The 57,671-nt window shown below is 72.2% G+C and carries 45 protein-coding genes (2 of these 45 running past the window's edge); 15 read left to right on the forward strand and 30 right to left on the reverse strand.

The annotated features are described in order from the left end of the window. A protein-coding gene (locus AB5J73_RS35040; RefSeq protein ID WP_370963092.1) for an ATP-binding protein crosses the window boundary here: on the forward strand, nucleotides 1–1,605 show its 3' portion. It extends 1,458 nt beyond the left edge of the window; the window shows 1,605 of its 3,063 coding nt (coding positions 1,459–3,063); its start codon lies beyond the left edge, outside the window; its stop codon occupies nucleotides 1,603–1,605. 65 nt (nucleotides 1,606–1,670) lie between these two features. Next, nucleotides 1,671–2,225 carry a dihydrofolate reductase family protein gene (locus AB5J73_RS35045; protein ID WP_370963093.1) on the forward strand — a complete coding sequence of 185 codons (555 nt, stop codon included), beginning with the start codon at nucleotides 1,671–1,673 and terminating at the stop codon, nucleotides 2,223–2,225. Nucleotides 2,226–2,234: 9 nt separating this feature from the next. On the opposite strand, the gene AB5J73_RS35050 is transcribed toward AB5J73_RS35045, so the two are convergent. The 8 genes from AB5J73_RS35050 to AB5J73_RS35085 all read right to left on the reverse strand — a co-directional run bounded on the left by AB5J73_RS35050 (nucleotide 2,235) and on the right by AB5J73_RS35085 (nucleotide 16,112). Next, nucleotides 2,235–6,623 carry a tetratricopeptide repeat protein gene (locus AB5J73_RS35050; protein WP_370963094.1) on the reverse strand — a complete coding sequence of 1,463 codons (4,389 nt, stop codon included), beginning with the start codon at nucleotides 6,621–6,623 and terminating at the stop codon, nucleotides 2,235–2,237. Beyond that, complete coding sequence (locus AB5J73_RS35055) at nucleotides 6,623–7,171, reverse strand: hypothetical protein (RefSeq protein WP_370963095.1); 549 nt, start codon at nucleotides 7,169–7,171, stop codon at nucleotides 6,623–6,625. Before AB5J73_RS35055 ends, AB5J73_RS35050 begins: the two co-directional genes overlap by 1 nt. A gap of 94 nt (nucleotides 7,172–7,265) precedes the next feature. Continuing rightward, complete coding sequence (locus tag AB5J73_RS35060; protein ID WP_370963096.1) at nucleotides 7,266–8,210, reverse strand: 3-oxoacyl-ACP synthase III family protein; 945 nt, start codon at nucleotides 8,208–8,210, stop codon at nucleotides 7,266–7,268. After that, a complete protein-coding gene (locus AB5J73_RS35065; protein WP_370963097.1) occupies nucleotides 8,207–10,045 on the reverse strand; it encodes a ThiF family adenylyltransferase in 1,839 nt (612 codons plus the stop codon). Before AB5J73_RS35065 ends, AB5J73_RS35060 begins: the two co-directional genes overlap by 4 nt. A 397-nt stretch (nucleotides 10,046–10,442) precedes the next feature. After that, nucleotides 10,443–11,315, reverse strand: a complete 873-nt coding sequence (locus AB5J73_RS35070) for an Asp23/Gls24 family envelope stress response protein (protein ID WP_370963098.1) — start codon at nucleotides 11,313–11,315, stop codon at nucleotides 10,443–10,445. A 237-nt stretch (nucleotides 11,316–11,552) separates the two neighbouring features. Further along, the gene (locus tag AB5J73_RS35075) at nucleotides 11,553–12,776 is read right to left on the reverse strand and encodes an SGNH/GDSL hydrolase family protein (protein ID WP_370963099.1); all 1,224 of its coding nucleotides are present in this window, start codon (nucleotides 12,774–12,776) and stop codon (nucleotides 11,553–11,555) included. After that, nucleotides 12,773–15,070, reverse strand: coding sequence for a beta-glucosidase (locus AB5J73_RS35080; protein ID WP_370963100.1), 2,298 nt, complete (start codon nucleotides 15,068–15,070; stop codon nucleotides 12,773–12,775). Before AB5J73_RS35080 ends, AB5J73_RS35075 begins: the two co-directional genes overlap by 4 nt. A 16-nt stretch (nucleotides 15,071–15,086) precedes the next feature. Then, nucleotides 15,087–16,112, reverse strand: a complete 1,026-nt coding sequence (locus AB5J73_RS35085; protein ID WP_370963101.1) for a LacI family DNA-binding transcriptional regulator — start codon at nucleotides 16,110–16,112, stop codon at nucleotides 15,087–15,089. Between the two features lie 134 nt (nucleotides 16,113–16,246). Here AB5J73_RS35085 and AB5J73_RS35090 point away from each other — a divergent pair, with 134 nt between their 5' ends. Genes AB5J73_RS35090 through AB5J73_RS35105 form a run of 4 tightly spaced genes read left to right on the forward strand, consistent with a single transcriptional unit; the run spans nucleotide 16,247 to nucleotide 22,328 of the window. Continuing rightward, on the forward strand, nucleotides 16,247–17,542 hold the full coding sequence (locus tag AB5J73_RS35090) for an extracellular solute-binding protein (protein ID WP_370963102.1): 1,296 nt from the start codon (nucleotides 16,247–16,249) through the stop codon (nucleotides 17,540–17,542). Then, the gene (locus AB5J73_RS35095) at nucleotides 17,539–18,510 is read left to right on the forward strand and encodes a carbohydrate ABC transporter permease (RefSeq protein WP_370963103.1); all 972 of its coding nucleotides are present in this window, start codon (nucleotides 17,539–17,541) and stop codon (nucleotides 18,508–18,510) included. Before AB5J73_RS35090 ends, AB5J73_RS35095 begins: the two co-directional genes overlap by 4 nt. Next, complete coding sequence (locus AB5J73_RS35100) at nucleotides 18,510–19,334, forward strand: carbohydrate ABC transporter permease (protein ID WP_370963104.1); 825 nt, start codon at nucleotides 18,510–18,512, stop codon at nucleotides 19,332–19,334. The genes AB5J73_RS35095 and AB5J73_RS35100 overlap by 1 nt, the downstream gene beginning before the upstream one ends. A gap of 15 nt (nucleotides 19,335–19,349) precedes the next feature. After that, entirely contained in the window at nucleotides 19,350–22,328 is a 2,979-nt protein-coding gene (locus AB5J73_RS35105) for a glycosyl hydrolase 115 family protein (RefSeq protein WP_370963105.1), read from the forward strand. A 115-nt stretch (nucleotides 22,329–22,443) separates the two neighbouring features. Here AB5J73_RS35105 and AB5J73_RS35110 read toward each other — a convergent pair whose 3' ends face one another. Continuing rightward, nucleotides 22,444–23,514, reverse strand: coding sequence for a LacI family DNA-binding transcriptional regulator (locus tag AB5J73_RS35110; RefSeq protein WP_370963106.1), 1,071 nt, complete (start codon nucleotides 23,512–23,514; stop codon nucleotides 22,444–22,446). Between the two features lie 80 nt (nucleotides 23,515–23,594). Between AB5J73_RS35110 and AB5J73_RS35115 the strand changes: the two genes are divergently transcribed. Continuing rightward, nucleotides 23,595–24,611 carry an endo-1,4-beta-xylanase gene (locus AB5J73_RS35115; RefSeq protein WP_370963107.1) on the forward strand — a complete coding sequence of 339 codons (1,017 nt, stop codon included), beginning with the start codon at nucleotides 23,595–23,597 and terminating at the stop codon, nucleotides 24,609–24,611. Here the strand turns inward: AB5J73_RS35115 and AB5J73_RS35120 are convergent. The 6 genes from AB5J73_RS35120 to AB5J73_RS35145 all read right to left on the reverse strand — a co-directional run bounded on the left by AB5J73_RS35120 (nucleotide 24,601) and on the right by AB5J73_RS35145 (nucleotide 30,468). Beyond that, complete coding sequence (locus AB5J73_RS35120) at nucleotides 24,601–25,143, reverse strand: polysaccharide deacetylase family protein (protein ID WP_370963108.1); 543 nt, start codon at nucleotides 25,141–25,143, stop codon at nucleotides 24,601–24,603. The two genes, AB5J73_RS35115 and AB5J73_RS35120, sit on opposite strands and share 11 nt — an antisense overlap. Nucleotides 25,144–25,197: 54 nt before the next feature. Then, the gene (locus AB5J73_RS35125) at nucleotides 25,198–26,130 is read right to left on the reverse strand and encodes an acyl-CoA desaturase (protein WP_370963109.1); all 933 of its coding nucleotides are present in this window, start codon (nucleotides 26,128–26,130) and stop codon (nucleotides 25,198–25,200) included. Nucleotides 26,131–26,409: 279 nt separating this feature from the next. Further along, the gene (locus AB5J73_RS35130) at nucleotides 26,410–26,613 is read right to left on the reverse strand and encodes a cold-shock protein (protein ID WP_086680104.1); all 204 of its coding nucleotides are present in this window, start codon (nucleotides 26,611–26,613) and stop codon (nucleotides 26,410–26,412) included. A gap of 90 nt (nucleotides 26,614–26,703) precedes the next feature. Then, nucleotides 26,704–27,999 (reverse strand): class I SAM-dependent methyltransferase, encoded by a 1,296-nt coding sequence (locus AB5J73_RS35135; protein ID WP_370963110.1) that lies wholly within the window; start codon nucleotides 27,997–27,999, stop codon nucleotides 26,704–26,706. Continuing rightward, a complete protein-coding gene (locus AB5J73_RS35140) occupies nucleotides 27,981–29,372 on the reverse strand; it encodes an FAD-binding oxidoreductase (protein WP_370963111.1) in 1,392 nt (463 codons plus the stop codon). The genes AB5J73_RS35135 and AB5J73_RS35140 overlap by 19 nt, the downstream gene beginning before the upstream one ends. Before the next feature lie 46 nt (nucleotides 29,373–29,418). After that, entirely contained in the window at nucleotides 29,419–30,468 is a 1,050-nt protein-coding gene (locus tag AB5J73_RS35145; RefSeq protein WP_370963112.1) for an aldo/keto reductase, read from the reverse strand. Nucleotides 30,469–30,564: 96 nt separating this feature from the next. On the opposite strand from AB5J73_RS35145, the gene AB5J73_RS35150 reads away from it, so the two are divergent. From AB5J73_RS35150 to AB5J73_RS35160, 3 genes are all read left to right on the forward strand, one after another. Then, the gene (locus AB5J73_RS35150) at nucleotides 30,565–31,140 is read left to right on the forward strand and encodes a TetR/AcrR family transcriptional regulator (RefSeq protein ID WP_370963113.1); all 576 of its coding nucleotides are present in this window, start codon (nucleotides 30,565–30,567) and stop codon (nucleotides 31,138–31,140) included. Between the two features lie 324 nt (nucleotides 31,141–31,464). Continuing rightward, nucleotides 31,465–31,890 carry a DUF6292 family protein gene (locus tag AB5J73_RS35155; protein WP_370963114.1) on the forward strand — a complete coding sequence of 142 codons (426 nt, stop codon included), beginning with the start codon at nucleotides 31,465–31,467 and terminating at the stop codon, nucleotides 31,888–31,890. An 89-nt stretch (nucleotides 31,891–31,979) separates the two neighbouring features. Beyond that, on the forward strand, nucleotides 31,980–33,425 hold the full coding sequence (locus AB5J73_RS35160) for a trypsin-like serine protease (RefSeq protein WP_370963115.1): 1,446 nt from the start codon (nucleotides 31,980–31,982) through the stop codon (nucleotides 33,423–33,425). 40 nt (nucleotides 33,426–33,465) lie between these two features. On the opposite strand, the gene AB5J73_RS35165 is transcribed toward AB5J73_RS35160, so the two are convergent. Next, nucleotides 33,466–35,004, reverse strand: coding sequence for a S8 family serine peptidase (locus tag AB5J73_RS35165; RefSeq protein ID WP_370963116.1), 1,539 nt, complete (start codon nucleotides 35,002–35,004; stop codon nucleotides 33,466–33,468). A 259-nt stretch (nucleotides 35,005–35,263) separates the two neighbouring features. On the opposite strand from AB5J73_RS35165, the gene AB5J73_RS35170 reads away from it, so the two are divergent. Next, the gene (locus AB5J73_RS35170) at nucleotides 35,264–38,113 is read left to right on the forward strand and encodes an AAA family ATPase (RefSeq protein ID WP_370963117.1); all 2,850 of its coding nucleotides are present in this window, start codon (nucleotides 35,264–35,266) and stop codon (nucleotides 38,111–38,113) included. A gap of 3 nt (nucleotides 38,114–38,116) precedes the next feature. Here the strand turns inward: AB5J73_RS35170 and AB5J73_RS35175 are convergent, their stop codons facing one another. Then, nucleotides 38,117–38,572, reverse strand: a complete 456-nt coding sequence (locus tag AB5J73_RS35175; RefSeq protein ID WP_370963118.1) for an ATP-binding protein — start codon at nucleotides 38,570–38,572, stop codon at nucleotides 38,117–38,119. A 109-nt stretch (nucleotides 38,573–38,681) separates the two neighbouring features. Between AB5J73_RS35175 and AB5J73_RS35180 the strand changes: the two genes are divergently transcribed. Beyond that, a complete protein-coding gene (locus tag AB5J73_RS35180; protein ID WP_370963119.1) occupies nucleotides 38,682–40,646 on the forward strand; it encodes a prolyl oligopeptidase family serine peptidase in 1,965 nt (654 codons plus the stop codon). Here the strand turns inward: AB5J73_RS35180 and hpaD are convergent. From hpaD to AB5J73_RS35210, 6 genes are all read right to left on the reverse strand, one after another. Continuing rightward, nucleotides 40,624–41,667, reverse strand: coding sequence for a 3,4-dihydroxyphenylacetate 2,3-dioxygenase (hpaD, locus tag AB5J73_RS35185; protein WP_370963120.1), 1,044 nt, complete (start codon nucleotides 41,665–41,667; stop codon nucleotides 40,624–40,626). The genes AB5J73_RS35180 and hpaD overlap by 23 nt on opposite strands. Continuing rightward, a complete protein-coding gene (gene hpaE / locus AB5J73_RS35190; protein ID WP_370963121.1) occupies nucleotides 41,664–43,172 on the reverse strand; it encodes a 5-carboxymethyl-2-hydroxymuconate semialdehyde dehydrogenase in 1,509 nt (502 codons plus the stop codon). The genes hpaD and hpaE overlap by 4 nt, the downstream gene beginning before the upstream one ends. Beyond that, complete coding sequence (gene dapA, locus AB5J73_RS35195) at nucleotides 43,169–44,116, reverse strand: 4-hydroxy-tetrahydrodipicolinate synthase (RefSeq protein ID WP_370963122.1); 948 nt, start codon at nucleotides 44,114–44,116, stop codon at nucleotides 43,169–43,171. Before dapA ends, hpaE begins: the two co-directional genes overlap by 4 nt. A 17-nt stretch (nucleotides 44,117–44,133) precedes the next feature. After that, nucleotides 44,134–44,802, reverse strand: a complete 669-nt coding sequence (locus AB5J73_RS35200) for a GntR family transcriptional regulator (RefSeq protein WP_370963123.1) — start codon at nucleotides 44,800–44,802, stop codon at nucleotides 44,134–44,136. Continuing rightward, entirely contained in the window at nucleotides 44,784–46,205 is a 1,422-nt protein-coding gene (locus tag AB5J73_RS35205) for a fumarylacetoacetate hydrolase family protein (RefSeq protein WP_370963124.1), read from the reverse strand. The genes AB5J73_RS35200 and AB5J73_RS35205 overlap by 19 nt, the downstream gene beginning before the upstream one ends. Before the next feature lie 73 nt (nucleotides 46,206–46,278). Further along, nucleotides 46,279–47,715: an aldehyde dehydrogenase gene (locus tag AB5J73_RS35210; protein WP_370963125.1), complete on the reverse strand. Its 1,437-nt coding sequence runs from the start codon at nucleotides 47,713–47,715 to the stop codon at nucleotides 46,279–46,281. Between the two features lie 138 nt (nucleotides 47,716–47,853). On the opposite strand from AB5J73_RS35210, the gene AB5J73_RS35215 reads away from it, so the two are divergent. Next, nucleotides 47,854–49,284 (forward strand): GMC family oxidoreductase, encoded by a 1,431-nt coding sequence (locus tag AB5J73_RS35215; protein ID WP_370963126.1) that lies wholly within the window; start codon nucleotides 47,854–47,856, stop codon nucleotides 49,282–49,284. On the opposite strand, the gene AB5J73_RS35220 is transcribed toward AB5J73_RS35215, so the two are convergent. Genes AB5J73_RS35220 through AB5J73_RS35230 form a run of 3 tightly spaced genes read right to left on the reverse strand, consistent with a single transcriptional unit; the run spans nucleotide 49,268 to nucleotide 52,165 of the window. After that, a complete protein-coding gene (locus AB5J73_RS35220) occupies nucleotides 49,268–50,107 on the reverse strand; it encodes an alpha/beta hydrolase (RefSeq protein ID WP_370963127.1) in 840 nt (279 codons plus the stop codon). The two genes, AB5J73_RS35215 and AB5J73_RS35220, sit on opposite strands and share 17 nt — an antisense overlap. Next, the gene (locus AB5J73_RS35225) at nucleotides 50,104–51,051 is read right to left on the reverse strand and encodes an aldo/keto reductase (protein ID WP_370963128.1); all 948 of its coding nucleotides are present in this window, start codon (nucleotides 51,049–51,051) and stop codon (nucleotides 50,104–50,106) included. The genes AB5J73_RS35220 and AB5J73_RS35225 overlap by 4 nt, the downstream gene beginning before the upstream one ends. Before the next feature lie 10 nt (nucleotides 51,052–51,061). Beyond that, nucleotides 51,062–52,165: a zinc-binding dehydrogenase gene (locus tag AB5J73_RS35230; RefSeq protein ID WP_370973427.1), complete on the reverse strand. Its 1,104-nt coding sequence runs from the start codon at nucleotides 52,163–52,165 to the stop codon at nucleotides 51,062–51,064. Between the two features lie 23 nt (nucleotides 52,166–52,188). On the opposite strand from AB5J73_RS35230, the gene AB5J73_RS35235 reads away from it, so the two are divergent. Further along, on the forward strand, nucleotides 52,189–53,514 hold the full coding sequence (locus AB5J73_RS35235; RefSeq protein ID WP_370963129.1) for an amidohydrolase: 1,326 nt from the start codon (nucleotides 52,189–52,191) through the stop codon (nucleotides 53,512–53,514). Here AB5J73_RS35235 and AB5J73_RS35240 read toward each other — a convergent pair whose 3' ends face one another. Beyond that, nucleotides 53,515–54,249 carry an SDR family NAD(P)-dependent oxidoreductase gene (locus AB5J73_RS35240; RefSeq protein ID WP_370963130.1) on the reverse strand — a complete coding sequence of 245 codons (735 nt, stop codon included), beginning with the start codon at nucleotides 54,247–54,249 and terminating at the stop codon, nucleotides 53,515–53,517. A 45-nt stretch (nucleotides 54,250–54,294) separates the two neighbouring features. On the opposite strand from AB5J73_RS35240, the gene AB5J73_RS35245 reads away from it, so the two are divergent. Next, nucleotides 54,295–55,215, forward strand: a complete 921-nt coding sequence (locus tag AB5J73_RS35245) for an aldo/keto reductase (protein ID WP_370963131.1) — start codon at nucleotides 54,295–54,297, stop codon at nucleotides 55,213–55,215. Between the two features lie 44 nt (nucleotides 55,216–55,259). On the opposite strand, the gene AB5J73_RS35250 is transcribed toward AB5J73_RS35245, so the two are convergent. From AB5J73_RS35250 to AB5J73_RS35260, 3 genes are all read right to left on the reverse strand, one after another. Further along, the gene (locus AB5J73_RS35250; RefSeq protein ID WP_370973429.1) at nucleotides 55,260–55,916 is read right to left on the reverse strand and encodes an alpha/beta fold hydrolase; all 657 of its coding nucleotides are present in this window, start codon (nucleotides 55,914–55,916) and stop codon (nucleotides 55,260–55,262) included. A gap of 75 nt (nucleotides 55,917–55,991) precedes the next feature. Beyond that, nucleotides 55,992–56,897 (reverse strand): ABC transporter permease, encoded by a 906-nt coding sequence (locus AB5J73_RS35255; protein WP_370963132.1) that lies wholly within the window; start codon nucleotides 56,895–56,897, stop codon nucleotides 55,992–55,994. Continuing rightward, a protein-coding gene (locus AB5J73_RS35260) for an ABC transporter permease (protein ID WP_370963133.1) crosses the window boundary here: on the reverse strand, nucleotides 56,894–57,671 show its 3' portion. 167 nt of this gene lie beyond the right edge of the window; 778 of the gene's 945 nt are visible here — the last part of the coding sequence; the start codon falls outside the window, past its right edge — the gene reads right to left on this strand; it ends in the stop codon at nucleotides 56,894–56,896. The genes AB5J73_RS35255 and AB5J73_RS35260 overlap by 4 nt, the downstream gene beginning before the upstream one ends.

Below are 57,671 nucleotides of genomic sequence, written 5' to 3' on the forward strand. Positions count from 1 at the left end.
TGGGCGTTCCGGGCGATCGCGGCCCGCGATCCGCGCGCGGCACTGAGCCGGTTCCGGAAGGCGCGGTCGGCCGCGGGACAGCGGCAAGGCGCGGACAACCGCCACCTCGTCATCCTTCGCGACGCCTGGGGGCGCGGGGCCAAGACGCGGGAAGAGGTCGAGAAGTTCACGACCGCGGGCGGCAAGACCATCCCGCCGAGCGTGGCCGACGTCCGGATCTTCTGGGCCCTGGACAAGATGCTCACCAACGGTGGCCGTGAGCTGCACGAGTGGTTGATCGATCGCCGGCCCGCGAGCCGGTCCGAGTTGTTGTCCGCCGTGCTGCCGGAGAAGCCGTCGGGGCAGCCCGCCGAAGGGACGCATCCGCCGCCGGGGGAGGGGGAGATCACGCTCGGGACCGTTGTCGGGTCGGGGGAGCCGGTGCGGGTCGGGCTTTCCGCGCTGCGCAAGCACGCCGCCGTCTTCGCGGGGTCCGGTTCGGGGAAGACCGTGCTGCTCCGGCGGATCGTGGAGGAGTGCGCTCTCCTGGGGGTTTCCGCGATCGTCCTGGACCCGAACAACGACCTCGCCCGCCTCGGCGACGCCTGGCCCGCGCCACCGGAGGGCTGGGGGCCCGAGGACGCCCAGCTGGCCAAGCGGTACCTGGCCGAGACGGACGTCGTCGTCTGGACGCCGGGCCGCGCGACCGGGCGGCCGCTGGCGTTCCAGCCGCTGCCCGACTTCGCCGGCGTTCTCGACGACTCCGACGAGTTCGCGGCGGCCGTCGAGGTGGCCGTGGCGACGCTGGCGCCCCAAGCCCGGCTGACCGGGACCACGGCGAAGACGAACATCGGGCTGGCGGTGCTGCGGCAGGCGGTGGTCCAGCACGCGCGGACCGGGTCGCGGAGCCTGCCGGCGCTGATCGAGCTGCTGACCGACCTGCCCGAGGACGTCAGCAACCTCAACGACGCCAAGCGCATCGCGGCCGGCCTGGCCGAAGTGCTCAAGGCGGCGATGGTCAACGACCCGCTCTTCGCGGGCGGTGGCGAACCCGTGGACCCGGGCGTGCTGCTCACCCCGGCCGGCGGCAAGCGGGCTCGGGTCTCCGTGATCAGCTTCGTCGGGCTGCAGGCGGAGGAGCAGCGGCAGAACTTCGTCAACCAGCTGCAGATGGAACTGTTCGCCTGGATCAAGCGCAATCCGGCGGGCGACCGGCCGCTGGGGGCGCTGTTCGTGATGGACGAAGCGCAGACGATGGCGTCTTCGGGTTCGCTCACGGCCAGTACGCGCAGCACGATCGTGCTCGCTTCCCAGGCGCGCAAGTACGGGCTGGGACTGCTGTTCGCCACGCAGGCGCCGAAGGGGCTGCACAACCAGGTGGTCGGCAACGCGATGACGCAGTTCTTCGGCCGCCTCAACAGCCCGGCCCAGATCGCCGCCGCCAACGAGCTGGCCCGCGCGAAGGGGAGCCCGGTCGCGGACATCTCGCGGCTGGAGCGGGCCCAGTTCTACGTCGCGGGGGAGGCGTTCGGCTTCCGCCAGGTGGCGACGCCGCTGTGCTTGAGCCACCACCCGGCGAGCCCGCTGCGGCTGGAGGAGGTGATCGCCCGGGCGCGGGAGGACTGAGCTGTCGATCCGGGCGGGGGCCGTTCGACGCGGGGGTGAAGCGAACGCGACCCGAGGAGCACCCCGTGATCCGTCTCTACATGAGCATGTCCCTCGACGGCTACATCGCCGCCCCCGACGACCGGCCGGGCCAGGAGCTGGGCCGCGGCGGCGGCCGGCTGTTCGACTGGCTCGACGACCGCCACGGCGACGGGCCCAGCGGCCAGGTCTACCGCGAGGCGCTGGCGACCGGCGCGATCATCTCGGGCCGGCGGACGTTCGAGCTGGCCGGCCGCTGGGGCGGTGACCACCACGACGGCGTGCCGATCCACGTGCTGACCCACCGCGTGGACCCGGCCGACCCGGCGCCCGGCAGCACGCGGTACTTCACCGACGTGGCGGCCTGCGCCGAGGAAGCGCGCGCGGCGGCCGGCGAGCGCGCGGTCATGGTGCACGGCGCGGGCGCGGCACGGGCGTTGCTGGCCGCCGGGCAACTGGACGAGCTGGAGATCCACCTGGTCCCGGTCCTGCTCGGCGGCGGCCGACGGCTGTTCGGCGAGTCGGACCCGGTCGAACTGCGGCTGGTCCGCCGCCTCGAGGACCGCGGCGTCACCCACCTGCGGTATTCGGTTTGCCGGTAGTCTCGCGATTCAGCTATTCGCCGATGCAATGAAGCGCTCGAGCCAATTCAGTATTTTTGTGCCCTTTGGGGTAATTCTGGATTCTTTTCCGAAAGGTGTCAGGATCGAGGTAACTCTGGAGGCGCCCGGCTCGATCTCGCCAGTGATTTCGATCAACAGGCACAACGTCGTTGCGAGTTCCTCCGCGAGATCCACGCGGTCAGGCTCCTGTTGGTTCAGCGCGGACCGGATCGCCAGCGCATCGCGGAGATAGGAACGCGCTTCTTCGGTGTCGCCGTCAGCACGCGCTCGGGCTGCCATGCGCTCGTAGGAGATAGCGAGGTCGCGTTGGTAGTTTGCACGATCCGGTTCCCGTTTGGCCAGTTGCCGAGTGATTTCGAGGGCGAGTTTTCGGTAATGAAGGGCCTCGTCGTTGTGGAGGTCAGCGACGAGATCACCGAGTTTGGCGTATGCGATGGCGAGGTCCCGCTGGTGATCTGCGCGGTCCGGCTCGCTCGTGGCGAGCTGACGGGCGATATCGAGAGCTTGCCGTTGGTAGCGGAGTGCCTCTTCATCGCGGCCGAGGGCGGCCATCAGGTCGACCAGGCGTTCGTAGGAGACGAAAAGATCGCGCTGGTAGTCAGTGCGGTCGGGTTCGAGGGCGGCCAGTCGCTCGGCGATGTCAAGGCTCTGCTGGTGAAAAGCCAGAGCGTCTTCTTCCTGTCCTGTCTGGAACATAATGTCGCCGAGGCGTTCGTACGCGACCGAGATGTCGCGTTGGTAGTCGGCGCGGTTCGGCTCGCGTGCGGAGAGTTCGTGGGCGATGTCGAGGCTTTGCTGGAAGAGACGGAGTGCATCCTGGCTGCGGCCAAGACTGATCATGAGTTCGCCGAGCTTGTTGTACGAGACGCAGAGGTCGCGCTGGTATTCCGTGCGATTCGGTTCTTGAGCCACCAGTCGCTTGCGGATGTCGAGACCTTGTTGCTGATAACGGATGGCATCCTGGCTTTGGCCGAGGTCAGCCACGATGCCGCCCAAGCGTTCGCAGGAGATGGCGACGTCGCGTTGGCGGTCGGCATTTCCGGGTTCGCGTGTGGCGAGCTGCTGGGTGATGTCAAGACTGTTCTGGAACAGATCGACGGCGTCTTGCGCTCGCCCGAGACTGATCAGGCGACCACCGATTTTGTTGTAGGCGACGGCGAGGTCGCGCTGGTATTCCGTCCGGTGGGGCTCACGTGCGGCGAGTTGTCGGGTGATGTCGAGGCTTTGCCGGTGGTAGCGGAGGGCGTCTTGGCTGTGGCCGAGGTCGGCCATGCGGTCGCCGAGGCGTTCGTAGGAGATGGCGAGGTCGCGTTGGTAGTTGGCGTTGTCCGGTTCGCGGGCGGCGAGTTGTTGAGCGATGCCGAGGCTTTGCCGGTGGTAGCGGAGGACCTGTTCGCCGTGGCCGAGGCCGGCTTCCAGATCACCGAGCTTGGTGTAGGCGACGGACAGGTCGTGTTGGTAGCTTGCGTTGCCCGGTTCGCGTTTCGCCCGGTCGGAGAGCACCGCGGTCACCGACACCCAGCGCTCCTTTGCGGCGCTGGTCAGCCCGAGCGCCATGTTGGCATCGGTTTCTGCCTCGGCGACCAGGGGCGCACCTGAAGCGGTGAGGGGAATGTCAGCGAGGCAATCACCGGCGAACGACGAGATGGTGACGAGCTGTCGTCGAGTCCGGAGGAACACGCAGATCCTGGCGGCGTGGACGCCGGCCTCGTCGAAGTCAGTGGCCTCGATCAGGTTCCGGACGGCCTCCATTGCGTCCGCTACGTCGACCATGCCGTCTTGCGGTTGCAAGCGCCGAGCTGCAACTCGTCGAAGTCGGGCCCGCCAGTCGTCCACACTGGTGAGATCACGCAAGCCTTCGGCCGTCCAGCGCTCGACGAACGACTTCTTGCCCACCGGAGTCAGCAACGAGAACCGGGCGAGCCGGCGCAGGACGGGTGCCACGTCGAGGTCATTTTCGAGGGTGTCGGTGATCATCGCCGTCGAGATCGGGATCGTTGAGACCGAAACCTGCAGCAGGACGTCGCGTTCGCTCGCGGTCAACTCGGCGACCAGATCGTTCAGCGCGATGTCACGCAGCTCGACGATGATCGCGTCGGCGACCGCCGTAGCGAGGTCTTTGCGGGGTGCGGAGAGGTCGATGCCCTGCTCCGTCGCGTACGCCTGGAGCCGGTCAGTCATGGACCTCAACCGATTGGTGTCTCCGCGCAGCGCTGCGTCGACCAGCTCGAGCAGGCGAGGGTGGCCGCCGGTCAGGCGAAAGATCGCGTGGGAATCCGCTTGCGTCAGCCCAGGGAGGCGAAGGAGCAGCTTGCCGGTCTGAGCGCTGCTGAGCGGAACGAGCCGGATGTCCAGCAGACTTGCTGCAGCCGGGACCGGGTATCGGGACGTGATCAGGACCCGTCCGCTGGTCGCCGCCGCGACCAGCTGCCCGAGCAGCGCTTCCGTCGCCGCCTCGGTGAAGCTCTCGCCGCCGGGGCGCAAGTTGTCCTCGAAGTTGTCCAGGACCAAGAGCAACCGATGCTCGCGCAACGCCCGCGTCAGGCGCCCGATGCGCAGCTTGTCGTCGGCATCTTCCTCGCCCAGCTGAGTGACCAGGCGTTGCGCGCCGGAGCCGTCGACCGAGTCGAGGGCGTCGCGGACCGCGGCGCACAGGCCAGGCAGGTTCAAGACACCGGCGACCGTGGCGACGACCCAGCCCCGGTCGACCATGCGCTGCATCACGCGTCCCGCCACCGTGCTCTTCCCGACCCCGCCCATCCCGCACAGCGTCACGCCCTGGTGGTCCGGGCCGGCCAGCGCGCGGACCGCCGTGCGGACCTCGGGGCGGCGGCCGACCAAGTCGTCGACCCCCAAGAGCGGTACCAAGGCTTCCGTTCCCAACGGAGGCCGGGCGAGCAGTGGCTTCGGCCGGCCCGGCCTGACCACCGGTTGTGGCACACCGGCGCAGAACACGGTCGCAGCGCTGTATTCGGGACGCTGGACGACACCCTGTTCGGCGGCTTGCCGGCGCTCCCGCTCCAGCGCCCGGCGCGCGTGAGCCAAAGCCGCCGCTGGATCGCGGTCCGGGGCATCGGCCAACTCTTGGTAGAACTTCGACGCCAGCGCTGTCGCGTACGAGTCGGTGACGCTGCCGTTCATCGCGATGATCTGGCTCAGCCCCGCATCGAGCAGCCGCTCCGCCAGCCCGCGCGTCGTTCCTGCACCGGAGGGAGGATCGCAGCACGAGAGGAAGAGCAACGGGAGAGGACGGCCCGCGTCGCGGATCGCCGAGGCCAGCTTGTCGGGGGTGACCAGAACCGCGTGGCCGTCCTCGTCTTCGAGTTCGATGCCGTCCACGCTGCCGTGACCGGACAGATGAAGCACGTGGTATTCGTCGCGCTTCAGCGCGGCCGTGATGTCGGCCAGGCCCGCCACCTCGAGTGGCCGGACCTGGGCTGCGTCGGGCTGAGCGTCGAGGATTCGCGCCAGTTCGCGTTCCCCGTCGAGCACCGACGACGCTGTTGTCCCTTCGTCAGGTGCCGCCACCGCGGCCAGGATCTTGAGGGGCGGGGCGAGCGCGGGGGTCAACCGGGCCGGCGGGCCCAGTGGCCGGCGGGCCAGCGTGAGGCCGTCCATCGCGATCAGCAGGGGCCAGCCGGTGACCGGGAGCCGGGCCGTTTCGAACGGCAGTCGCAGCAGTTCCGGCCCGGCCTCGACGACAACGTCGAGGCGGTCGCCGGGGCGGTGGTGCGCGAGGATGGCCTCGACCTCGGAGGCAGCCGCACCCGAGAAGAGGAGCGTTCCGCAGTCGCGGCCGACCGCGGTCAGCGCGGAATCCGTTTGTGCCGGTGTATAACTCGGGTCGAGCAGGGGCGGGAGCCGGCGGGTCGTGTCCGCGAGCTGCGTGCCCGACAGCCAAGCCCGCGTACGGACTCCGTCGCTGACTGACGTCAGCTGCACCAACAGCTCCGCGCGGGAACGGTCTGGCAAGGTCCCCATCGGAACACGGTCACGGTGGTCGAGCAGGTCGTCCCGAATCGCCTCGTACGCCTCGATCGGCCGCCGCAAATACGCTGTCAACAGCGGTGGCACCGACGCGTCGTCGTCGATCATCACCGGAATCACCCGCAGGCCCTGGACCGCCTGGTGGGTCAGGTAATTGATCTCGGACCGAGCCCACAACGCCTGATCGATGTGCCGGGAGAAGAAGATCAACCCAGCTGTAGCCCGTCCCAGGCCGTCGTTGATCTTCTCGACCAGGTCGTCCCCGCCGCCGATCTCCATGCCGTCGACCCAGGCGTCGAAGCCGTCGGCTCGCAACCGGGCAGCGAAGGCCAGCACCTGCGGTTTGTCCGCCGATGCGTGGCTGCAGAAGACGACCGTTCTACCGGACATCAGAGGCGCTTGGCCTCGTACTGCGCGAGAATCGCGTGCGTCGCGTCGATCAACGCCGGCGCTTCGCACACCTCCGCGAAGATCTCCGCGTACTGCAGCAGCACCAGGCGCAGCCGTTCAAGCTCCGCCCGCAGTTCCAGCGACCGTTCCCAGGCCGCCTCGTGGACGACCACCGCCGTGCCCTCGGCTCGGGTGGCTTCCCACTCCTGCAGGGCCGGGTGCCACTGGGCCAGGACCGGGCGCAGCACCGCGTTCAACATCCAGATCGCCAGGTGGCCGAAGCGGTATTCACCCTTCCGAGGCGGCTTCGCCACGGACGGGCCGTACTTGCGCAGTATCTCGCGCGTGACCCCGAACAGCTGGTAGAGCGAGGTCAGCGCCTCGCGCAGGATGCCGTGGTTCGGGGCGAGCGGGGCCACCGTGATGCGGGTCACCAGCTCGACGTACAGTTCCCACGCCGCATCGCGTTCTGCCTGGTCCGGGCGCCATTCGCCGGACAGCTTCGCCGGGCCCCAGCCCAGATCCACCCGCACCTTGTCGATGGGCATGTGCCGCCTTCCCGATCCGCTACCGAACGCAACGGCAGTCTACCTAGGTCGATCACGCCGCCGGAGCTGTTACGGATCGGGAAGGGCGGTCAGCTCAGCCGTGGCGGAAGCACAAGGTGCCCCACTGGAAGCCCGCGCCGATCGACGACACCACGTACGTGTCGCCGGCCGCGACAGCGCCGGTGGCGAACCGCTCGTGCAGGGCCGTGAACACCCCCGCCGAGCCCGTGTTGCCCAGGGTGTCCACCGTGATCGGGGCGCGGGACCGGGGGATCGAAAGCTTGTCCAGCGCCGCGTTGAGGATGTTCAGGTTCGCCTGGTGCAGGAAGAAGTGCGTGATCTCCTCCACCGGCACGCCCGCGTGGTCCGCCGCCCGCAGGATGCTGTCCGGCAGGCACCGCGTCGCCGTGTTCCAGACCGCCCGGCCGTTCATCTTCAAGTACTCGCCCGCCGCCGGGATTTCGACGTCGTAGGACAACTCGGAGCCGAAGTCCCAGCCCAGGAGACCCGCTCCCGCGGGGCCACGGGTGAGCACCGCCGCGCCGGCCGCGTCGCCGAAGAACACCCTCGTCGTGCGGTCGGCCGGGTTCGTCACCCGGGACGCGCAGTCCGCCGCCAGCACCAGCACCGTGCGCGCGGCCGACGTCTGCAGCAGGTGCGCGGCCAGGAACAACGCCTGGACACCGTTGGCGCACGCCGCCTGCGTGACGTCCAACGTCAGCGCGCGGTCCGCGCCGAGCTGCTCCTTCACGATCAACGCCGTCGAGGGTAGGGGCTGGTCGTAGGTGTAGGTCCCGACGATGATCGCGTCGACGTCGCGGGCGGAGACCCCGGCCGCCGCCAGCGCCGGGAGCGCCGCCGCCACGCACATGTCCGACGTGGCCCGGTCCGGCGCCAGGTGCCGGCGGGTGCGGATGCCGGTGCGGCTGACGATCCACTCGTCCGACGTGTCCAGCGTCGCCGCCAGCTCGGCGTTCGTGACGACCTCCGGCGGCAGGTGCACGCCGGTACCCGCGACGGCAACCGGCAGGCCGTTCACCGCGCACCCCCGGCGTAGACGTCGCGCGAGGGGTGCAGCTGCTGGTCGAGGTCGGTGTAGAACCGGCCCGACCCGCACGGCAGGCCGAGCAGGATGCGGCGGGCCGCCTCCCCGCACAGCGCACCGCCGAGCGCCACGCCCGAAGCCAGCTGCGGCCAGCTGCTCAAGGTGCGGCCCAGTTCGCCGAAGGACGCCGCCAGCTGCGGGCTGATCCGGCGCGCGTCCACCATGGCCAGGATCAGCTCGGTCCGCGACTGCGCGGTCAGCTCCAGGACGTCGACCGACTTCACGTCGCCGAGCAGGCCGTGCAGCAGCGGGCGGTCGGGTTCGCGGTCGAACCGCTCGACGTCGAGCATGCCGCGGTCGTTGCAGTCCATCACGACCGGCACGCCGAGGTCGCGGGCGTACTCGCGCGCCGCGATCTTCACCCACGGCGTGTCGCACTCCTCGACGAGCAGGTCGAGCCCGCCGGCGAAGAACCGCTCGATCGTCTCCGGGGTCAGCCCGGCCCGCTCGATCTCGATGTCGAGGTAGGGGTCGATCTCGAACATCTGCCGCGCCGAAAGCACCGCCTTGTTGACGCCGAGGTCGTGCAGCCCGCCGCGCAGCCGGTTCAGGTTGGACAGCCCGAAGTCGTCGAAGTCGGCCAGCTTGAACGCGCCGCCGATGCCCTCCAGCGCGAAGGTCAGCGCCGCGCTGTTGCCGACCGACAGGCCGATCACGCCGATCCGCTTGCCGAACAACCGCCGCTGCTCGGGCCGTTCGATCCGGCCGCGGTTGCGGTCGGTGCGCACCAGCCGGAACTCCTCGCGGGGCAGCACGTGCACCAGCCGCCCCGACCACGGGTACCACGCCCAGGTGCCGTACTCCCACGGCTCGGCGCCGGCCAGCTGCTCGCGCTTCTTGCGCTCCACCTGGGTGGCGTCGCGGCACGCCGGTTCGCGGCTGCGGACCAGTTCGGTGAGCTGCTCGTCGATCGTGTCGTGGACTTCGCGGACGTCGCCCGAGGCCAGCAGCGCGTCGAGATCGGCCGCGGTGTGGAGGACCGGCCGGAACGTGTCGCGGTCGGGCGCCGCGGTGGCGCCCAGCGTGACCGGGGTGGCGCGGCGCACCGGCCGTGCGGGGAGCAGCGGCCCGGCGCCCGCGGCGGCGATCACCGGGAATTCGTCGCGCAGCCGCGTGATCAGGTCGTGGTGCTGGCCGCCGCCGTCGGCGACGCGGTGCAGCATGATCACGACGTCTTCGGTGTACTGCGGCACGTACCGGCGGGTGCCGCGGACGGGCCGGAAGCCGAAGCGCTCGTGGAAGCGGTCCTGGCCGTCCTTCGTGCCGGACGTGCCGATCATCGCCCGCGCGCCGAGGTGGTGCGCCGCGCCGATGGCCAGCGCGTTGAGGTGGAGGCCGAGCCCGAGCTTGCGGGCGCGGTGCTCGACCACGAGCCTGCTGTGCTCGAACACGTCCGCGGCCGGGAACCCTTCGGCGGCGAGGAGTTCCTCGTAGTCCTCGTCGCCGAGGAAGTCCCGGGACTGGAAGCGCGCGCCGGTGTCCGGTGTGGACAGCCGGATGTAGCCCAGCGGCGGGCCGCCGGGACTGCGCCGCGCGATGAAGTGCCAGGCGCCGAAGTCGAGGTCCTGGTCGTCGGCGTGGGTGCCGTCCGCGCGGCGGAACGCGGGGCGGCGGCCGTGGTCGAACAGGATGCGGGCGCGCAGCGCGCGGACGGCGTCGAGCAGCGAGTGGTCGCCGTCGCCCGGCCGCGGTCCGCGGAACGCGGTGACGTGCCAGTCGGGCGTGTCCGGCGCGGGCTCGGGCAGGCCGGGGTGGTTCAGGTGGGTCAAGTGTCGCCTTTTCCGGAGATCGGGGCGGCGAGGAGCCGGCCGCCCGCGAGGAGGACCTGGCCGGAGTGGTCCGGACCAGAGCGGCGGAACAGTAGCAGCGCACCGCCGTACCCGGCCCGACGACGGCGGAGGGCGCGACCAAACCGGGAAATCCTTTACCCACGCGGAAAATCGACGTCGCGTGACCGCGCGTGCCCGTTACCGGTGAAGATCATCGGGACAGCGCCACTCGAAGGAGTGGTGAGTGTTCTCCCATTGCGACGGAAGAGAAAAGCGGCCGCGGCGGGTTCGCGCCCCGGCTTCACCCCGGCGGGGGAGAGATCATCCACCCGGACCGTCCGAAGCGGACGTCCGCGGCGGCGCCCGGTCCCGGATGGTGGGACCGGGCGCCGGGGGATCAGTCCGCTTCCGGGAAGTGGATGTCGGTGACGTGGACGTCCACGACCTCGACGTCGAGACCCAGGTACTGCTCGACGGCGTCGATCACGGCGACCCGGATCTGCTCGCCGAGCGCCTTGACCGCGTGGCCGAAGTCGATCACCAGCGGGATGGTGATCCAGGCGACCTCGTCGGCGAGTTCGATGGTGATGCCGTCCTCAGCGACGCTGTGCACGCCTTCGGCCTTCGCGGCGACGCGGGTGACGATCTTCGCGACCACCCCGTCGGCCACCGTGGTGCTGCCGCGGGTGCCGGCGGCGGGCCGGACTTCGGCCGGCGCCGCCTCGGCGACCACGGACTCGGCTTCGGCGACGACCGCCGCGGCGGCCGGCTCGTCCTCGGCGACCGGCTCGGCTTCCGCGACCGGCTCGGTCCCGGTGACCACCTCGGCCGCCGGCTCGGCGTCGTCTTCGGCTGCGACGGCGTCGGTCTCGTCGGCGACGGCGTCGTCCTCGGTGGCCGTCTCCTCTTCGGTGGAGTCGGTGTCCGTCTCGGTGTCGTCCTCGGCCATGGCGTTCGGGTCCGTGTCGTCGTCTTCGGCTTCGTCGTCGGCGCTGTCCTCTTCGGAGTCCGCCACATCCTCGTCGGTGTCGGTGTCGGTGTCGGTGTCGGTGTCGGTGTCGGTGTCGGTGTCGGTGTCGCTGTCGTCGGTCTCGACTTCGGCGGTTTCCGCGGCCGCTTCGGGCTCGGGTGCGGAATCCGTGTCCTCGGCGCTGTCGGCCGCGGCCTCGGCGACCACGGGTTCGGGTTCGACGGTGCCGTAGGCGTACCCGCCGGAGCTGGGGTTTTCGTTCTTGGGGCGGCCGAAGATGCTGTTGATGACGTCGGACATGGGTTCCCTTCCCGGGGAGCGACGACTCACTGTGGGGACGAACAGACGGCGCCACTATAGGGTGAAGCCTGTGACGCGCGGCACAGGCCCCCGCCTTCGAGACTCGCTTGTGTCCCAACGGATATCCGGCGCTCGCCGGGGTGATCACGGTCCGTCAGGGCCGGTTCGGCGATCAGTGATGGGTCGCCGGAAATGACGTCCAGGAATTGTCCACTTTCCGGCCCGCGGACATTTCTTTCACCCGTTCCGGAAAAGGTGCGCGGGGACGCTCGAACCCAATGCGCGATATCCGGCCGGGTTGAGGTGCAGGTGGTCACCGACGTCGTAGGCCGGCAGCAGCCGCGCCGGCGCGGACGGGTCGCGGGCCACGCGGTCGAAGTCGAGGACCGCGTCGAAATGGCCCGGCTCGCGGATCCACGCGTTCACCCGCTGCCGCGCCGCCTCGCGTTCCGGGGCGTCGTAACCCGTGTTGCCGCCGAACGGGGTGAGCGTCGCGCCGTACACCTCGATGCCGGCGGCGTGGGCGCGGACCAGGATCTGGTCGTAAGCGTCGATCAGCTGCGCGGCCACGTCCGCGGCGGCGGCCGGGGTGGCCGTGCCGATGTCGTTCACGCCTTCGAACACGATCGCCCACGACACGCCGCTCTGGGCGAGCAGGTCGCGGTCCAGGCGGGCCAGCACGTTCGGGCCGAGCCCGTCCTGCAGGACGCGGTTGCCGCCCGCGGCCTGGTTGAGCACTGCCACCGGCACACGCGAGGCCAGCACGTCCGGCCAGCGGTCGTTGCCGTTCGTCGTCGAGCCGCGGCCGTCGGACAGCGAGTCGCCGATCACCGCCACCGCCGAAGCCGGGGCCAGCACCTCGACGCCGCTCAGGAAGTACCAGTGGTCCACGGGAGTTGCGCCCGGCAGGTCGACAGCGGCCACCTGGTCGCCGGGCACCAGGTACGACGTCGTGCGCGAGCCCGGGTGCGAGGTGATCGAGAGGGACGCCTGGCCCTGCGCCAGGTACGTGGTCACGGCGATGTTCTCGAAGGGCCGGACCGGGAAGGGGAGCGGGTCCGAGACCACCTGGGCGCCCACCGGGACGACCGTGGACGCCTTGCCGTGGAACGTCACCGGCGCCACGCTGCCCGGGACGACCGACGAGACCCCGGCCGCACCCGCGACCGGCCGCGCCACCGTGACCGCCGAAAGCGGCAAGGGCGCGCCGCCGAAGGCGTTCGAGAACCGCAGGCGGATGCGGGGGCCGCCCGCGGTGACGTGCGCTGTCTGCCGCAGGGAAGCGTTGTCCAGCACCCGGTCCGCGCCCGTGTACGGCGCCGGCGGCAGGTTCGACGGCTCGGTCAGCTGCGGCATCGACGTCCACGTCGCCACCCAGTGCGAGGACGGCGGGCGGCCCGAGGCGCCCACGAACAACGCGGTCAGCAGCGCCAGCACCGCGATCAGCGAGGTGCGTCTCACGACGAGAACTCCGGAGCCAGGACCCGGTCGAAGCCGACGTGCCGGCGCGGCCCGGTCAGCGTGCAGTGCAGCGTCGCGACGATCTGCTCGCTCGAGGTGCCGACCCGCAGCTCGACGTCGCCCGGGTCGACCTGGCGCCGTCCGGCGCGGCCGGTGTAGGACGTCAGGTCCGCGTGCAGCCCGATGTCCAGCACCGCGGTCGCGCCCGGGGCCACCGTGACCCGGCGGGCCGCGATCAGCTGGCGTTCGGGCCGCGCGACTTCGGCGACCGGGTCGTGCAGGTACACCTGGACGACTTCGGACGCCTCGCGCTCGTGGTCGTTGCGCAGCGTCACGCGGACCCGGCACACGCCGTCGGTCGGCCAGAGCGAGCCCGTCGCGCTGACGTCCAGCCAGGTCACCGGTGCGTAGGAAAGGCCGTGGCCGAACGGGAAGAGGGGAGTGGGGTCGACCGTGCTGACCTCGCTGCGCCGGGCGAGCGGCGCCGCCAGGTAGGTCGACGGCTGGCTCGCGCCGGCCGCCGGGAAGCTCACCGGCAGCCGGCCGGCCGGGTCGATCCGTCCACTGAGGACGTCCGCCAGCGCGGGCGCGCCCTCCTCGCCGGGGTAGAACCCGCACACCACCGCGGCCAGCCGGGGGAGCTGGCGGGAAAGCTCGTACGGCCGGCCCGAAAGCAGCACGACGACCACCGGCTTGCCGGTGTCCAGCAGCGCGTCCAGCAGTTCCTCCTGCCGGCCGGGCAGCCGCAGGTCGGGTGCGTCGCAGCCTTCGCCGGACGTGCCGCCGCCGAACAGCCCGGCCCGGTCGCCCAGCACGACCACGCACGCCGACGCGTCCGAGCACGCCGACACGGCTTCCGCGATGCCTTCGTCGTCCCCGCCGGTGACCGGGCAGCCGAGGGCGTAGGTGACGTCGTAGGACGACCGCAGCGCTTCGACCACCGTCGGCACCGAGACGCCGAACGGCACGTCGGGATGGTGGACGCCGACGTGCAGCGGGAACGAGTAGCAGCCGAGCATCGCGCCCGCGGCGTCCGCGCGCGGCCCGACGACGGCGAGTTTCGCGCCGGGCGCCAGCGGGAGCGTCCCGTCGTTGTGCAGCAGCACGATCGACTTTTCGGCCACCTCACGCGCCAGCGCCCGCGAGGGAGCGTCGTCGAGGTCGATCTCCTCCGGCACCTCGGGCGCCCAACCGGCGTCGAGCAGGCCCAGTTCGCACTTCTGCCGCAGCACCCGTTCGAGGGCGCGGTCGACGGCGGCGGCGTCGACCGCGCCCCCTTCCACCGCGGCGAGCAGCGGCTCGCCGTAGCAGTCCATGGTGGGCAGTTCCACGTCGATGCCCGCGGTCAGCGCCTGGCCCGCCGCGTCGCCGCGGCCGGCCGCGACGCCGTGCAGCCGGTGCAGGAACGCCACGGAGAAGTAGTCCGACACGACCGTGCCGGTGAAGCCGTAGGTGTCCCGCAGCAGGTCGGTCAGCAGCGCCCGGTCCGCGGCGCCCGGGACGCCGTCGACGTCGGTGTAGGTGTTCATCACCGAGCGGGCGCCCGCGCGCAGCGCCAGCTCGAACGGCGGGAGCAGGACGTCCGCGATCTCGCGCGGCCCGGCCGAAACCGGGGCCAGGTTGCGCCCGGCGCGCGAGGCGGAGTAACCCACGAAGTGCTTGAGGGTCGCGACGATGCCGGCCGACTCGAGCCCGGCGACGTAAGCGCTGCCGATCGTGCCGACGAGGTACGGGTCCTCGCCGATGGTCTCCTCGACGCGGCCCCAGCGCAGGTCGCGGGCGACGTCGAGGACCGGCGCGAGACCCTGGTGCACGCCGAGGCCGCGCATGGTCAGCCCGATCCGCTCGCCCATGCGGCGGATGAGGTCCGGGTCGAACGTCGCGCCCCACGACAGCGGCGCCGGGTAGATCGTCGCCTGCCACGCGGCCAGCCCGGTGAGGCATTCTTCGTGCACCACGGCGGGGATCCCGAACCGGCTGCTGGACACGATCTGCCGCTGGGTGCGCGCCAGGCTGTGCGCGCCGATCAGCGGGTCGACCGGGCGGGTGCCGAACACGCGGGTCAGCTGGCCGATGCCGTGGCGGACCAGGTCGTCGAAGTCGACCGACGCGTCGACGAAGTCGTGCTGGTGCGGGGCCATCTCGCCGCCGGAGTCGATGCCGACCCAGACGCCGTAGAGCTGGGCGAGCTTCTCGCGGAGGCTCATGCGCGCCATCAGGGCGCGGACGCGTTCGCCCGGGTCGGCGGTGGCGTCGCGCCACGGCTCCGGTGCCGTGGTGGGCTGGGAGGTCAAGGCTTTCCGCCCTTCGTCAGGAGGGGAGTTCAGGAGAGAGGGCCCGGGTGGAGTGCCGCACCACGAGACCGGTGTCGAGGGTGACGTGGGTGCGCTCGACCTCGTCGCCGTTGATCAGCGCGATGAGCATGCTGATCGCCCGGTGGCCCATCTCGCGGATCGGCTGGTCCACAGTGGTCAGTGGCGGGCTGCAGAGCGCGGACTCGGGAACGTTGTCGAAGCCCACGACCGAAAGGTCGTCCGGCACCGAAAGCCCGAGCTCGCGGGCGGCGCCCACGGTCGCGATGGCCGAGATGTCGTTCGCGGCGAACACCGCGGTCGGGCGGTCCGGGCCGGTCAGCAGGTCGTGGGCCGAGGCCGCGGAGACGTCCGGGTCGTAGGCGCCGACCCGGATCAGGTGCTCGTCGGCCGGCACGCCCGCGGCCTCCAGGGCCCGCAGGTAGCCGGCCTTGCGCAGCGACGCCGATTCGAGGTCGGGCCGTCCGGCGAGGAACGCGATCCGCCGGTGGCCCAGCTCCAGGAGGTGCTCGGTGGCCAGCTGCGCGCCGCGGAGGTTGTCGGAGTCGATGGTCGGCAGGTGCGACGGGCCGGTGTGCGGGTCGACGGCGACGACCGGCGTGCCGGGTACGGCTTCGAGCGAGACGGCGGGCGTGACCAGCACGGCGCCGTCGACGAGGGTGCCGGACAGGCGCGAGAGGTAGCGCTTCTCCCAGCCGGCCGGGTCGCCGGTGCGCCCGCCCGCGGAGTAGACGACGAGCTCGAAACCGCTGCCGCGGATGGCGTCCGCGGCTCCCTTGAGCAGCTCGGTCGAGAACGGTTCCAGGTCGGCGACCAGGATGCCGATGACGTTGGTCCGGTGGTTTCTCAGGCTCTGCGCCACGAGGCTGGCCTCGTAGCCGAGTTCTTCGATGACCGCGCGGACCCGGGCGAGCGTCGTGGCGGAAACGCCGTAGCGCTCGTTGATCACTTTGGAAACCGTGGCCACCGAGACACCGGCACGCGCCGCGACGTCACGGATGGTCACCCTCGAGCTGGGCTGCATCGGCTCAGACTAACCATGGAAAACGTTATCGACAACGATTGACATCCGATTTGCCCCAGGTGCAGACTCTTCGCCAACCCGGGCGCTGTCACGCCCCGTCCAACTCGGCCGAAGTCGTCAGGAGTGGACCCACGATGTTCGCAAAACGCCGGATCCCCGTTCTCGCCGCGCTGGCGGCCGTCGTTCCGCTCGCGCTCTCGGCGTGCAGCGGGGGGACCGAAACCCCCGCGCAGCCGAGCGGTCCGGTCACCCTCACCTGGTGGCACAACGGGACGACCGACCCGATCAAGTCGATCTGGGAGAAGGTCGTCGCCGACTACCACCAAGCGCACCCCGACGTCACGATCAAGGCGCAGCCGCTGCAGAACGAGGACTTCCCCACCAAGGTGCCCCTCGCGCTGCAGGGTGCCGAGCCGCCGGACGTCTACCAGTCCTGGGGCGCCGGGGACCTGGCCTCGCAGATCACCTCGGGCAAGGTCGCCGACATCACCGACGCCACGAAGCCGTGGATCACCGAAACCACCGGCAAGTTCGGGGAGAACTGGCAGGTCGACGGCAAGCAGTACGGGGTGCCGTTCGAGCAGCACTTCGTCGGCTTCTGGTACCGCAAGGACCTCTTCCAGCAGGCGGGGATCACCACCCCGCCGAAGACGATGGAGGAGCTGAACGCCGCGGTCACGCAGCTGAAGGCCAAGAACATCGCCCCGATCTCGGTCGGCGGCAAGGACCGCTGGCCCGACGCCTTCTACTTCAACTACTTCGCCATCCGCGAATGCTCGGCCGACGTGCTCAAGCAGTCGGTGAAGGCGGTCAAGCTGGAAGACCCGTGCTGGACGAAGGCCGGCCAGGACCTGAAGAACTTCCTGGCCACGCAGCCGTTCCAGACCGGGTTCGCCGGCACGCCCGCCCAGCAGGGCGCGGGCAGCTCCGCCGGCCTCGTCGCCAACGGCAAGGCCGCCATGGAACTGCAGGGCGACTGGGAGCCCGGCACGATGTCGGCGCTGACCGAGGACAAGCAGCTGGATTCGAAGATCGGCTGGTTCCCGTTCCCGTCCGTGGCCGGCGGCCAGGGCGACCCGGCGGCCGTGCTCGGCGGCGGTGACGGTTTCGCCTGCACCACCCGCGCGTCGAAGGCGTGCGCGGACTTCCTGCAGTACCTGGGCAGCGAGCCGGTGCAGACGCAGCTCGCCGCCCAGGGGGCCGGCCTGCCCGTCAACACCGTCGCCGCGAAGTCGCTGAAGACCGACACGCTGCGGGCCGTCTACGACTACGGCACGAAGGCGCCGTACCTGCAGATGTACTTCGACCGGGCGTTCCCGACCGCGGTCGGCGCCGCGCTGAACGACGCGGTGGCCAACATGTTCGCCGGTCAGGGCACCCCCGAAGGCATCGTGACCGCCGTCAACCAGGCCGCGGCGGGTAACAAGTGACCACGGCGACGACCCCGGTGCGGACGGCGGCGCGGCCGTCCGTACCGGCGGTCGGCGCCCGGCGGCGGCGGTCCGGCCTGCGGAAGCGGCTCGAGCTGGCGCTGCTCCTCGGTCCGGCGTTGCTGCTGTTCGCCGGGTTCGTCCTGGTGCCGATCGGGATCGCCGCGTTCTACAGCCTGTTCAAGTGGAACGGGTTCGGCCCGCTCGACGAGTTCATCGGTTTCGACAACTACGTCGACGCCTTTTCCGGGACCGTGTTCCAGAGCGCCATCGTGCACAACCTGATCATCGCGGGACTGTCGATCGTGGTGCAGCTGCCGCTGTCGATCGGGCTGGCGATGCTGCTCAACCGGAAGCTGCGGGGCCGCGCGGTGCTGCGCGCGCTGGTGTTCGCGCCGTACGTGCTTTCCGAGGCGATCACCGCGGTGATCTGGGTGCTGATGCTGCAGCCCAACGGGTTCGCCGACCAGGTGCTCAAGGGAGCCGGACTCGGCGGGCTGGTCCACCAGTGGCTGGCCGACCCGGGCATCGTGCTCTACACGCTGTTCGCGGTGATCACCTGGAAGTACATCGGGTTCGGCATCATCCTGCTGCTGGCCGGCCTGCAGGGCGTGCCGGCCGAGCTGCGCGAAGCCGCCGCGCTCGACGGCGCGTCGGCCTGGCAGACCACCCGTCACGTCGTGCTGCCGCTGCTCGGGCCGACCATCCGGATCTGGATCTTCCTGTCGGTGATCGGCTCACTGCAGCTGTTCGACGTCGTCTGGATCATGACGACGGGCGGCCCGGCGAACGCGTCGACGACGATGGCGACCTACCTGGTCGACCACGGCTTCAAGCGCTACGAGTTCGGGTTCGGCTCCGCCGTGGCGGTGATCCTGTTCGTCATCTGCTTCGTGTTCGCCCTGCTGTACCAGCGGTTCGCGCTCCGCCGCGACACCCAGGGCGCCCTGACGAGGATGGTGGGCTGATGCGGTCACGCCGGTTCGGCCTGTCGGTCGGCTACCTCGCGGCGATCGTCGTGCTCGGGGTGACCGTCGTGCCGCTGCTGTTCGTCGTGCTCGGCGGGTTCCGCAGCAACGCCCAGCTCAACAACGACCCGGCCGGGCTGCCCGGCCCGTGGATCTCGGACAACTACGCCTCGGTCCTCTCCTCGGGCTCGTTCTGGACGTTCCTCGGCAACAGCGCGCTGATCGCGGTGATCGCGACCGGGGTCGCCGTGGGACTGGGGTCGATGGCCGGGTACGCGCTGTCGCGGTACCAGTTCAAGGGCCGCGAAGGGTTGTACACCCTGTTCACGCTCGGCCTGCTGTTCCCGCTGACCGTGGCGACGCTGCCGTTGTACCTGTGGCTGCGCCAGCTGGGCATGCTCGAGAGCTTCTGGGGCGTGGCGATCCCGGAAGCGGCGTTCTCGCTGCCGGTGACGATCGTGATCCTGCGCCCGTTCATGCACGCGATCCCCGGCGAGATCGAGGACGCGGCCGTGCTCGACGGCGCGAGCCGGCTCGGCTTCTTCTGGCGCATCCTGCTCCCGCTCTCGACCCCGGCCCTCACCACGGTCGCCGTCCTGGCCTTCGTCACCAGCTGGAACGCCTACCTGCTGCCGCTGCTCGTGTTCAACGACTCCGCGCACTTCACGCTTCCGCTCGGCGTCGCGACGTTCCAGTCCCAGTACTCCCAGGACACCGCCCGCGTGCTCGCGTTCACCGCGCTGTCGATGATCCCGGCGCTCGCGTTCTTCGTGCTCGCCGAACGGCGCATCGTCGGCGGGCTGACCGGATCCGTGAAGGGCTGATTCAGGAGGTCTGCCGTGCCGTCCGAGGTACACCGTCGTGCCTTCTTGCAGTTGCTCGCCGTCGCGGGCGCCGGATCGGCGGCGCTACCCGGCCTCGCCGCGGCCGGGACCGGATTCCCGCTGGTGTCGCGGGGGAAGGCCGCGACGATCGTCGTGAGTCCCGGTGATCTGCCGGGGGTCCGGCGGGTCGCGGGCGACCTGGCCGCCGACGTCGAGCGCGTCACGGGCGTTCGTCCCGCCGTGTCCGGTGTGGTCCCGGAGCACGGGCCGGTGGTGCTGGTCGGCACGTTCGGCCACAGCCCGCTGGTGGACTCGCTGGTCTCGGCCGGCCGGCTGGACGTGGGCGGGATCGCCGGGAAGTGGGAGACGTCGCTGAGCCAGGTCGTCGATGGGCGGCTCGTGCTCACCGGCAGCGACCAGCGCGGCGTCATCTACGGCGTCTACGAGGTCTCGCGGCGGATCGGCGTTTCGCCGTGGTACTGGTGGGCAGACGTTCCGCCGCGCAGGAGCGCCGAACTGCACCTCCCGGGGGAGCGGTTCAGCCTCGGCACCCCGCACGTGAAGTACCGCGGGTTCTTCGTCAACGACGAGAACCCGGCGCTCGGCACCTGGGCGCCGGAGTACTTCGGGCCGGGCCACGCACCGGGCTTCCCGAACGGTTTCAACCACCTCTTCTACGCGAAGGTGTTCGAGACCCTGCTGCGGCTGCGGGCCAACTACCTGTGGCCGGCGGTGTGGGGACGGGCGTTCGCCGAGGACGACCCGCTCAACCACGCCACGGCCAAGGAGTACGGCGTCGTCATGGGCACCTCGCACGAGGCGCCGATGATGCGCGGCATCGAGGAGTGGAACCGGCACGCGACGCCCGGGCACGACCCGTACGGCGGCACGGGGGAGTGGAGCTTCCGCCGCAACGGCGAGGCCATCAAGGCGTACTGGACCGATGGCATCCGCCGGATGGCTCGTGAGGGCTTCGAAGGCGTCGTCACGCTCGGCATGCGCGGCAACGGCGACGTCAGCCTGCCCGACGGCGACGGCATCGAGCTGATGCGGGAGATCCTCGCCGCCGAGCGGGACATCCTCGCGCGCGAACTGAGCACCGACGTCCCGCAGGTGTGGACGCTCTACAAGGAGGTCCAGCGGTACTGGGCGAAGGGCCTGCGCCCGCCGGACGACGTCATCGTGGTGTTCACCGACGACAACTGGGGCAACATCCGCAAGCACCCGGACCTCTCGCTGCCCCCGCACCCGGGCGGGTACGGGCTGTACTACCACTTCGACTACGTCGGCGGCGGGCGCAACTACAAGTGGGTCGACACCGCGCTGATCGCGAACACGTGGGAGCAGCTGAACCAGGCCGCCGCCTACGGGAACGACCGGCTGTGGGTGGCGAACGTCGGGGACATGAAGGGCAACGAGCTGCCGCTGCAGTTCTTCCTGGACTACGCCTGGAACCCCGCGGCGTGGCCGGCCGAACGGCTGTCCACGTGGGAGCGTCAGTTCGCCGCGGAGAACTTCGGCTCCGCGCTGGCGGCCGAGATCTCCGGGCTGCTGCACGACTACGGGCGGCTGCAGTCGCGGCGGAAGCCCGAGCTGCTGAACCGGCGGATCACCCTCGCCCCGGACGGCACCATCACCTACGACGACCAGGCGACGCCGTTCAGCCTGGTGAACTACGGCGAGCTGGACCGGGTCACGGCCGAGTGGCAGGACCTGGGGGCCCGGGCCGCCCGGATCTCGGCCCGGGTGCCCGCGGCCTACCGGGACGCCTTCTACGAACTGGTGCTCTACGAGGTCCAGGCGTCGGCGAACCTGTACGCGCTGCGGCGCGCGGAGTTCACCAACCTGCTCTACGCCGCACAGGGGCGCGCTTCGGCGAACGGGCTCGCCGCCGTCACCGAAGCCCGGTTCGCCGACGACCTGGCGCTGGCGGAGAAGTACAACACCGGCGTCGCGGGCGGGAAATGGCAGGGCTTCCAGACCCAGCCGCACATCGACTACGGCGACGTCGACCGGTACGGGCCGAACGCGCCCTGGCAGCAGCCGGAGCTGAACAACGTGGCCCTGCCGGACGTGATCTTCCCGGCGGTGCGCCGCCTCGACGTCCCCGCCGCCGCCTCGCTGGGCGTGGCGGTCGACGGGTCGCCCGAGGCGTGGCCGGGCGCCGCGGGACGGCCGGTGCTGCCGGAGTTCAGCCCGTGGCAAAGCGCGCCGGCCCAGTACATCGACGTCTTCAACCGCGGCCGGACGCCGTTCCGCTGCACGGTGACGCCGGGCGCGCCGTGGGTGCGGGTCGAGCCGCGCGGCGGGCGGGTGGAGGAGGAGCTGCGGATGACCGTGCGCATCGACTGGGCCCGGGCGCCCCGGGGCACGACGACGGTGCCGATCACGGTGTCCGGTGCCGGCGCTTCGGTCGTGGTGGACGCGGTGGTGGGGAACCGCGAGCTGCCGGTCCCGTGGCGCCGCGGGTTCGTCGAGGCGGGCGGGTACGTGTCGGTGGACGCCGCGCACTGCAGCGCGAACGTCGCCGCCGGGCCGCTCGCGTGGCGGCGGGTCCCGGACCTGGGCATGACGCCGTTCCCGGTGACGGCGGCGAGCCGGGCACCGGGGTCGGGCCCGCGGCTGGAGTACCGGATGACGCTGTTCACGGCGGGCCCGGTCACGGTGTGGGCCCGGCTTTCCCCGCGCAGCAACGTCCTGGCCGGGGACGGGCTGCGGTACGCGGTCTCGTTCGACGACGCGGAGCCGCAGGTCGTGAACATCACGAAGGCGACGGGCGCCGACGACACCTCGATGAACCGCCAGTGGGAGCGGACGACGTCGGACAACGTGAACCTGACGTCGACGGCGCACGTGGTGGGAGAGGCGGGCCCGCACGTGCTGAAGTTCTGGATGGTGGACCCGGCGGTGGTGCTGCAGAAGCTGGTGGTGGACACGGGCGGGCTGCGGCCGAGTTACCTGGGACCGCCGGAGAGCCTGCGGTGGCCGGGATGAAGCGGGCCGCGCGGCCTCACCGCGGCGAGACCGCCGGTGCCGGCGCGGCTCGCCCGTCCCCGCGGCACTTTCACGTGAAAGTGCGGCGGTGCTCGCCGCCCGCGGCGGCCGGCCGCTACCGCCGGCCGGTGGAAAGGGCTTCGCTCGGCCGGTGTGCCGGGGCCGCCGTGCTGTGCCGCACCACCAGGCTCGTCGCCAGCTCCACCCGGTGGCTCGCCGGGGTCACCCCGCGGGCGAGCGAAATCGCCAGCCGCGCGCCGGCCGCGGCCATCTCCTGCAGGGGCTGGCGGATCGTCGTCAGCTCCGGGGTCAGCCAGCGGGCGATCGGCAGGTCGTCGAAGCCCACCACGCTCAGGTCGTCCGGGATGCGCAGGCCCGCGCCGCGGGCGGCTTCGTACACGCCGAGGGCCTGCAGGTCGCTGCCGGCGAACACCGCCGTCGGGGGATCCGGGAGGGTGAGCAGCGATGCCAGCTCGCGGTAACCCGAGCGGACGTGGAAGTCGCCGCGGCGGACCAGGGCCGGGTCGAACGCCAGGCCCGCCGTCTCCAGGGCCGTGCGGTAGCCGTCGATGCGCGCCCGGCTGCACAGCACGCCTTCCGGACCGCCGATCATCGCGATCCGGCGGTGGCCCAGCTCGACCAGGTGGCGGGTCGCGGTCAAGCCGCCCTGCCAGTTCGTGGCCCCGATCGAGGGCGTCTCCGGGCCTGGGGCACCGGCCGGGTCGACCACGACCAGCGGGATGTCGCGGGCGCGCAGCTTGGCCAGCTGCCCGCCGGTGAAGTCCGAGCACACCGAGACGATGCCGACCGGGCGGCGGGCGAGGACGCTCTCCAGCCAGCTCTGGCCGGGGGTGTGCCGTCCCGAGGATTCCGCGAGCACGACCGCCATTCCGTTTTCGCGGGCGACGCACTCGACCCCGCGGATGATTTCGAGCGCCCACGTGCTTTCGAGTTCGTGGAACATCAGTTCCAGCAATCGCGAACGGCGGGACCGTTCGTCGGCCCGGCGGCGGTAACCGTATTTCCCGATGACCGCTTCCACCCTGGCCCGGGTGCTTTCGGCGACGTCGGGTCGGCCGTTCAGCACTTTCGAAACGGTCGGCACCGAAACGCCGGTCTCGGCGGCGATCCGGGCGATCGTGACCCGGGTCGCGGTCGGCTCGAGATCCTCGGACTTCGTTGTCATGGGAGAGATTCTAGGTCATCGAAACCCGATTTGAAACGCTTCGAAACTTTCGGTTCACCATTGTCGATGGAAGGGTGAAGATGCTGAGAAGAATTCCGAAGAAACGCGTCGCGCTGGTGCTGGCCGCCGTCGCCGGTATCGCGGTCTGGCAGGCGCCGTCCGCTTCCGCGTCGGTTCCGCTGCAATACGCCACGAACCGTTACGTCGGCAGCGCGGTGGCCGCGTCGTACCTGGCGTCGGAACCCGATTACCGGGCCGTGCTCACCCGCGAATTCGACAACGTCACCCCCGAGAACGAGATGAAGTGGGGCACCGTCGAGGCCGTCCGCGGGCAGTACGACTGGTCGGGCGCGGACGCGATCGTCCGGTACGCCCAGGAACACCACAAGACCGTCCGCGGGCACACGCTCGTCTGGCACTCCCAGCTCCCGGACTGGGTCGCCGGGTTGCCCGCCGGCGAGCTGCGCCGGGTCCTGCGCGACCACATCACCACGGAAGTCAAGCGGTACCAGGGAAAGGTCCGCGCCTGGGACGTCGTCAACGAGCTCTTCAACGAGGACGGCACGCGGCGCGACACGGTGTTCCGGCAGAAGCTCGGGGACGGCTTCGTCGCCGACGTCTTCCGCTGGGCGCACGCGGCCGACCCGAAGGCGACGCTCTACATCAACGACTACAACATCGAAGGCCGGAACCCGAAGAGCGACGCCGTGTACGACCTGGTGAAGACCCTGCGGCGGCAGGGCGTGCCGATCGGCGGCGTCGGGGTCCAGGCGCACCTGTCGATCCAGTACGGCTTCCCGGCGGAGTACCGCGCCAACCTGGCCCGGCTGGCGAAGCTCGGCGTGGACGTCGCGATCACCGAGGCGGACGTCCGCATCCCGACCCCGCCCGACGCGGCGAAGCTCGCCACCCAGGCGAGCTACTTCGACCAGCTCTGGGACGGCTGCCAGGCGGTCCGCCGCTGCGTCGAGTTCACGACGTGGGGCTTCACGGACCGCCATTCCTGGGTGCCGGACGTGTTCCCCGGCGAGGGGGCGGCCTGCCTCTTCGACGAGAACCTGCACCCGAAACCGGCCTACACCCGCATCAACCCCTGACCGGGCCGGGGCGCAGCCCGGGGGCGGCGAGCGCCGCCAGGACGCGGGGAACCGCCTCGACGGTGGCCGGGCGGCCTTCGTGCATGAGCACGACGCCGCCCGGCCGCACCGCCGAAGCCGCCGTGACGATCTCGTCCGCGGAGGCGCCCGCCCAGTCGCGGGTGTCGACGCTCCACAGCACCTCGGTGAGCCCGTGGGCGGCGACGGCCGACGCCACGGACGGATCGGTGTCGCCGTAGGGCGGCCGGAACAGCACCGGGCGGGCGCCGGTGAGCGAGACCAGGAGGTCCTGCGTCCGGCGGACCTCCCGGTCGCGGGCCGCGGGGCCGAGTGCGGTGAGCCGCGGGTGCGTCCACGTGTGGTTGCCGAGCACGTGCCCCGCGGCGGCGATCGCCCGCACCAGGGCCGGGTGCGCCGCCGCGTGCTCGCCCCACAGGAAGAACGTCGCCCGCACCGCGCCGAGGGCGGCCAGCAGCGCCGGCGTGGTCGACGGGTACGGGCCGTCGTCGAAGGTCAGCGCGACTGCGTCCACCCCGCCAAGGTCACCCGGCGGGGAGGCGGGGGCAAGGACTTTCGGCGGGTTTCGTCAGCGGGCCAGCGCCGCGAGCCGCTTCGGCGTCGGCCAGCGGACGTTCCACGCCCAGCCGAGCTTCTCGAACAGCCAGATGACCCGGGCCGAGATGTCGATCTGGCCGCGCAGCGCGCCGTGACGGGCCGACGTCGGGTCGGCGTGGTGGGTGTTGTGCCAGGACTCGCCCATCGACAGGATCGCCAGCGGCCAGAAGTTGGCCGAGCGGTCGCGGCTGGCGAACGGGCGCTCGCCGATCATGTGGCAGATCGAGTTGACCGACCACGTCACGTGGTGCTGGAAGGAGATCCGTGCCAGTCCCGCCCAGAGGAACGCGGTCAGCGCGCCCCACCACGACAGCGTGAGCAGGCCGCCGAGCAGCGCCGGGAGCAGCAGGCTCACCACCACCCACAGCGGGAACAGCCGGTCGACCACGCGCATGTCGCGGTCGGCCGCCAGGTCCGGGGCGAACCGGTCGACGTTGGTCTTGTCGCGGCCGAAGAGCCAGCCCATGTGGGCGTGCCAGAACCCGCGGGCGAGCGCCACCGCGGAGGTGCCGAACAGCCACGGCGAGTGCGGGTCGCCCTCGCGGTCGGAGAAGGCGTGGTGCCGGCGGTGGTCGGCGACCCAGCCGATCACCGGGCCCTGGGCGGCGAGGCCGCCGGCGATGGCCAGCGCGATCCGCAGCGCCCGCTTCGCGCGGAACGCGCCGTGGGTGAAGTAGCGGTGGTAGCCGACGGTGATCCCGAGCGTCGACACGACGAAGAACCCGCCGCCGATGGCCAGGTCCAGCCAGCTGACGCCCCAGCCCCAGAACACCGGGACGGCCGCGGCGAGCGCGAGGAAGGGGACCAGCAGGAACGTGCGGATGGTGATCAGCTCGGCGACGGTCTGGCGGCCGGAGAGGACGGGTTTGGGTATCGAACGGGGAGCCTTCACGGAGGCGGTCATGCACTACTCGATTCGAGGATCTCGGCGCGCGGGACCTGGTCCTCGCGCGGGGGCCGGGGAAGTGAGCACCCGGCGATCAGCGGTCTGCGGTGGGCCGGGCTCGTCGCCGCTCCTGCCGGCGATCGGCCTCGGTCGCGAGAGCGCGGCCGGCCGGACGCCGGCTCGAGGGGATGCTCTCGACACCGTCCACGTTACCTGATCGTTGTGAGAGCGCAGTGTGGCCGCGCACGAAGAAGGCCCCCGCCCGGTGGGGGCGGGGGCCTTCGGGTGCCTCGTGGCTCAGATGACGCTTACGCGCTGGGCCTGCGGGCCCTTCTGGCCCTGGCCGATTTCGAACTCGACGCGCTGGCCCTCGTCGAGCGACTTGAAGCCGGTGCCCTGGATCTCGGAGTAGTGGACGAACACGTCCGGGCCCCCGCCGTCCTGGGCGATGAAGCCGAAGCCCTTTTCACCGTTGAACCACTTGACACTGCCCTGAGCCATACCTATACCCACTCTTTGTTAGTGAGCCGGTGCACCCCGTTCGGACGCCCCGGTCTCGGGACCATTCTCGCACTACTGCCCGTACCCGGGTCAAACCCCCCAGTCAGGCCGCAGCGGCAGGCCCATCCCGCCCGCGCTGTCGGTGCGCACGCCCAGGACCTGGTGCAGCTCGATCTCCCGTCGTTCGAAGGCCAGCCGGCAGGCCGCGAGGTAGAGCGCCCACACGCGGCTGCGCCCGGCGCCGGCCTCGCCGACGGCCTCGTCCCAGTGCTCGTCGAGGTTCGCGCACCACCCGGCCAGCGTCAGCGCGTAGTGCTCCCGGAGGTTCTCCGAGTGCCGCACCTCCAGGCCGCTGTCGTGCATCGCCGTGACGATCTCACCAGGGGCTTCCAGCTCGCCGTCCGGGAAGACGTAGCGGTCGATGAACCCGCGCGAGCGGTGGGCGACGCTGGTGTCCGGGTTGGTGATGCAGTGGTTGAGCAGCCGTCCGTGCGGCTTGAGCTTGCCGGCCAGGAAGCGGAAGTAGCCGGGCACGTTGCGCGCCCCGATGTGCTCGGTCAGGCCGATCGAGGAGATCGCGTCGAACCCCGTTTCGGTGACGTCCCGGTAGTCCAGGTGGCGGATCTCGGCGCGGTCGGCCAGGCCGAGGGCGACGACGTTCTTCTGCGCCCACTGCGCTTGTTCACGCGAAAGTGTGACACCGAGCGCTTCGACGCCGTAGTGCCGGACGGCGTGCGCGACCATCCCGCCCCAGCCGCAGCCGACGTCGAGCAGCCGCATCCCGGGCTTGAGGCCGAGCTTGCGGCAGACCAGGTCGAACTTGTTGGCCTGCGCCTCCTCCAGCGAGGCGTCCGCGGTCGGGAACACCGCGCAGGTGTAGGCCATCGAGGGACCGAGGACGAGCTCGTAGAAGCGGTTCGAGACGTCGTAGTGGCTGGCGATGGCCTCGCTGTCGCGCTCCTTCGAGTGCCGCAGCGCCGTCAGCCCGCGGCGGAACCGGCTCGGGTGCTCCTCGGCGGGCGGCTTGACCAGCCGCAGGTGGCCGGGGCCGAGCTTGCGCAGCAGCCACAGCCGGTCGGCCGGCGTCAGCTGGTCGACCTGGGCCGACAGCGCGTGCAGCGCGGTGTACAGGTCGCCGGAGACCTCCAGCGCGCCGGCGACGTACGCGCGGGCCAGGCCGAGGTCGCCGGGGGAGGACATGAGGTAGTCGAGCGCCAGCGGCGAGCACACCCGGATGGCCACGGGGGCGTCGGCGGGGCCGCTGCTGCTGCCGTCGTAGGCGGTGATCGACACGGTGGCGCGAGGGCCGAGGAGCCGCTCGAAGACCTCGCCGACCGTGGTGCTTGCCTGGGTCACGTTCGTTCCTTTCACCGGCGGCGGACGCATTTTTCGTAGAGGCCGAGCAGCCGCTCGCGCGGGTCGTAGGTCCGCTTGAGCTCGGAGTAGGCGTCGCCGTTGTAGAGCCGCCAGAACTCGTCTTCGGAGTAGAAGCTGTCCGAATAGAGCGACTTGTGCCCGCCGAGCCGGGTGACCTCGGCTTCGATCATCCGGTTGTGCACGCCGTCGCGCTCGCCGGGCGCCAGCGGCACCGCCGACCAGAACCCGAAGTTGACGTAGAGCTCGGCGGGGTCGAGTTCGTAGAGCGGCCAGCGCACGCCGCCGGGGCGCTGGCGCAGCGGGCAGATCCAGACGGGGCTGATCGGGATCTCCCGTTCGAAGAACTCGAGGAACTCCGCGGCCCGGGTGAGCGGCACCTCGATGTCCTGCACGATGGTTTCCTCCGGCGGCAGGCGCCGGAGCTTGAGCAGCCGTTCGGCGATCTTGAACCGGCGGTCGAGCGCGACGGCCTTCCAGTACACCGACGACCGGAGCAGGCGGCGGCCGAGCAGCAGCCGCGGCAGCCGGTGCTGGACGCCGAACGCGCGCGAGCACCAGAACCAGTCGGTGTCCCAGCGCCACAGATAGTCGCGGACGGTGAGGTGGTCGGTCTCGCGCCGCCGGATGGACCGGTAGTAGATGTCCAGCCAGGTGTAGTCGCTGGTCGACGGCGCGGAGTCGGTGAAGGTGCCGAGCGTCAGGTAGAGCTCGTCCGGACCGAAGACCGTGCCGTCGACGAAGTCCTGCTCGCCGTTCTCGCACACCTCGCCCAGCGCGCGGAAGAAGGTGTCCCGGTCGTGGTAGCGGACGTGGCGGAGCTCGACGAACGGTTTGACCGGTTCGAGCAGGATCCGCAGCCGCAGCGCGTAGCCGAGGGTGCCGTAGGAGTTGGGGAAGCCGTGGAACAGCGCCTGGTGCTCGTTGTCCGGCGTGGCGACGACGATCCGGCCGTCGCCGGTGAGGACCTCGAGCTCGAGGACCGACTCGTGCGGCATGCCGTTGCGGAACGACGAGGACTCGATGCCGAGCCCGGTGACCGCGCCGCCGAGGGTGATGGTCTTGAGCTGGGGCACGACCAGCGGCATCAGCCCGTGCGGCAGCGTGGCGTCGACCAGCTGCTCGTAGGTGACCATCCCTTCGACGTCGGCGGTGCGGGTCGCGGGGTCGACGCGCAGGACGTGGCTGAACCCCGAGACGTCGAGTCCCGGGTGCCGCGTGGCGGCCCGGGACCGGAAGAGGTTCGAGGTGCGCTTCGCCAGCCGTACGGTGGCTTCGCCGCTGATCTCGGTGAGCTGCCGCCGCAGGGCGTCGACGCGGGCTTCGTGCTCGGGGAACGCCGGGCCCGGACGGGCTTCGGGCACCCCGGCCTGATCGATGGTCACGACTCGATCCTGCCTCACGGACCAGGTGGGCGCACGGTCCCGGTGCCTACTTCAGCGCCATACCGGGGATGCGGGCGCGGATCGCGTCCAGCTCGGCTTCGTCGGAGATGCCCTGCCAGTCGTGGCGCGGGGTGTAGGGCCCCTCGAGCGCGCGCACCTCGTCGTCGGAGAGCACGACGTCGAGCGAGGCGACGGCGTCGTCGATCTGGCCCACCGAACCCGCCCCGACCAGCGGCGCGGTCACGACGGGCCGGCTCCGCAGCCAGGCCAGCGCGATCTGCGCGCGGCTCACGCCGTGGGCCGCGGCGACCTTGCCGACGGCGTCGACGATCGCGCGGTTCGAGGTTTCCTCGGCGGGGGAGTAGAGCAGGTCGGCGAAAGCGCCGTCGGTGCCGGACCGCGCGGTCGACTTCGCGTCGTCCCAGGCCCGCGCCAGCCGGCCGCGGGCGAGCGGGCTCCAGATGATCGTGCCGACGCCTTCGTCGAGGCACAGCGGGATCATCTCGCGCTCCTCTTCGCGGTGCAGCAGGTTGTAGTGGTCCTGCATGGACACGAACCGGGCCCAGCCGTGCGCCCGCTGCGTGTGGAGGGCCTTCGCGAATTCCCAGGCGTGCATCGAGGACGCGCCCAGGTAGCGCACCTTGCCGGCCTTGACCAGGTCGCTCAGCGCTTCGAGGGTCTCTTCCAGCGGCGTCGCGTGGTCGTTGCGGTGCACCTGGTAGAGGTCGATGTAGTCGGTGCCGAGCCGGCGCAGCGAGTGGTCGACCTCGGTCATGATCGCCTTGCGGGAGAGTCCCTTGCCGTTCGGGCCCGGCCGCATCGGGTGCCGCAGCTTGGTGGCGATCACCACGTCGTCGCGGTCCGCGAAGTCCTTGAGCGCGCGGCCGAGGATCTCCTCGCTGGAGCCGTTCGAGTACATGTTCGCGGTGTCGAAGAAGTTGATGCCGGCGTCGAGCGCGTGCTTGATCAGCGGGCGCGCGTCGTCCTCGCCCAGCGACCACACCGGGTGGCCCCGGTCGGGTTCGCCGTAGGTCATCGCGCCGATCGCGATGGGGGAGACGTCGAGACCGGTGGTGCCGAGCTTCACGTACCGCATGGGTTCTCCTGCCGAAGGCAACTCGCGGAGGATTCTCCGCGAGTTCGAAACTAGCGGAGAGTCCTCCGCATGTCAAAGATGGGGCATGATCGGGGCATGACCGACGGGACGTACGGCACCCAGCGCAAGGCCGCCGCGCGCAACCGGGTGGCGATCATCGAGGCGGCGCACGAGCTGTTCGCGGCGAACCCGCTGGTGCCGCTGAGCGAGGTCGCGAAGCACGCGGGCGTCGGCGCCGGGACGCTCTACCGCCACTTCCCGTCCCGCGAGGACCTGATCCTGGCGGCCTACCAGCACGACATCGAGCGCCTGACCGGCGAGGCCGACGCCGTGCTGAGCCGGCAGCCGTCGGCGAAGGCGGCGTTCGTCGAGTGGTTCGAAACCCTCGCCGGCTACATCCGCCTCAAGCACGGGCTGGGTGACGCCCTGCACAGCGCCGCGGCCCAGGACGTGATCAGCGCTTCGTGGGCCCCGGCGACCGCGGCGGTGAAGAAGCTCGTCGACGCCTGCGTCGCGGAAGGCACGATCGCGCCGGGCCACGACCCGGCGGACATCATCATGCTGATGAGCTTCCTCTGGCGCGTGGCCGACGACGAGGACGGCGCGGCACAGGGGCGGCGGCTGATCGCGGCGGTGTTCTCGGGGCTGTCGGCAGCACCCACGCGGCTCTGAGCGCAGGGTGATCCGCGCCGCGCCCGGTGTCGGCGGCGCCACGGCAGGGGAGCGACGCCGGTTCGGGTGGGCCTGATCGCCCGCGCGGGTGCGCTGTGTGCGGGTGCCGCCGGTGTGGGCGGGGTCGATCCGCGAGGCCGGGGTTGGGTGGCGCCACGGCAGGGGAGCGACGCCGGTTCGGGCGGGCCTGATCGCCCGCGCGGTGCCCGGGACCCGGTGCGTGCGGGGGCCGATCGCGAACCCGGGATTGACCCGCGCCACGGCGGGGTACCCGCCGTCCGGACCGCGGGGATCCCGCGGCGGGCTGGGGAAAGCGAGGCGGCGTTGAGCATTCTGATCGACTTCGGGCGCGACACGGAGTTCTCGTTCGAGCGGCGGTTGCGCGGATACGTGGAGGCGGTCGCGAAGGCCGTCGGTGTGGGGCTGGAGTCCTGCGCGTTCGACGCGGGCACGCCCGCTGCGGCGTACATCGCCCTCGACTGGCGGCTGTCCCGCTTCCCCGACCACGATCTCGCGCTCGTCTGGGACGAACGGCACGGCTGGGCCGCGGCGCTCGAAGGCGCGGCCGGCGATCCTTCGACGGTCCTGGCCCACCTCGGCGGCGAAGCCGTCCCCGAACCCCGTGCGGTGGTCCGGTTCCTGGCCGCCGTACGCGCCGGCGACCCCGGCGCCGGCTCGCTCGAAGCGCCGGCACTGCGCGAAGCGGGCGACCACGAACGGCTGCTGAGCACCCTCGCGGCGCGGCAATAGTTCCGTAGCCGTACGGGGCGGCTCCCCGGTTGTTTACGTACCCGGCGTCACCGGAAAGTGACCGGCAGCAACCTCGAAAAGGAGCTGCCGTGAACTCGAGACAACGCTTCCTGGGTGCGTTCGCCGCCGTCCTCGCCCTCCCGCTGTTCGCCGTGCCCGCCGCGCAGGCGGGCGGCAACCCGCCCGCGGTCACCCCGCTCGGCGGGACGCCGCTGCCGGCGGGCGTTTCGCCTTCTTCGGTCGGCGGGACACCGGCGTCGGTCCAGGACTACCCCTTCATCATCGCGGGGCTGCGGGAGGGCGGGTCGCGGCCGCTCGGGCAGACCTGCACCGGGTCGGTCGTCGCCCCGCGCAAGATCCTCATCGCCGCCCACTGCAAGGCGGCCGAGGGGCAGAAGTCCTTCCTGTACGGGCTCGACGACCTGAGCGCCGGCGGTGGCACGCCGATCGGCGTCGTCAGCTACGACACCCACCCCAAGTACGTCAACTTCGACCAGGGCTACGACGTCGCGGTGGTGACCACCGACCGGGACGTCCCGGTGCCGGGCGGGCAGTACGCGAAGGTCGCGACCTCGGCCGACACCGACCTGAACAAGCCGGGCAAGACCGGGCTCGGGCTCGGCTACGGCAAGAAGGACTTCAACGACAACACCCGTGACGTCACGCTCACGAAGTTCAGCCTGCCGATCGTGGCCGGGAGCAACTGCAGCGGGGTCGGTGCCGGCTTCCAGGAAGCCACCATGATCTGCAGCGGTTACGCCGACGGCCACGTCACGATCCTGCCCGGCGACAGCGGCGGGCCGCTGCTCGTCGACGGCAAGGTCGCCGGGGTCGCGTCGTGGAGCCGCAGCGACTTCAAGTGGTACAGCGTCTACGGCCGCCTCAACAACGACATGGGCGACTGGGTGAAGCAGCAGATCGGCGACGTGACGCCGCCGGAGACGTTCGGCCTCGGGGTAACGCCGGGCGCGGTCAAGACCGAGCCGGGCAAGTACGTCTCCGCGTCGGTGACGAGCACCGCCGGGAAGAACGGGCCGGAGCGGGTCGACCTGACCGCGGCCGGCCTGCCGGACGGGGCGAAGGCGACGTTCCAGCCGTCGTCGATCACCTCGGGGGAGACCGCGAAGCTGACCGTCGAAACGTCCGCGAGCACCCCGCAAGGGGACTACCCGGTCACGATCACCGGCACCGGCGCGAGCGGCACGGCGACCGCCAAGCTGACCCTGACCGTGGGCACCGGCCAGCCGCCGACGGGCGACCTCAAGGTCAGCGTCGACCCCGGCAGCGGGACCGTGCAGCCCGGCTTCTTCACCACCGCCACGGTCACCGTGGCCGGCGGCACCGGCACCGTGACGCTGTCGGCCACCGGGCTGTCGTTCGCCCCGTTCTTCAACCCCTCGACGGTGAACGGCAGCGGCACGTCGCGGATGCAGGTGGTCGGGCCGTTCCAGCGCGGGACCTACCCGGTCACCGTCACCGCGAAGGACTCCACCGGGAAGACGGCGACGGCGAAGTACACCCTGACCGTCCAATGAGGACGGGGAGCGGGGAGGCGCCGGCCTCCCCGCTCCGGCGTCAGAAGGTGATCGTGAAGCCGTCCAGCGTGCCGGTGTCGAACCGGTAGACGTCCTGCACCCGCAGCTTCCAGGTGCCGTTCGCGGGCTCCGCCGCCGCGTTGACCGTGTAGGTGGTGTGGAGGCCCGCGGCCGAACCGGTGCCACCGGCCTTCTGCAGCGGGAAGACCGCACCACTCGGCCCGATCAGGTCGACGGCCAGGTCGCCGGTGTAGGTGTGGCTGATGTCCACCTTCACCGGCAGTGCCGCGGAGGCCTTGCCGTCGCAGCCGTCCTGGGTGACCGAGCTGGTGACCGCGGCCCCGGCGTCCGGGATCGCCACCGGCGTCGTGTTCGACCGGGCGCCGCACCGCGACGGCGGGGTGCCACCGCCGATGAACGACACGTTCAGCAGTTTGTTCGGCGACCCGCTCCCGGCGTTCTTGACGACGCCGGAGGTCGCGCCGCCGACGAGCGCGTCCCGCACCTGCTGCGCGGTGGCACCCGGGTTGGCGGCCAGGTAGAGCGCGGCGGCGCCGGTGACGTGCGGGGTCGCCATGGACGTGCCGCTCATGTTCGCGCTGCTGCCGTTCGGGAGCCCGAGCGACGTGATGTTGTTGCCCGGCGCGAAGAGGTCGGTGCAGCTGCCGTAGTTGGAGAAGGACGCGCGGTTGTCGTTCTCGTCGGAGGCGTTGACCGTGATCGCCTCGGGGACGTGCGCGGGGCTCGTGTTGCAGGCGTCGGTCGAGCTGTTGCCCGCGGCCACCGAGTAGACGATCCCGGCCGCGATCGACCGCTTGATCGCGTCGTCGCCGACCCCGACCTGGTCCATGGTCAGGCTCATGTTCGCCACCGCGGGCTTGGCGGCGTTGGCCGTGACCCACTCGATCGCGTCGACCGCGGCGGAGTCCGGGCCGTTGCCGGAGCAGTCGTTGCCGAGCACCTTGAGCCCGACGAGCTTGACCTTCTTCGCCACGCCGTAGGTCTTGCTGCCGATCGTGCCCGCGGTGTGCGTGCCGTGGCCGTTGCAGTCGCTGCCGTTCCCGCCGACGAAGTCCTTGCCGATCGACGCGCGGCCTTCGTACTCGGGGTTGTCCGGCTTGATCCCGGTGTCGAGGTCGTAGGCGGTGACGCCCTCGCCGGTGTTCGGGTAGGTGTAGGAGTTGTCGCGGGGCAGGTTCGCCTGGTCGATGCGGTCCAGGCCCCAGGTCGGGTTGGTCTGCGTGCCCGCGATCCGGGCGGTGCCGTCTTCGTAGACCGCGGCCACCGCGGGGTCGGCGGCCAGCCGCCGCGCCTGCTGCGCGCTCAGGTGCCGGGCCGAGAAGCCGTGCAGGACCCGGGAGTACGTCGACCGGACCTCCCCGCCGTACCGCCCGGCGAGCGACGCCGGTACGACGAGCGACTGGGCGTCCTTCAGCACCACGATGTACTGGTCGCCGTAGTGCTGCCGGGCCGGGACCACGGTGCCCTCCGGCTGCGCGGCGGTCGCGACGCCGGCGGTGGCCAGCGCGGCCACGACCGCCGCGGCGACGGCGCCCGCTTTTCGGTGAACTGTGCGCATGCTTCGACTCCACTCACTCGAACAGGTGAATCGCGGCGCGGTGACCGAGAGCCACCGCTGTCTCACTGTCGGGTGGGCTCGCCTGCGCTAACAAGCGAGGCAGCGCCCCGTAGGCCTACGTAACTAATGCCTTTCCCGGTCCCCTACGAAAGTTCCTTGCCCGCCCGTGCGGGTTCCGCGCGCCCGAACGGCGGACTTAAGCTCCGGTCACCGGACAGGGTGGTTCGGTACGCGATGCCGCTTTTCAGGGGGGCGGGCGATGACGAACGGGATCGTGGCCAGTACCGGCTCGCCGGTCCTGATCGGGCGGACGGCCGAGCTGGCCGCGCTGGTCTCCGCCGCGCTGCGCCCGCCCGCGGTCCTCGTGCTCGAAGGGGAGGCGGGCGCCGGGAAGACCCGGCTGGCCGCCGAACTCCTGGCCCGTCCCGAACTCGCCGGGGCCCGCGTGCTGGCCGGCCGGTGCCGGCCGCAGCGGGAGCCGTTTCCGCACGGCGTTGTCGTCGAAGCGCTGCGGGACGCCGGAAAGTACCTGCCGTCGGCCCCGCCGCCCGGTCCGCTCACCGGCGTCCTCGGCCGCCACCTGCCGGAGCTCGCGCCGCTGCTGCCCGCGGCGCCGGAACCGCTCGGGGACCGCCGCGCCGAAGCGCACCGGTTCTTCCGCGCGGTCCGCGAACTGCTGGACCTGCTCGGCCCGCTGGTGCTGGTGATCGAGGACGTCCACTGGGCCGACGACGGTTCGCGGCGGCTGCTGCGGTTCCTCATGGGCGACCTGCCGGCCGGGACGGTCCTGCTGGTGAGCTACCGGCCCGAGGACGTGCCGGGCGGGCTCCCGCTGGGCGGCGCGCACCGGCCGGCCCCGGGCAGTTCGACCACGCTGGTCCGGCTCGGCCCCCTCGAACCGGACGGCGTGCGGCAGCTGGCCTCGGCCCTGCTCGGCGAGCCCGGTGTGTCCGACGCCGTCGCGGCCCGGCTGCACGAACGGACGGCCGGGATCCCGTTCGTCGTCGAGGAGGTCGTGCACGCGCTGCCGGTCCCGGTCACCGACGGGGCGCTGGACGCGGTCGAGGTGCCCACGCTGGTGCGCGAAGCGACGGTCGAACGGCTCGGGGCGTTGCCGCTCGTGGCCCGGCGGATCGCCGAAGCCGCCGCGGTGCTCGCCGAGCCCGCGCCGGTCGAGCTGCTCACGGCGGTCGCGGGACTGGGCGCGACCCGCGGCCGGCAGGCGCTCGTCCTGGCTCTGGAACGGGCGGTGCTGGTCGAGGCCGCCGAGTGCCGCTACGGGTTCCGGCACGACTTCGCGCGGCGCGCGGCGTACGGCACGATCCCCGGGCCGGTGCGGCAGGAACTGCACCGGCGGGCCGTCCGCGTGCTGGCCGGACGGCGCCCGGAGCCGTGGCTGCGGCTGGCCGAGCACAGCCGGAAGGCCGGGAACGCGGCCGACGCGCTGCGGTACGGCGAAGCCGCGGCCGACCGCGCGATCGACGCGGGGGACCCGGCGACCGCGATCGGGCTGCTGCGCGCGCTGCTGGGCGGGCCGGAGCTCGATCCGTCCGCTGTGGACAGGCTGGCGGCGAAGCTGGCGTCCGTGGCCGCGAACGGGGTTTCGCAGGCCGAGGTCGTCGCCACGCTGGAAGGGCTGTTGTCCGGCGACCGGCTGTCCGGGCGGCTGTCGGCGGAGATCCGGCTGAGCCTCGGGCTGCTGCTGGCCCGGCAGGCCGGCGGCCTGGAGGCGGCGCGCGCCGAGATCGAGGTGGCGCTGCCGGGACTCGGGCACCGGCCGGACCTGGCCGGGCGGGCCATGGCGGTGCTCGCGCAGCCGTGGATCGGCGCGACGCCGTTGCGCGCGCACCTGCCCTGGCTCGACCGCGTCGACGGGCTCATCGCCACCGCGGCCGACGCGCGGCTGCGGCTGACGCTGATGGCCAACAACATCCCTTCCCGCCTGCACATCGGCGACCCGCGCGCGTGGGCGGCGCTCGACGCGGCCCCGGTGAGCGCCGGGTCGGCCGAGGAACAGCGCCAGCTGGCGCGGCTGTACTGCAACGCCGCCGACGCGGGCGCGTGGACCGGGCACCACCGCCGGGCCCGCGGCCTGCTGGAACGCGGGATGCAGCTCGCGGCCGACGCCGGGACGCCGTACGTCGTCAGCACGGCACGGACCACCGGGGTGCACATCGACTGGCTGAGCGGTGCGTGGGCCGGGCTCGACGAGCGCGCGCGGGCGCTGCTGGCGGAGTACCGCGACCTGCTGCCGGTGAGCAGCGAGCTGTCGCTGGTCCTGGGCCTGCTCGCGAGCGCGCGCGGTGCCTGGGACCGGGCCGCCGCGTGCTTCGCGGTGACCGGCGTCGACCGGCCGGAGAACGCGTTCACCCCGGTGGTGGTCGCCGCGCACGGCGGGATCGCCGGGATGCTGCTGGCCCAGGACGCCACCGAAGCGGCGGCCGCCGAAGCCGCGCGTGGCCTGGAACTGGTGCGCACCAAGGGCGTCTGGGCGTGGTCGGGCGACCTGGTCCCGGCCGCGGTGGTGGCGTTCTGCCGGACCGGCCGCGCGAGCGAAGCCGGTGCCGTGCTCGCCGAGCTCGACCGCGAGACCCGCAACCTGGCGGCACCGATGGCCCGGACGGTCCTCACCGAGGGACGCGGGATCGTCGCGGCCCACGACGGCGACGTGGCCGGTGCGGCCGACCTGTTCGACGAGGCCCGCGCCCGCTACGAGCGCCTTTCGGCGCCGTACCCGGCGGCACTGGCGGCCGAACGCCGGGCGCGGTGCCGGTTCGAGGCCGGCGACGTGGCCGCGGCGGGCGAGTTCGGCGACCTGGCCGACGCGTTCGCCGCACTGGGCGCGACCCGCGACGCCGCCCGGTGCCGCCACACGTTCCGCTCGACGGGCGCCACGGCCCCCTCCCGCCGCGGCCGCCGCGGCTACGGCGACGAACTGTCCCCGCGCGAACGCGACGTGGCCCGCCTGCTGACCGACGGGCACACGAACCGGGAGATCGCGGAGGTGCTGTTCCTGTCGCGGCGCACGGTCGAGCAGCACGTCGCCAACGTGCTGCGGAAGCTCAAGGTGCGGTCGCGGGGCGAGCTCGTGGGAGTGCGGACGGGGTGAGCGTCAGCGGAAGAGACGGACGGGTACCAGGGCCCAGACGACCTTCCCGGCCGCGGTGGCGCGGACGCCCCAGCCGTGGGAGAGCTGGTCGATCAGCCGCAGCCCGTGCCCGTTCCCGGCCGCCACCCGCTCGATCGCCGGGTCTTCGTCGGACACCTCGACCAGCAGGCCACGCCGTTCGCGGGTGATCCACAGGCGCGACGGCCGTCCGGTGTGCCGGTAGGCGTTGCCGACGAGTTCGTCGACCACCAGCAGCAGCGCCCCGAGCAGCTCGCCCCGCGGCAGCCCGAAGCCGAGGCAGTCGGCGACGGTCGCGCGCACCCGCCGCGGCAGCGGCCGCGTGGTGAGGTCGAGCGTCAGCTCCGCGGACGTGGCCACCCGCAGGCTGAGCCAGTCCACGACCCGCGCCCACTCCGGTGGGAGCGGCTCGAGGTCCTCCGAGCCCGCCGTCTCGGCCATGCGCACCCGCCCTCCGTGCCGTCACCCCTCGCCAGGGGTTCGGGGCCGCCGGGCCACCGGATGGGTCGGTGGTGGCCGGCCGGAACGGGACCCGGGCAGACTGGACCCGGTGATCGGACGCGAGCTGACAGCGCAGGCGGTGGTCGACCGCGAGATCCCCGCCGAGCCGCGGATCTCCCCGGACGGCCGCTGGGTGGCCTTCGTGACGTCGCCGGTCGGGCGTGCGGGCCGGCACCGGTCGAGCACCCTGTGGCTGGCCCGGGCCGACGGCAGCGAGCCACCCCGCCCGCTGACCCCGGGCACGGCGGACGATTCCGGCCCGAGGTGGGCAGCGGACTCGGGGTCGCTGTTCTTCCTCTCGGACGCGGCGGAACGCGGGGTGGCTCAGCTGCACCGGATCGGGGTGAGCGGAGGGGCGGCCGAGCGTCTGACGGACCTGCCTGGCGGGCTGACGGCTTTCGCGCCGCTGCCGGACGGAACCGCGGTGGCGCTGATCGCCCCGGGTGCGGGGGACTCGAGCGCGGATCCGGAGGCCCGCCCGGCCCAGGCCGGACCGCCCGCCGCCGCGTCCGAGGCGGCGCGGCCGGTCGCGAGTTCCAGCGGTGCGGCGGTCGCCGGCACGGCCGCGCCGGCCGGCGGGACCGTCGCCGAGCCCGGACCGTCCGCGCCCGGCGATGCCCCGCGCCCGGACGCCAAGCCCCGCCCCGACCGGCTGTGGCTGCTCGACCTCCCCGCCCGCACGCTCCGCCCGCTCGGGCACCTCGGCCACCGCCACGTCCGCGAAGCCGCCCCCAGGCCGGACGGGCGCGTGCTCGCCGTCCTCACCTGGGCGACGGCCGAGCGGGAGGGGGTCTTCGAGCCCGGGCTGTTCCTCGTCGACGTCGCCACCGGGGCCACCGAAGACCTCGGCGCCCCCGCGCTCGAAGCCGCCGACCTCGTCTGGTGGCGCCACGAAGACGCCTGGCAGCTCGGCTACCGCGGCCTGACCCCACCCGGCCTGGTGGGCGGCAACGCCGTCTTCGCCGTGCCCGGCCACCGGAACCTCACCGCGGGCGCCACCTCCTGCCCGATCGAACTCGCGCAGGCCGCCGGCCCGCTCGCGTTGTTCGCCGACGGGCTGGACACCGTGGTCCGCCGGCTCGATCCCGCCACCGGGACCTTCGCCGAAGTCGAGCGGGCCCGTGGCTCCCTGACCGGGCTCAGCGTCAGCGACGTCGGTACCTTCGCCGTCGTCGCGAGCGCCGGCAGCGAACCCGAGGAGGTCCGCACGCGGGGCAAGATCAGCCGGACCGCGCCCACGGGGATCCGCTGGGGCGCTCAGGAACGCTTGGCTTACCGGGCCGAAGACGGCACCGCGCTCGACGGGCTGCTCGTCCTCCCGCCCGGGAAAACGCGAGCAGGCGGGCCGTTCCCGCTGGTGACCCTCGTGCACGGCGGCCCGTACGACCGCTACGCCGACCGGTTCCACCTCGGCTGGTACCCCTCCGCCCAGTGGCTCGCGGCCGCCGGGTTCGCGGTGTTCCTGCCCAACGCGCGCGGCGGTCTCGGCCACGGCCACGACTTCGCGCGCAGCATCGCCGGAGACGTCGGGGGCGGCGAATTCACCGACGTGCTGACCGGGATCGACCTCCTCGTCGAGGAGGGCGTCGCCGACCAAGACCGGCTCGGGGTCGGGGGCTGGAGCCACGGTGGCTTCTTCGCCGCGTGGGCCGTCGCGCACACCGACCGCTTCAAGGCCGCCGTCGTGGGGGCGGGGGTCATCGACTGGCCGCTGCTCGCCGCCACCGGGGAGCACAGCCGGTTCGAAGCCGCACTGGGCGGGAAGCAGCAGAGCCCGATCACCCACGCGCACCGGATCCGGACGCCGGTGCTCATCCTGCACGGCGAGGACGACACCAACGTCCCGCTCTCGCAGGGCGAACTCCTGCACCGCGCGCTGGAGGACCGCGAGCACGAGTTCGTCGGCTACCCGGGGGAGAACCACTCGATCCGCGGCCGCGACCACCAGATCGACGTCCTGCACCGCACGCGCGAGTGGTTCTCCCGGTGGCTCACACCTGTTCGCCCAGCTTGAACTCCGCCTCCCCGGTGCTGAAGGAGAACCCGTCCGCCCCGATGGTGACGTCGGCTTCGCGCGGCTCGGACCGGGCGAGGACCGGCTGGAGCGCGCCGTCGAGGTCCAGCACCGGCGACGCGTCGGTGTACCAGCTCGGCACCACCGGGTTGCCCCACCAGTCGCGGCGCTGGTTGTCGTGGACGTCCCAGGTGATCACCGGGTTGTCCGGGTCGCCGGTGTAGTAGTCGTGGGTGTAGATCTCGATGCGGTGCCCGTCGGGGTCCCGCACGTACAGGTAGAACGCGTTCGACACGCCGTGGCGGCCCGGGCCGCGCTCGATCGTGCCGGACTTCCGCAGGGCGCCGAGGTGGTCGCAGATGTGCAGGATCTGGTGCCGCTCGTGCGACGCGAACGCGATGTGGTGCAGCCGCGGGCCGTCGCCGCCGGTCAGGGCGACGTCGTGGACCGTCGGCTTGCGGAACAGCCAGGCCGCGTACACCGTGCCCTCGTCGTCCTGGATGTCCTCCGAAACGCGGAAACCGAGGCCCTCGTAGTACTTCCGGGCCGCCGGGACGTCCGGGGTGTCCAGGTTGAAGTGGTCGAGCCGGGACAGGGCCCCGGCGCCGTGGACGTCGTAGCGCTGCGTGAACCGCTCGACGTGCTCGGCGTCGTGGAAGAACTCCACCGGGAACCCGAGCGGGTCGGTCACCCGCACCGCCTCGCCGATGCCGCGCGTGGCACCGGCCGGGCGCCGCTCCACCCGCACGCCCAGCGCGCGGTAGTACTCCTCGGCCAGGTCGAGGTCGCCGGGTGTGCGCACCCGGTAGGCCAGCACGCCCAGCGCGGCCGTGGGTCCCTTGCGCAGCACCAGGGAATGGTGCAGGTACTCCTCGAACGCCCGCAGGTACAGCGCTTCGTCGTCTTCGTGCGTGACGACGAGGCCGAGCACGTCGACGTAGAACGCCCGTGACGCGGCCAGATCGGTGACGACGAGCTCGGCGTACGCGCAGCGGATGACGTCCGGCGGCGTGGCGGTCATGACTGTCCTTCCTGGACGGTGCCGAAGCGGGCGGTGTGCACCGGCCCGAGTGAGACGTGGATCGCCTGCTGGTGGGTGTAGAAGTCGAGCGAGCGGTAGCCGCCTTCGTGGCCGAGGCCGGACGCCTTGACCCCGCCGAACGGCGTCCGCAGGTCGCGGACGTTGTGCGAGTTCAGCCAGACCATCCCGGCCTCGACCGACTGCGCGAAGGTGTGCGCCCGCTCCAGGTCCGACGTCCACAGGTAGGCGGCCAGGCCGTACTTGACGTCGTTGGCCAGCGCCAGCGCCTCGGCTTCGGTGTCGAACGGCGTCAAGGCGACCACCGGCCCGAAGATCTCCTCCTGGAAGATCCGCGCGGTGGACGGGACATCGGCGAACACCGTCGGGGCCACGTAGTTGCCGCTGTCCGAACCGGACGGACGGCCGCCGCCCGCGAGCAGCCGGCCCTCGGACTTGCCCAGCTCGACGTAGCGCATCACCTTGGCGTAGTGCTCGGGGTGCACCAGCGCGCCGACCTCGGTGGCCGGGTCGTGCGGGTCGCCCACGACGATGTTCCGCGCCCGCGCGGCGTACCGGGCGCAGAACTCCTCGTAGATCGGGCGCTCGACGAGGATCCGGCTGCCCGCGGTGCAGCGTTCGCCGTTGAGGGAGAACACGCCGAAGAGCGTCGAGTCGAGCGCGGCGTCGAGGTCGGCGTCGGCGAACACGATGGCCGGGGACTTGCCGCCCAGCTCCATCGACATGCCCTTGAGGTGTGCCGCGCAGTTGCGGTAGATCGTCTGCCCGGTCGTGGTTTCGCCGGTGAACGAGATCAGCGGCACGTCCGGGTGCTTGACGAGCGCGTCGCCCGCCTCCTCGCCGAAGCCGTTGACCAGGTTGAACACCCCGTCGGGCAGCCCGGCGCCGGCGAAGATCTCGGCCCACAGGCTCGCCGAGAGGGGGGTGAACTCGGCCGGCTTGAGCACCACCGTGCAGCCCGACGCCAGCGCCGGGGCGAGCTTCCAGCTCTCCAGCATGAACGGCGTGTTCCACGGCGTGATCAGCCCGGCGACCCCGACCGGCTTGCGGTGCACGTAGTTCACCTGCCGCCCGGGCACCTGGTAGGTGTCGTCGGCCTGCGCGACGACGAGGTCGGCGAAGAACCGGAAGTTCTCGGCCGCGCGCTGCGCCTGCCCGAGCGCCTGGGTGATCGGCAGGCCGGTGTCGAACGTCTCCAGCTCGGCCAGCCGCTTGTCCTGCGCTTCGACGGCGTCGGCGATCTTGGTGAGCACCCGGGCCCGGGCGCGCGGGAGCAGCCGCGGCCACGGGCCCTCGGTGAACGCCTTCCCGGCCGCGGCGACCGCGCGGTCGACGTCTTCGGCCTGGCCCGCGGCGGCGGTCACGTACGGAGTGTTCGACACCGGGTCGAGCACGTCGAACGTCTTGCCCGACACGCTGCCGACGAGCTCACCGCCGATGTAGTGCTTGAGCTCGCCCGGCAGTCCTTCCGGGACGTAGTGGGTCATGCCTTTCCTTCCACGGTGAAGCCTTCGACCGGCGAGAGGTACTTCGCGCCTTCGGCCATGAGGTCCTTGATGCGGGCGATGCCGGACTCGGTCGGGGTGATCAGCGGCGGCCGCACGTGCCCGGACGCGATCAGCCCGCGTTGTTCGAGCACCCACTTCCCGGGCGCCGGGTTGGTTTCGACGAACAAGAGGTCGACCAGCGGGTGCAGGCCGTAGTGGAGCTCCCGGGCCCGCTCGTGGTCGCCGGACTGCCAAGCCGTGTACATCTCCGCGCACGCGGCCGGGGCGATGTTGGCCGTCGCGCTGACGAACCCGGCGCCGCCGAGGGCCAGCAGCGGCAGGCACAGCAGCTCGATCCCGGACCACACCAGCAGGCTCCGGCCGCACAGGTGCAGCACGCGGGAGAAGTGCTCGAAGTCCTTCGTCGTCTCCTTGATCCCGACGAAGTTGCCGCACGAGCGGAACAGCCGCGCGACCGTTTCGGGGGCGAGGTCGACCGCGGTGCGGCTCGGCACGTTGTAGGCGACGATCGGCAGGTCCGGGAACTCGCGGCAGACCGTGCGGTACCAGACGAACAGCGCGTCCTGGGTGGGCCGCGCGTAGTACGGCGTGATGACCAGCGCGGCGTCGATCCCGGCGTCCTGGGCGAGCGCCGTCAGCTCCAGCGTCTCGTCGAGCTTCGCCGAACCCGTGCCCGGGACGAACGGCACGCGGTCGCCGACCGCGGCGGCCACCGTCCGGATCGCCTCGGCGCGTTCGGCGACGGTCTGCGAACCGGGTTCGCCGGTGGAGCCGCCGATCGAGATGCCGTGCGAGCCCGAGGCGAGCTGCCAGCGCACGAGGTTCTCGAGGCCGGCGTGGTCGACGGCCCCGTCGGCGGTGAACGGCGTCATCAGCGGCGCGATCGACCCGCGGATGGCCTGGGGGTCGGAGCGGAATCGCATGGGTTTCCCTTCTTGCGTCAGTGGCGGCGGTAGGCGAGGAACGCGTCCAGGGTGGCCAGCCGGTGGGCGCGGACGGCCTGCTCGACGTCGGCGGCGGGCGCGCCGCTTTCGAGCAGGCCGAGGATGGTTTCGTGCTCGGCGACCGACTCGCGGGCCCGGCCGGGCACGAAGCTGAACGTCGAGGTGCGCAGGCCGCTCAGCCGGTCCCAGCCGCGCCGGACCAGGTCGAGGACCTGCGGGTTGGGGCAGGCACCGAACAGCACGGCGTGGAAGTCCCGGTTGAGCCCGGTGAACCGGGCCGGCTCGAAGTGCCCGAGGCAGTCCGCCAGCTCGGCGTTGAGCGCCCGGGCCTCGGCCAGCGCGCCGGGCGGGAGGACCGGCGCGGCGAGCGCGGCGGCGTACCCCTCGACCAGCGCGAGGGTCTGCATCGTGTACTGGTACTCGCTTTCGTCGACCATCGCGACCTGCGCGCCGACGTTGCGCTCGAAGGTCACCAGGCCTTCGGCTTCCAGCAGCCGGATCGCTTCGCGGATCGGGACGACGCTGACGCCGAGCTCCTGGGCGAGCTGGCCGAGGACGAGGCGGTAGCCGGGGGAGAAGGTGCCGTCGGCGATCCGGGCCTTGATCCACTCGTAGGCGATCCGCGACTTGCTCATCGCGGTGCCGTTCACCGTTTCGCGAGCCATGCGGCGTACCTCCCGCGCCAGTGCCCGTCCATCGGGTAGAGGCCCTCGACGCGCTCGCCCGCGGCGACCTGCTCGGCGATGAACGTCTCCTGCAGCTCCTGCTCGATCGCCGCGTCGACGACCTCCTCGACCAGGTCCGGGGGAATGACCAGGACACCGTCGCCGTCGCCGGCGATCACGTCGCCGGGGCACACCGCGGCGCCGCCGCAGGCGATCGCGACGTCGACGTCCCACGGCACGTGCCGCCGGCCGAGCACCGCGGGGTGCGGCCCGGCGTGGTAGGTGGGGATGTCCAAAGCGGACACCGCGGCCAGGTCGCGGACCCCGCCGTCGGTGACGATCCCGGCCGCGCCGCGCACCTGGGCCCGCAGCGCGAGGATGTCGCCGACGGTCCCGGTGCCGCGTTCGCCGCGGGCCTCCACGACCAGGACGTCGCCGGGGCCGAGCGCGTCGATCGCGCGCTTCTGCGCGTTGTAGCCGCCGCCGTGGGACTTGAACAGGTCTTCGCGGTAGGGCAGGTACCGCAGGGTCCGCGCGCGGCCGGTGAGCCGGGCGCCGGGCCGGGTCGAGGTGAGCCCGTCGATCGACACCGCGTCGTAGCCGCGCTTGCGCAGCTGGGCGGACAGCGTCGCGGTGCCGACGGACTCGATCTTCGCGCGCAGCTCCGGCGTCAGCTCGAAGCCGGGCTCGGCGGTCCCGTACGCGTCCGCCCGCTGCTGCTCGTCCGCGCGGGGGAGCGCGCCGAACGGTCCGAAGGGGACGGTCCCTTCGGCGATCGGCGTCACGAGCCGCCCGGTGGTGTGCCCGTTGCCGTCGACCTCGACCTCGACGACGTCGCCGGGGACGGCGACCGAAGCACCCGCGGGGGTGCCGGTCAGGACGACGTCGCCGGGTTCGAGGGTGATCAGCTGCGAGAGGTCGGCGACCAGCCGCCCGAAGTCGAAGAGCAGGTCGCCGGTGGTGTCCTCCTGGACCAGTTCGCCGTTGACCCAGGTGCGCAGCCGCAGCGCGGCCGGGTCGACGTCGGCGGCGGGCAGGACCACCGGCCCGAGCGGGGTGAAGCCGTCGCCGCCCTTCGAGCGCAGGTTGCTGCCCTTGTCGGCATAGCGGAGGTCGTAGACGCCGAAGTCGTTGGCCGCGGTGACGCCTTCGACGTAGGACCAGCCGTCCTCGGGGGACACGCGGCGGGCGGTACGGCCGATGACCAGTGCGATCTCGCCTTCGAAACCCAGCAGTTCGGTGCCCGCCGGGCGGTCGAGCGCGGCGCCGCTCGCCGCCACGGACGTCGGCGGCTTGAGGAAGTACGACGGCTGCGCCGGCACCCGGCCGCGCTGGGCGGCGCGGGAGCGGTAGTTGAGGTGCAGCGCGATGATCTTGCCGGGCCGCTGCGGAAGGGTCGTCATCCGTGGTCCTGCCTGCCGGTTCGAAGAAGGTATCTTAAATAATATACGATCTGTGGCGCGGGGAAACCCCCTTTCACCCGCCGTAGTGGAGCCAGACGGACTTCGTCTCGGTATAGGCGTCGAGCGCCCAGGGGCCCATTTCGCGACCCCAGCCGGACGCCTTGTAGCCGCCCCACGGCGCCGCCATGTCCGGGATCGGGGGCATGTTGACGAAGACCGCGCCGGCCCGGATGCCGTCGGCGTAGCGCTGGGCCGTGCGCAGGTCGCGGGTCCACACCGTGGCCGCCAGGCCGTACTCGGTGTCGTTGGCGCGGGCGAGCGGCTCGTCGCCGTCGTCGTAGGCGGTCACGGCCAGGACCGGGCCGAAGATCTCCTCGCGCATGATCGCCATGTCGTCGGTCACGCCGGCGAACAGCGTGGGGGTGTAGAAGTAGCCGTCGCCGTCGACCGGGTTCCCGCCGGTGACCAGGTCGGCGCCCTGGTCGCGGCCGGTGCTCACCAGGAAGTCGACGTGTTCGCGGTGCTTCGCCGAGACCAGGGGCCCGAGCTGCGTGGTCTCCTCGGTGCCCGGTCCGAGCCGCAGGCCGTCCAGGCCGCGCGCCATCTTGTCGACGAACTCCTGCTCGCGCTTGCGGTCGACGTAGAAGCGCGTGTACGCGGCGCAGACCTGGCCGGTGTTGAGCGTCGCCCCGGCGAGGTTGCCCGCGACGGCGGCGTCGATGTCGGCGTCGGCCGCGATGATGCTCGGGGCCTTCCCGCCGAGTTCGAGGGTCAGCCGCTTGAGGTTGGACGCCGCGCTCGCCGCGGTGATCAGCTTCCCGACGGCGGTGGACCCGGTGTAGGAGACGTGGTCCACGTCCGGGTGCTCGGTCAGCAGCGCGCCGACGGCGCCGTCGCCGGTGACGAGGTTGACCACGCCCGCCGGGATGCCGGCTTCGTGGACCAGCTCGACCAGGCGGATGCTGGTCAGCGGCGTCACCTCGCTGGGCTTGATCACCACCGTGTTGCCGGTGGCCAGCGCCGGCGCGAGCTTCCAGGCGAGGATCATCAGCGGGAAGTTCCACGGCGTGATCAGCGCGTTCACCCCGACCGGCTCGCGGCGGGTGTAGTGCAGGGTGTCGGGGAAGGACACCGGGTTCGTGGTGCCCTGCAGCTTCGTCACCCAGCCCGCGAAGTAGCGGAAGTGCTCGGCCGTGCCGGTCACGCTCACCTGCCGGGACACCCCGATCGGCTGGCCTTGGTCGAGCGTCTCCAGGCGGGCCAGCTCTTCGTGGTGCCGCTCGACGAGGTCGGCCAGCCGGAACAGCAGCGCGGCGCGCTGGACCGGGAGGAGCCCGGCCCACGCGGGTGCGGTGAGCGCGCGGCGGGCGGCCGAGACGGCGGCGTCGACGTCGGCCTGTGAAGCCGTGCCGACCTCCTCGAGGATCCGGCCGGTGGCGGGATCGCGGGTCGGGAGCGCGCCGCCGCCGGCCTCGGTCCACTGTCCGTCGATGCAGAGGCGTGTCGCCATCCCGTTGTCCTCCTCGGCCTGGGGTGAGCCGAGTATCGGGCGGCCGGGCGCCGCGGGTCTTGTCCGCTCCCGCACGCCCGTTGACCGACCGCGAAGGGATGCCGCCGGGCCGCCGGTGCGCGCGTCAGGCTGGGCCGCATGGACGTGATCGTGGTGGGCGCCGGCTCGGCCGGTTCCGTGGTGGCGCGGCGGCTGGTCGACGCGGGCGCGGCGGTGACGCTGCTGGAGGCCGGCGGGGAGGACGTCAACCCGGCGATCCACGACCCCGCGCGGGCCGGGGAGCTGTGGCACGGGCCCGAGGACTGGGACCTGTACACGGTCCCGCAGGAGCACGCGGCCGGCCGGCGGCTGCACCTGCCGCGGGGCAGGGTCCTCGGCGGCTCGCACGCGCTCAACGCGATGATCTGGGTCCGCGGCGCGCCCGCCGACTACGACGGCTGGGGCTTGCCCGGCTGGCACTGGGCCGACGTCGAGCCCGTGTTCGACCGGATCGAAACGGACCTCATCGACGTCGTCCCGAACGAGCCGCTGCACCCGGTCCAGCAGTCCATTGTGGACGCCTGTCGCTCGGTGGGCCTGCCGCTGAACCCGGACTGCAACCGCGGGCACCTGGACGGGGTGTCCGTCGAGCGGATCACGCTGCGCGGCGGGCGGCGCTTCACCACGTGGCACGCCTACGGTGCGCCGGTGGCCTCGCGGATGACCGTCCACACGGGAGCGCTGGTGCACCGGCTGCGGTTCTCCGGCTCCCGCGTGACCGGTGTGGAGGTGTCCGTCGACGGGGTGCCGCGGGAACTCTCGGCGGACCTGGTCGTGCTCGCCGCGGGCGCGCTCGCCTCGCCGGCGATCCTGCTGCGCAGCGGCGTCGGCCCGGCGGACGAGCTGGCGGCGCTCGGCGTCGACGTCGTCGCGGACCTGCCGGGGGTCGGGCGCAACCTGCACGATCACCTGCTCTCCCCGGTGCTCTTCTCGACGTCCCGCGAAGTCGTGCCGGAACCCGGGCGGCCGGTGACGCAGGTGCACTGGTTCTGGCGCAGCCGGGCCGGGCTCGCGGTGCCCGACACCCAGCCGATCTGCTTCAGCGTGCCGATGTACGAGCCGTGGATGTCCGGGCCGCCGACGGGGTTTTCGCTGATGGCGGGGATGGTCTCGCCGGAGAGCCGGGGAAGCCTGCGGCTGGCCCCGGACGGCTCGCCGCTGATCGACCTCGCGGCGTTGTCCGCGCCGGCGGACCTCGAGAGCCTGGTGGCCTCGGTCGAGCAGTGCCTCGCGGTCGGCCGGGCCCCGGCGCTGGCGGAAGAGTGGGGCGCGCGGCCGCTGTACCCGGCGCCGGGCGACGACGTGCGCGAGTACGTCCGCCGGACCGCGATCACGTACCACCACCAGGTCGGCACGTGCCGGATGGGCACCGACGCAGCGGCGGTGGTGGACCCGCGGCTGGCGGTGCACGGCCTCGACGGGCTGGTCGTCGCCGACGCGTCGGTGCTGCCCCGGGTGACGACGGGCAACACCAACGCCCCGGCGGTCCTGGTGGGCGAGCAGGCCGCGCGGTTCATCCTCCGGAGCTGAGCAGCCGGCGGAGCCAGGAGGACCGCGCCGCCAGCGCCGCGCGGGTCACCTCCGCCTCCGGGGCGAAGCGGTCGAAGCCGTGGTGCGCGCCCGCCCAGACGTGCAGCTCGGTCGGGACTCCCGCCCGGGCGAGCCGCTGGGCGTAGGCCACGTCTTCGTCGCGGAACAGCTCCGCCCCGCCGACCTCGACGAACGCCGGCGGCAGGCCGCCGAGGTCGGTCATCCGCGCGGGAGCCGCGTACGGCGAGGTCTGCCCGGCGAGCAGGCTCCGCCAGCCGAAGTCGTTGGCCTCCCGGGTCCACACCAGATCCGGGAGGTCCGCCGACGTCCGGTCGTCGAGCATCGGGCACAGCAGCAGCTGCCCGGTCAGCGCCGGACCGCCCCGGTCCCGCGCGAGCAGCGCGACTCCCGCGCTCAGCCCGCCGCCCGCGCTGCCGCCGCCCACGATCAGCCGCGCGAAGCCGAACGTCTCCGCGAACCACACCAGACCGGCGTAGCAGTCTTCGAGCGGGACCGGGTGCGGGTGCTCGGGCGCGAGCCGGTACTCGACGGTCGCGCACACGAACCCGAACTCCTCGATCAGCGGCACCAGCCGCGGCAGGTCGGCGAAGCGGTCGTCGAGCACCATGCCGCCGCCGTGGATGCTGTACAGCCCGGGCGCGTCCGGCCGCGCGTGCCGGGGGCGCAGGACCGTCACGGCCACACCGCCCTCGAGCACGTGGTCCGACCACACGATGTCGCGGCCGCCGATCGCCTCCTCCGGGGTGAGGTTGCGCAGGGACGCGCGGACTTCGGCCAGTGTTTCCTCGGACAGCTCGATCACGGGCCCTCCGGGTCGACGGCGTCCCGGTCGGCCCAGAACGGCTCCACCAGCGCGCGCAGCTCCGCCGCACCGACCCGCTCGGCGAGCGAGACGGCGGCGAGGTTGTCCTCGAGCTGCTTGACGCTGGTGGCGCCGAACAGCGTCGTCGTGTTCGCCGGGTGCGTGAGGGTGAACGCCAGGCACAGCTGCGCCGGCGTCGCCCCGACGCTCTCGGCCACCTTCGCGAGGTCCGCGGCCGAGTCCGCGATCCGCTGCCGGACGTCCCCGGGGTCCCGGCCGACCTGGCGGCCGCCCTTCCCGAGCAGCACCCCGCCCTCGAAGACGTCCGAGGACTGGAGGGAGACGCCGAGGGAGAAGATCGAGGCGAACGGCGCACCGTCCGGAATGGACCGCCGGGCCACGCTGTACTTCAGCTGGGCGATCGCGGGGCCGGGAACGCCGTCGGCGGCGGCGAAGTCGTGGACCGCCTTGATCGCCGAAGCCGACCAGTTGTTGACGCCCCACTGCCCGATCAGGCCCGCCGAGTGCAGCGCGGCGAGGTCGGTGACGAGGGCGTGCAGGTCGGTGTCGGCACGGCGGAGGTCGCCGAGGACCACCAGATCGGCGTGCGAGACGCCGGCGCGGAAGAAAGCGTTCTCCAGCTGCGCGCGCAGGCTGTGCTCCGGGTAGCCCTCCAGCCACAGCTTCGCCGACAGCAGGTAGTCCTCCCGGCGCAGGCCGGCGGCCCGGACCATCGCGGAGAACAGCACGTCGGTGAACACCGGCGGCGCGCCGGGCAGGCCGTACACGCCGACGTCGAACAAGGTGATGCCGGCGTCGATGGCCGTCTGCAGCAGCGAAACGGCTTCGCGGAAGTCCATCCGGTCGTAGGTGTGCCAGGAGCCGAGGGACAGGACACCGGTGGCCGGCCCGTCGCGGCCGATGCGGCGCTGGGGGATGCGCACGAAAACCCTCCTAGGGCAGTCGGGGGTCGATGACGGCTTTGAGCTCGCCGAGCCGGGACATCGACTCGACGGCGGCGGACGCGCCGGTCAGCCCGACCGGCGCGCTGAACAGCTCGTGCCACGGCATCCGGCCGGCGAAGGCGCGGAAGAACTCGACCGAGCGGTGGTAGTCGGCGATGTCGCCGTTGAGCGAGCCGGCGATGGTGAGCTCCTTGCCCATCACCGTGCCCAGCGGCACGGGGGCGGGCACCGGGCCGGTCGACCCGACGATCGCGACCGTCCCGCGCTGGGCGGCGAAGGCGACGGCCTCCTCGCCGATCGTCGGCCCGCCCGCGAAGTCGAAGACGTGGTCGGCGCCGCGGCCGCCGGTCAGCTCGCGCACCCGCTCGATGCGCTCCCCGGGGGTGGAATCCACCGGAACCGTCGCGGTGGCCCCGAACCGCTCCGCTGCGTCGAGCCGGTCCGCCGGTCCGCCGACGGTGATCACCACGCCGGCGCCGCACAACCGCGCTACCGCCGTGGCGAACACGCCGAGCGCACCCGCGCCCTGGACCACGACCGTCGCGTTCGGACGGATGCCGCCGGACCGGGCGACCGCGCGCAGCACGGTCTTGCCCGCGCAGCCGGACATCGACGCCCACGTGTCCTCGACGTCGCCGGGCAGCAGCAGCTTCGCCGCACCGGGCGTGACGTAGCAGTAGCGGGCCAGGCCGCCGGTCGCGTAGGGGAACCGGTCGGAGCGCTGGAGGAAGCCGTAACCGCGGCGCTCGCAGGCGACCGGCTCGCGCAGGATCGTGCAGCCGTGGCACTTCCCGCACGTCGACTCGGACCAGCCGATGCGGTCGCCGGGCGAGATGTCGCGGCCGAGGGTGTCGGTGGTGCCGGGTCCGGTGGCGACGACTTCGCCGACCATTTCGTGGCCCAGCACCATCGGCAGCATGCCGGGGAGGCGCATTCCCCCCGACCAGAGGTGGACATCGGTGCCGCACAACGTGGTGCAGGTGAGCCGGACCAGGGCGGCGCCGGGTTCCGGCTCCGCCGGCAGGGGGAGTTCGCGCAGTTCGAGGGGTGCGCGGTGGCCGGTGAGAACGGCGGCCTCCGTGTGGGTGGGCAGGGCCATCTTTTTAGTCTACAGTCGTGGAAGAAAAAGTCCAGATCCGGGAGGAAACCATGACGGCGCACCGGATCCACCCGGCGGACCTGGTGGTCCACGGCGGGGTGGTGCACACCTTCGGCCCGGCCGGCACGGTGGCCGGCGGCCTCGCCGTCCGGGACGGCCGCGTCGCCGAGGTGGGCGACGACCTCACCGCCCACATCGGACCGGACACCGAAGTGCTGGACCTCGCCGGGCGCACGGTCTTGCCGGGCATCAACGACGCGCACCTGCACGCGACCTGGCTCGGCGCCCGCTGGCCGCACCCCCTGCTCGGCGCCCCGCACGAGGAAACCCCGGTGGTCACCGGCGAAGACCGCCGGGCGGCGATCCTGCGCGCCGGCGACGTCTGCGCGGCGCTCGGCATCACCAGCTACACCGAACCCGGGCTCGGCCCCGGCGAAACCGGGTGCTTCTCGGCGGCCGTCCTGGACGAGTACGCCGCCCTGCACCGCGAGGGCCGGCTGCGGGCGCGGGTCACCGTGCTGCGCCTGTTCGGCCTGCTCGACGGCGCCAGCTCGCTGCCGGACTTCGCCCGTGGCCTCGCCACGCCGGTGCCGGCGGCGGATCCGGAGTGGCTGGCCGTGCCCGGCGTCAAGATCTTCGCCGACGGGATCCCGCCGATGCGGACCGCGTGGACCCACCACTGCTACGCCGACGGCACCCACGGCACGCTGCTCGTCGACGGTCCCGACGACGGCGAGCGCGCGGCCAACCTGGCGGCGATGATCTCCCTGGCGCACGACGCCGGTCTGGTCGTCGGCGTCCACGCGACCGGCGAACGCAGCATCGAAGCGGCGCTGGCGAACCTGCGGGCCGGTGACCACCTCGTGCACGGCGACCTCGTCACCCCGCCGCAGCTGCGGCGGATGGCCGAGCGCGGTGTCGGGCTGACCACGCAGCCCGCGATCGCCACCGCGATGCGGCCGATGGTCGCCACCGCGCTCGGCGACGACGTCGCGGCGAAAGCCTGGCCCCTGCGGGAAATCCTGGACCTCGGGGTCCGGCTGACGTTGAGCAGCGACGCACCGGTCGTCACGCCGGACTGGCGGGTCCACCTCGCGGCGGCGGGGGAGCTGCTGGGCGCGCGGGGTGTCACTCCCGAGCTGACCGCGCGGCTGCTTCGCTGCTACACCACCGAGGCCGCCGCGCAGGACGGTTCCGCCGCCTGGAAGGGCTTTCTCGCGCCGGGCATGGCGGCGGACTTCTGCGTCCTGGCGGCCGACCCGCTGAGCGTCGCGCCGGCGGACCTGCCGTCGGTCACCGTCGAGCTGACCGTGACCGGCGGCCGGATCGTTCACAAGGGGTAGTCAGGTCAGCAGCTGGCCGCCGTCCACCGCCAGGCTCACCCCCGTGATGTGCCCGGCGGCGGGCGAGGCCAGGAACACCACCGACGGCACGACGTCGCCGACGGAGGCGATGCGGCCCAGCGGGATCCGGGCCTCCCAGGCCGCGCGGGCGGCGGTGTCCGCGGCGAACCCGGCGGTCATCGGTGTCAGCACCGGCCCGGGCGCGACGGCGTTGACCCGGATCCCGTGCGGCGCCAGTTCCAGGGCCGCGGACCGGGTGAGCGCGTCGACCGCCGCCTTCGTCGCTTCGTAGTGCCCGAGCCCGGGCGTCGGCTGCCGCGCGCCGATGGAGGAGATGTTCACGATCGCGCCCCGCGTGCCCGAGGCGACCATGTGGGCGCCGACCGCGCGGGTCATCAGGAACGTGCCGCGGAAGTTGACGCTCAGGCACCGGTCGAGCACCTCGATCGGCAGGCCGGTCAGCGGACCGCCGCCTGCCGCCAGCCCGGCGTTGTTGACCAGCACGTCCACCGGCCCGAACCGGCTCGCGACGAGCGAAACCGCGGCGTCGACCGAGGCCGGGTCCGCGATGTCGAGCTCGATGTGTTCCGCGCCGATTTCCCGGCCGGCGTCGTGCGCCGCCCGCGCGTCGACGTCAGCGACGACGACGCGGTCGCCGGCTGTGAGAAAAGCTTCGGCGACACCCCGGCCGATCCCGCTCGCGCCGCCGGTGACCACCACGATCCGTGTTTTCATTCTACAATCGTAGATGAAAGATGTGCTGCGGCGAAAGGAAAACCCGTGCTCGGAAGATCCGCCTTCGGTCTCGGCTCCTGGAACACCTGGGACCGGATGGACTTCGGCGACGCCGTCCGGCTGCTCAAGACCGCGTTCGACGCCGGCGTCACGTTGTTCGACGTCGCCCACTACGACTTCGGCCCGCACGCCGAGAACTCCCGCACCGACATCCTCTTCGGCGAGGCCGTGCGCGAGGCCGGGATCGCCCGCGAGGACTACGTGCTGTGCGGCAAGCTCTGGCTGTGGGACTACCCGCGCAATGGCTTCGCCGGGCAGCTCGAGACGTCGCTGGGCCGGATCGGCACCGACCGCGCCGACCTCGTCGTGGTGGGGGACTACCGGGAGCGCCCGGACATCCCGCGCGTCGTCACGGAGGTCGCGGAACAGATCCGGGCGGGCCGGATCGGTGGCTGGGGCGTCAACAACTGGCTCGCCGCCGACCTCGACCAGGCGCTGGCGTTCGCGGACCGCGAAGGCCTTCCGGGACCGGAGTTCGCGCAGCTGAAGTACTCGATCGCCCGCCGTTCGATGGCCGAGGGCGAGCCCTACCGCAAGCACTTCGACGCCAGACGCCTGGCACTGCAGGCGTCCGACGTCTTCGAAGGCGGCGTCCTGCTGGGCAACGCTGAGCCGGCGCGGAAGATCGGGGCGGACGTCGGTGGCATCCGATCATCCATCGTGGACGCTTCGGCCGAACTCGCCACGATCGCGGCGGAGTTCGGCGCCACCCGCGCCCAGCTGGCGCTGGCGTTCTGCCTGGCGTACGAGCCGGTGGCGAACGTCCTGTTCGGCGTGAGCCGGGCTGCGCAGCTGAGCGACAACCTCGGCGCGCTCCTCCTGGCCCGCGAACACGGCCCCGAGATCCGCGCGGCCCTGGCCCACCTCCACCTCGACCACGACGTGAACCCCGACGGCTCCTGGTGACGGCCCCGGGCCGCACTTTCACGTGAAAGTGCGGCCCCGGCCGGTCAGGGGGTGTCGAGGAAGGTGAGGGCGGCGGTGCGGAAGGGGGCGCCGCGCAGCGCGCCGCCGTGGTCGCCGGGGACCACGAGGAGGTCGCTGCCCGGGACCAGGGGGACGAGGGTTTCGATGCCCTGGCTGACCGGGTCGTCCCGGCCCGCGACGAACCGGGTCGGCACGGTGACGGTCCCGATCCGCGGGGCGAACGGCTCCCGGCGCAGGCCCTCGACGCAGCGGACGAGCGCCACCGGGTCCCGGCCGGGGGCGGTGATCATCCGGGCGATCGCCGCCGTCGGCGGGTCCGCGGGCAGCCGCCCGCCGCGGGCGAAGGCCAGTGCCGCTTCGACGTCGACCGCGCCGAACGGCTCGTGCGGGCTGAGCCCGCCCAGCACCAGCCGCCGGACGGGCAGCAGCGCGGGCAGCTCCCACGCCAGCCGCGCGCCGAGCGAGTAGCCGACGACGTCCACTTCGGACACGTCACCGACCGCGATGGCGAGTTCTTCGGTGATGGCCTTCGGGGTGGTGTCCGCCGGTGCCGGGCTGGACCCGTGGCCGGGGAGGTCGGGGACCAGCACCGGGCGCCCGGAGGCGACGAGCGCCGCCGGCCAGCCCGTGCTGACCCAGTCGGTGTGCCCGTCGGAGGCGAAACCGTGCAGGAGCAGCACCGGCGGGCCGGCGGGCGGCCGTTCGGGGGCGAACCGGCGCACGGCGAGGGAGGTGACGGTCAAGGAGATCCTTTCTCACGAAGCACGGCGGAGGCGCTGCAGCTCGCCGAGCGTGCGGGCCCGCGCGTCGACGGCGATCCGCAGCGCGGAGCCGATGAGGTTGAGCAGGAGCACGCAGAGCATGATCGTCACGCCCGGCACGATGACCAGCCACGGCGCGACCACCAGGTAGGACCGGCCTTCGGCGATCATGTTGCCCCAGGTCGGGGTGGGCGGGGCGATGCCGAGGCCGAGGAAGCTCATCGCGCCGTCGACCAGCATCGCGGCCGCGGCGAGGATGACGACCTGGACCAGGGCCAGCGGCAGCACGTTGGGGAACACGTGCACCAGCAGGATCTTGCCGCGGCTCATCCCGGACACCCGCGCGGCGCCGATGTACTGGCGCCCGGCGATGCCGAGCACCCGGCTGCGGATGACGCGGGCGGTGAACGGCGTGAAGATCACCGTCAGCGCGATCAGCTCGGTCCAGATGCTCGCGCCGAGCGCGATGGCCAGCGCCATCGCGAGGATGATCGCCGGGAAGGACATCCACGCGTCCATCAGCCGCATCAGCACCGCGTCCGCGGCCCGGTAGAAGCCGCTGACCAGCCCGATCACCATGCCGGAGAACGCCGCGCACAGCGTGATCAAGGCGGACAGCCCCAGCGACGCGCGGCCGCCGGACACCAGCCGGGCCAGGACGTCCCGGCCGAAGGAGTCGGTGCCGAGCGGGTGCGCGCCCGACGGCGGCAGCAGCCGGTGCACCGGGTCGGTCGCGCTGACGCTCGGCAGGAAGAACGGCAGCACGAGCACGGCGAGCACGATCAGGCCGAGCAGCACCGCGCTGACCACCAGGGTCCGGTTGCGCCGGAACGCCCGGGCCGCGCGCCGCGGCGGGGGAGCGTCCACTGTGGACGCGGGTTCGGCGACGGCCAGGCTCATGAGACACGCACCTTCGGGTCGAGCAGCGCGTACGACAGGTCGACCAGCAGGTTGACCACGACGAACAGCACCGCGACGAACAACGTCACGCCTTGGATCAGCGGGAAGTCGCGAGTGGACACCGCGCCCATGAGGAGGTGACCCAGCCCCGGCACCACGAAGATCGACTCGATGATCACGATCCCGCCGACCAACATGGCGAAGTTGCTGCCCAGCTGCGTCACCAGCGGCATCAGCGCGTTCGGCAGGACGTGCTTCAGCAGCACCCGCCGTTCGGGCAGGCCCTTGACGCGCGCGGTGCGCAGGTAGGCCAGCGGCAGCTCGCCGAGCACGCTCTCGCGCAAGGTCAGCACGAACAGCGCCGTCTGCCCGATGACGAGCACGGTCACCGGCAGCACCAGCGCGGGCACCGCGGCCACCGGGTCGGTCAGCAGGTCGTGGTACCCGCTGGAGGGGAACCAGCGCAGCGTCACCGAGAACACGAGCACGAGCACCAGCGAGATCCAGAAGTCCGGCATCGCCATGCCGAGCGAGGACAGCCGGTCGAGCGCGCGGGCCGCCGGGTTGCGCGGCGACACCGCCTGCCACGCCGTGATCGCGACCGACAGGAAGAAGCTGATCACCGTGGACAGCACGGCCAGCGTCAGCGTCGGCACGATGTGCGCGGCGACGACGGCCAGCACCGGCTGGTGGTAGGTGATCGACGTCCCGAAGTCGCCGCGCACCACGTGCCCGGCCCAGCTGAGGTACTGCTGCCAGAGCGAACCGTCCAGG

The organism is Amycolatopsis sp. cg9 (assembly GCF_041346945.1).
In the GTDB taxonomy this organism is placed as follows: Bacteria; Actinomycetota; Actinomycetes; order Mycobacteriales; family Pseudonocardiaceae; genus Amycolatopsis.

Excerpts from the sequence above, each read along its gene's own strand:
- AB5J73_RS35255 (WP_370963132.1), bottom strand. The coding sequence starts at position 56,897 with ATGAGCCTGGCCGTCGCCGAACCCGCGTCCACAGTGGACGCTCCCCCG.
- dapA (WP_370963122.1), bottom strand. The coding sequence starts at position 44,116 with ATGCGATTCCGCTCCGACCCCCAGGCCATCCGCGGGTCGATCGCGCCG.
- AB5J73_RS35055 (WP_370963095.1), bottom strand. The coding sequence starts at position 7,171 with ATGCCCATCGACAAGGTGCGGGTGGATCTGGGCTGGGGCCCGGCGAAG.
- AB5J73_RS35150 (WP_370963113.1), top strand. The coding sequence starts at position 30,565 with ATGACCGACGGGACGTACGGCACCCAGCGCAAGGCCGCCGCGCGCAAC.
- AB5J73_RS35175 (WP_370963118.1), bottom strand. The coding sequence starts at position 38,572 with ATGGCCGAGACGGCGGGCTCGGAGGACCTCGAGCCGCTCCCACCGGAG.
- AB5J73_RS35240 (WP_370963130.1), bottom strand. The coding sequence starts at position 54,249 with ATGAAAACACGGATCGTGGTGGTCACCGGCGGCGCGAGCGGGATCGGC.
- AB5J73_RS35145 (WP_370963112.1), bottom strand. The coding sequence starts at position 30,468 with ATGCGGTACGTGAAGCTCGGCACCACCGGTCTCGACGTCTCCCCCATC.
- AB5J73_RS35085 (WP_370963101.1), bottom strand. The coding sequence starts at position 16,112 with ATGCAGCCCAGCTCGAGGGTGACCATCCGTGACGTCGCGGCGCGTGCC.
- AB5J73_RS35050 (WP_370963094.1), bottom strand. The coding sequence starts at position 6,623 with ATGTCCGGTAGAACGGTCGTCTTCTGCAGCCACGCATCGGCGGACAAA.
- hpaE (WP_370963121.1), bottom strand. The coding sequence starts at position 43,172 with ATGACCCACTACGTCCCGGAAGGACTGCCGGGCGAGCTCAAGCACTAC.
- AB5J73_RS35110 (WP_370963106.1), bottom strand. The coding sequence starts at position 23,514 with ATGACAACGAAGTCCGAGGATCTCGAGCCGACCGCGACCCGGGTCACG.
- AB5J73_RS35200 (WP_370963123.1), bottom strand. The coding sequence starts at position 44,802 with ATGGCTCGCGAAACGGTGAACGGCACCGCGATGAGCAAGTCGCGGATC.
- AB5J73_RS35215 (WP_370963126.1), top strand. The coding sequence starts at position 47,854 with ATGGACGTGATCGTGGTGGGCGCCGGCTCGGCCGGTTCCGTGGTGGCG.
- AB5J73_RS35100 (WP_370963104.1), top strand. The coding sequence starts at position 18,510 with ATGCGGTCACGCCGGTTCGGCCTGTCGGTCGGCTACCTCGCGGCGATC.
- hpaD (WP_370963120.1), bottom strand. The coding sequence starts at position 41,667 with ATGACCGCCACGCCGCCGGACGTCATCCGCTGCGCGTACGCCGAGCTC.
- AB5J73_RS35210 (WP_370963125.1), bottom strand. The coding sequence starts at position 47,715 with ATGGCGACACGCCTCTGCATCGACGGACAGTGGACCGAGGCCGGCGGC.
- AB5J73_RS35170 (WP_370963117.1), top strand. The coding sequence starts at position 35,264 with ATGACGAACGGGATCGTGGCCAGTACCGGCTCGCCGGTCCTGATCGGG.
- AB5J73_RS35135 (WP_370963110.1), bottom strand. The coding sequence starts at position 27,999 with ATGCGTCCGCCGCCGGTGAAAGGAACGAACGTGACCCAGGCAAGCACC.
- AB5J73_RS35070 (WP_370963098.1), bottom strand. The coding sequence starts at position 11,315 with ATGTCCGACGTCATCAACAGCATCTTCGGCCGCCCCAAGAACGAAAAC.
- AB5J73_RS35165 (WP_370963116.1), bottom strand. The coding sequence starts at position 35,004 with ATGCGCACAGTTCACCGAAAAGCGGGCGCCGTCGCCGCGGCGGTCGTG.
- AB5J73_RS35125 (WP_370963109.1), bottom strand. The coding sequence starts at position 26,130 with ATGACCGCCTCCGTGAAGGCTCCCCGTTCGATACCCAAACCCGTCCTC.
- AB5J73_RS35090 (WP_370963102.1), top strand. The coding sequence starts at position 16,247 with ATGTTCGCAAAACGCCGGATCCCCGTTCTCGCCGCGCTGGCGGCCGTC.
- AB5J73_RS35130 (WP_086680104.1), bottom strand. The coding sequence starts at position 26,613 with ATGGCTCAGGGCAGTGTCAAGTGGTTCAACGGTGAAAAGGGCTTCGGC.
- AB5J73_RS35115 (WP_370963107.1), top strand. The coding sequence starts at position 23,595 with ATGCTGAGAAGAATTCCGAAGAAACGCGTCGCGCTGGTGCTGGCCGCC.
- AB5J73_RS35205 (WP_370963124.1), bottom strand. The coding sequence starts at position 46,205 with ATGACGACCCTTCCGCAGCGGCCCGGCAAGATCATCGCGCTGCACCTC.